Annotated in this window: 47 protein-coding genes (2 of these 47 only partly in view); 22 read left to right on the top strand and 25 right to left on the bottom strand. The window is 46.8% G+C overall.

From position 1 onward, the window contains the following. The 3 genes from upp to JOY44_RS13115 all read left to right on the top strand — a co-directional run. Positions 1–70: the end of a uracil phosphoribosyltransferase gene (gene upp / locus JOY44_RS13125; protein WP_197985292.1), read on the top strand. It extends 620 nt beyond the left edge of the window; the window shows 70 of its 690 coding nt (coding positions 621–690); its start codon lies beyond the left edge, outside the window; its stop codon occupies positions 68–70. Between the two features lie 67 nt (positions 71–137). Continuing rightward, positions 138–539 carry a hypothetical protein gene (locus JOY44_RS13120; protein WP_197985290.1) on the top strand — a complete coding sequence of 134 codons (402 nt, stop codon included), beginning with the start codon at positions 138–140 and terminating at the stop codon, positions 537–539. 129 nt (positions 540–668) lie between these two features. Beyond that, the gene (locus tag JOY44_RS13115) at positions 669–947 is read left to right on the top strand and encodes a YggT family protein (RefSeq protein ID WP_171574177.1); all 279 of its coding nucleotides are present in this window, start codon (positions 669–671) and stop codon (positions 945–947) included. Positions 948–1072: 125 nt separating this feature from the next. Here JOY44_RS13115 and JOY44_RS13110 read toward each other — a convergent pair whose 3' ends face one another. The 8 genes from JOY44_RS13110 to JOY44_RS13075 all read right to left on the bottom strand — a co-directional run bounded on the left by JOY44_RS13110 (position 1073) and on the right by JOY44_RS13075 (position 12553). Continuing rightward, positions 1073–1513: a hypothetical protein gene (locus JOY44_RS13110; protein WP_171574176.1), complete on the bottom strand. Its 441-nt coding sequence runs from the start codon at positions 1511–1513 to the stop codon at positions 1073–1075. Positions 1514–1605: 92 nt separating this feature from the next. Then, positions 1606–2430, bottom strand: a complete 825-nt coding sequence (map, locus tag JOY44_RS13105) for a type I methionyl aminopeptidase (RefSeq protein ID WP_171574175.1) — start codon at positions 2428–2430, stop codon at positions 1606–1608. 440 nt (positions 2431–2870) lie between these two features. Then, positions 2871–4307 (bottom strand): DUF4335 domain-containing protein, encoded by a 1437-nt coding sequence (locus JOY44_RS13100; RefSeq protein WP_171574174.1) that lies wholly within the window; start codon positions 4305–4307, stop codon positions 2871–2873. After that, positions 4304–4912: a DUF3038 domain-containing protein gene (locus JOY44_RS13095; RefSeq protein ID WP_171574173.1), complete on the bottom strand. Its 609-nt coding sequence runs from the start codon at positions 4910–4912 to the stop codon at positions 4304–4306. Before JOY44_RS13095 ends, JOY44_RS13100 begins: the two co-directional genes overlap by 4 nt. Before the next feature lie 134 nt (positions 4913–5046). After that, positions 5047–7494, bottom strand: a complete 2448-nt coding sequence (locus JOY44_RS13090; protein WP_171574172.1) for a GAF domain-containing protein — start codon at positions 7492–7494, stop codon at positions 5047–5049. A gap of 253 nt (positions 7495–7747) precedes the next feature. Then, the gene (locus JOY44_RS13085) at positions 7748–8896 is read right to left on the bottom strand and encodes a CO2 hydration protein (protein WP_171574171.1); all 1149 of its coding nucleotides are present in this window, start codon (positions 8894–8896) and stop codon (positions 7748–7750) included. Positions 8897–8935: 39 nt separating this feature from the next. Then, positions 8936–10510 (bottom strand): NADH-quinone oxidoreductase subunit M, encoded by a 1575-nt coding sequence (locus tag JOY44_RS13080; protein WP_171574170.1) that lies wholly within the window; start codon positions 10508–10510, stop codon positions 8936–8938. A gap of 207 nt (positions 10511–10717) precedes the next feature. Further along, on the bottom strand, positions 10718–12553 hold the full coding sequence (locus JOY44_RS13075; RefSeq protein ID WP_171574169.1) for an NAD(P)H-quinone oxidoreductase subunit F: 1836 nt from the start codon (positions 12551–12553) through the stop codon (positions 10718–10720). Positions 12554–13242: 689 nt separating this feature from the next. Between JOY44_RS13075 and JOY44_RS13070 the strand changes: the two genes are divergently transcribed. The 7 genes from JOY44_RS13070 to JOY44_RS13040 all read left to right on the top strand — a co-directional run bounded on the left by JOY44_RS13070 (position 13243) and on the right by JOY44_RS13040 (position 19277). Beyond that, a complete protein-coding gene (locus JOY44_RS13070) occupies positions 13243–13551 on the top strand; it encodes a carbon dioxide-concentrating mechanism protein CcmK (RefSeq protein WP_171574168.1) in 309 nt (102 codons plus the stop codon). Positions 13552–13655: 104 nt separating this feature from the next. Next, positions 13656–13997 (top strand): carbon dioxide-concentrating mechanism protein CcmK, encoded by a 342-nt coding sequence (locus JOY44_RS13065; RefSeq protein WP_171574167.1) that lies wholly within the window; start codon positions 13656–13658, stop codon positions 13995–13997. 6 nt (positions 13998–14003) lie between these two features. Next, the gene (locus tag JOY44_RS13060) at positions 14004–14306 is read left to right on the top strand and encodes a EutN/CcmL family microcompartment protein (protein ID WP_171574166.1); all 303 of its coding nucleotides are present in this window, start codon (positions 14004–14006) and stop codon (positions 14304–14306) included. Positions 14307–14447: 141 nt separating this feature from the next. After that, positions 14448–16535, top strand: a complete 2088-nt coding sequence (locus tag JOY44_RS13055; RefSeq protein WP_171574165.1) for a ribulose bisphosphate carboxylase small subunit — start codon at positions 14448–14450, stop codon at positions 16533–16535. A 100-nt stretch (positions 16536–16635) separates the two neighbouring features. After that, positions 16636–17265, top strand: coding sequence for a hypothetical protein (locus JOY44_RS13050; RefSeq protein ID WP_171574164.1), 630 nt, complete (start codon positions 16636–16638; stop codon positions 17263–17265). 94 nt (positions 17266–17359) lie between these two features. Further along, positions 17360–18331 (top strand): carbon dioxide-concentrating mechanism protein CcmK, encoded by a 972-nt coding sequence (locus tag JOY44_RS13045; RefSeq protein ID WP_197985286.1) that lies wholly within the window; start codon positions 17360–17362, stop codon positions 18329–18331. 116 nt (positions 18332–18447) lie between these two features. After that, positions 18448–19277 (top strand): IS1 family transposase gene (locus JOY44_RS13040; RefSeq protein WP_171572121.1). Its coding sequence is split into 2 segments (ribosomal slippage): positions 18448–18789 and positions 18792–19277, totalling 828 coding nucleotides; the frame shifts between segments, so codons are not numbered across the junction. 59 nt (positions 19278–19336) lie between these two features. Here JOY44_RS13040 and JOY44_RS13035 read toward each other — a convergent pair. The 4 genes from JOY44_RS13035 to JOY44_RS13020 all read right to left on the bottom strand — a co-directional run bounded on the left by JOY44_RS13035 (position 19337) and on the right by JOY44_RS13020 (position 23537). Then, positions 19337–20164 carry an ABC transporter permease gene (locus tag JOY44_RS13035; RefSeq protein ID WP_171574163.1) on the bottom strand — a complete coding sequence of 276 codons (828 nt, stop codon included), beginning with the start codon at positions 20162–20164 and terminating at the stop codon, positions 19337–19339. Next, on the bottom strand, positions 20161–21096 hold the full coding sequence (locus tag JOY44_RS13030; RefSeq protein ID WP_171574162.1) for an ABC transporter permease: 936 nt from the start codon (positions 21094–21096) through the stop codon (positions 20161–20163). The genes JOY44_RS13035 and JOY44_RS13030 overlap by 4 nt, the downstream gene beginning before the upstream one ends. Before the next feature lie 100 nt (positions 21097–21196). After that, the gene (locus JOY44_RS13025) at positions 21197–22309 is read right to left on the bottom strand and encodes an ABC transporter substrate-binding protein (protein ID WP_171574161.1); all 1113 of its coding nucleotides are present in this window, start codon (positions 22307–22309) and stop codon (positions 21197–21199) included. Between the two features lie 88 nt (positions 22310–22397). Then, positions 22398–23537: an ABC transporter ATP-binding protein gene (locus JOY44_RS13020; protein ID WP_171574160.1), complete on the bottom strand. Its 1140-nt coding sequence runs from the start codon at positions 23535–23537 to the stop codon at positions 22398–22400. 424 nt (positions 23538–23961) lie between these two features. On the opposite strand from JOY44_RS13020, the gene mrdA reads away from it, so the two are divergent. Together mrdA and trmFO are read left to right on the top strand one after the other, a co-directional pair. After that, positions 23962–25764, top strand: a complete 1803-nt coding sequence (gene mrdA, locus JOY44_RS13015) for a penicillin-binding protein 2 (protein WP_171574159.1) — start codon at positions 23962–23964, stop codon at positions 25762–25764. A 40-nt stretch (positions 25765–25804) separates the two neighbouring features. Next, the gene (gene trmFO, locus JOY44_RS13010; protein ID WP_203032024.1) at positions 25805–27187 is read left to right on the top strand and encodes an FADH(2)-oxidizing methylenetetrahydrofolate--tRNA-(uracil(54)-C(5))-methyltransferase TrmFO; all 1383 of its coding nucleotides are present in this window, start codon (positions 25805–25807) and stop codon (positions 27185–27187) included. A gap of 52 nt (positions 27188–27239) precedes the next feature. Here the strand turns inward: trmFO and JOY44_RS13005 are convergent, their stop codons facing one another. The 3 genes from JOY44_RS13005 to galE form a co-directional block, all read right to left on the bottom strand. Then, positions 27240–27455 carry a hypothetical protein gene (locus JOY44_RS13005; protein ID WP_171574158.1) on the bottom strand — a complete coding sequence of 72 codons (216 nt, stop codon included), beginning with the start codon at positions 27453–27455 and terminating at the stop codon, positions 27240–27242. A gap of 195 nt (positions 27456–27650) precedes the next feature. Then, positions 27651–28145, bottom strand: coding sequence for a pentapeptide repeat-containing protein (locus JOY44_RS13000; RefSeq protein ID WP_197985284.1), 495 nt, complete (start codon positions 28143–28145; stop codon positions 27651–27653). Positions 28146–28258: 113 nt separating this feature from the next. Then, positions 28259–29254: a UDP-glucose 4-epimerase GalE gene (gene galE / locus JOY44_RS12995; RefSeq protein WP_171574157.1), complete on the bottom strand. Its 996-nt coding sequence runs from the start codon at positions 29252–29254 to the stop codon at positions 28259–28261. A gap of 460 nt (positions 29255–29714) precedes the next feature. On the opposite strand from galE, the gene JOY44_RS12990 reads away from it, so the two are divergent. Then, positions 29715–31127 (top strand): mechanosensitive ion channel, encoded by a 1413-nt coding sequence (locus JOY44_RS12990; RefSeq protein ID WP_197985282.1) that lies wholly within the window; start codon positions 29715–29717, stop codon positions 31125–31127. Between the two features lie 93 nt (positions 31128–31220). Here JOY44_RS12990 and mscL read toward each other — a convergent pair whose 3' ends face one another. Continuing rightward, positions 31221–31625, bottom strand: coding sequence for a large conductance mechanosensitive channel protein MscL (gene mscL / locus JOY44_RS12985; RefSeq protein ID WP_171574155.1), 405 nt, complete (start codon positions 31623–31625; stop codon positions 31221–31223). Between the two features lie 414 nt (positions 31626–32039). Between mscL and JOY44_RS12980 the strand changes: the two genes are divergently transcribed. From JOY44_RS12980 to JOY44_RS12960, 5 genes are all read left to right on the top strand, one after another. Continuing rightward, positions 32040–34055 carry a WD40 repeat domain-containing serine/threonine-protein kinase gene (locus JOY44_RS12980; RefSeq protein WP_171574154.1) on the top strand — a complete coding sequence of 672 codons (2016 nt, stop codon included), beginning with the start codon at positions 32040–32042 and terminating at the stop codon, positions 34053–34055. A 202-nt stretch (positions 34056–34257) separates the two neighbouring features. Continuing rightward, positions 34258–35070: a carbon-nitrogen hydrolase family protein gene (locus tag JOY44_RS12975; protein ID WP_171574153.1), complete on the top strand. Its 813-nt coding sequence runs from the start codon at positions 34258–34260 to the stop codon at positions 35068–35070. Positions 35071–35888: 818 nt separating this feature from the next. Continuing rightward, positions 35889–36755 (top strand): ferredoxin:protochlorophyllide reductase (ATP-dependent) iron-sulfur ATP-binding protein, encoded by an 867-nt coding sequence (gene bchL / locus JOY44_RS12970; protein ID WP_171574152.1) that lies wholly within the window; start codon positions 35889–35891, stop codon positions 36753–36755. Between the two features lie 106 nt (positions 36756–36861). Continuing rightward, the gene (locus JOY44_RS12965) at positions 36862–37326 is read left to right on the top strand and encodes a DUF5331 domain-containing protein (protein ID WP_171574151.1); all 465 of its coding nucleotides are present in this window, start codon (positions 36862–36864) and stop codon (positions 37324–37326) included. Positions 37327–37492: 166 nt separating this feature from the next. Further along, on the top strand, positions 37493–38902 hold the full coding sequence (locus tag JOY44_RS12960) for a ferredoxin:protochlorophyllide reductase (ATP-dependent) subunit N (protein WP_171574150.1): 1410 nt from the start codon (positions 37493–37495) through the stop codon (positions 38900–38902). 121 nt (positions 38903–39023) lie between these two features. On the opposite strand, the gene JOY44_RS12955 is transcribed toward JOY44_RS12960, so the two are convergent. Further along, a complete protein-coding gene (locus JOY44_RS12955; RefSeq protein ID WP_171574149.1) occupies positions 39024–40379 on the bottom strand; it encodes an O-antigen ligase domain-containing protein in 1356 nt (451 codons plus the stop codon). A gap of 954 nt (positions 40380–41333) precedes the next feature. Here JOY44_RS12955 and JOY44_RS12950 point away from each other — a divergent pair. From JOY44_RS12950 to JOY44_RS12940, 3 genes are all read left to right on the top strand, one after another. After that, positions 41334–42410 carry a polysaccharide biosynthesis/export family protein gene (locus JOY44_RS12950; protein ID WP_207211192.1) on the top strand — a complete coding sequence of 359 codons (1077 nt, stop codon included), beginning with the start codon at positions 41334–41336 and terminating at the stop codon, positions 42408–42410. Between the two features lie 73 nt (positions 42411–42483). Beyond that, a complete protein-coding gene (locus JOY44_RS12945) occupies positions 42484–44826 on the top strand; it encodes a GumC family protein (protein WP_171574148.1) in 2343 nt (780 codons plus the stop codon). Between the two features lie 159 nt (positions 44827–44985). Beyond that, the gene (locus JOY44_RS12940) at positions 44986–46191 is read left to right on the top strand and encodes a glycosyltransferase family 2 protein (protein ID WP_242541780.1); all 1206 of its coding nucleotides are present in this window, start codon (positions 44986–44988) and stop codon (positions 46189–46191) included. A gap of 13 nt (positions 46192–46204) precedes the next feature. On the opposite strand, the gene JOY44_RS12935 is transcribed toward JOY44_RS12940, so the two are convergent. From JOY44_RS12935 to JOY44_RS12905, 7 genes are all read right to left on the bottom strand, one after another. Next, entirely contained in the window at positions 46205–48475 is a 2271-nt protein-coding gene (locus JOY44_RS12935) for a molybdopterin oxidoreductase family protein (protein WP_171574147.1), read from the bottom strand. Next, positions 48472–48786, bottom strand: coding sequence for a DUF1830 domain-containing protein (locus JOY44_RS12930; RefSeq protein WP_171574146.1), 315 nt, complete (start codon positions 48784–48786; stop codon positions 48472–48474). Before JOY44_RS12930 ends, JOY44_RS12935 begins: the two co-directional genes overlap by 4 nt. A 122-nt stretch (positions 48787–48908) precedes the next feature. Beyond that, complete coding sequence (locus JOY44_RS12925; protein WP_171574145.1) at positions 48909–49745, bottom strand: nitrate ABC transporter ATP-binding protein; 837 nt, start codon at positions 49743–49745, stop codon at positions 48909–48911. Positions 49746–49894: 149 nt separating this feature from the next. Continuing rightward, entirely contained in the window at positions 49895–51901 is a 2007-nt protein-coding gene (locus JOY44_RS12920; protein ID WP_171574144.1) for a nitrate ABC transporter ATP-binding protein, read from the bottom strand. 73 nt (positions 51902–51974) lie between these two features. Then, the gene (gene ntrB, locus JOY44_RS12915) at positions 51975–52805 is read right to left on the bottom strand and encodes a nitrate ABC transporter permease (RefSeq protein WP_171574143.1); all 831 of its coding nucleotides are present in this window, start codon (positions 52803–52805) and stop codon (positions 51975–51977) included. Positions 52806–52909: 104 nt separating this feature from the next. Continuing rightward, a complete protein-coding gene (locus JOY44_RS12910; protein WP_171574142.1) occupies positions 52910–54238 on the bottom strand; it encodes a CmpA/NrtA family ABC transporter substrate-binding protein in 1329 nt (442 codons plus the stop codon). Between the two features lie 90 nt (positions 54239–54328). Further along, positions 54329–55876 (bottom strand): ferredoxin--nitrite reductase, encoded by a 1548-nt coding sequence (locus JOY44_RS12905; RefSeq protein WP_171575961.1) that lies wholly within the window; start codon positions 55874–55876, stop codon positions 54329–54331. A gap of 679 nt (positions 55877–56555) precedes the next feature. On the opposite strand from JOY44_RS12905, the gene JOY44_RS12900 reads away from it, so the two are divergent. Next, on the top strand, positions 56556–56711 hold the full coding sequence (locus JOY44_RS12900) for a hypothetical protein (RefSeq protein WP_171574140.1): 156 nt from the start codon (positions 56556–56558) through the stop codon (positions 56709–56711). Between the two features lie 196 nt (positions 56712–56907). On the opposite strand, the gene lepA is transcribed toward JOY44_RS12900, so the two are convergent. Beyond that, positions 56908–57671, bottom strand: partial view of a translation elongation factor 4 gene (lepA, locus tag JOY44_RS12895; protein WP_171575960.1) — the 3' portion only. The gene runs 1045 nt beyond the window's last position; only the last 764 of its 1809 coding nucleotides appear in the window; its start codon lies beyond the right edge, outside the window; it ends in the stop codon at positions 56908–56910.

Below are 57671 nucleotides of genomic sequence, written 5' to 3'. Positions count from 1 at the left end.
GCAGGTTAATGAACATGGTTTTATTGTTCCAGGATTAGGAGATGCGGGCGATCGCACCTTTGGCACTTGAAAATGATACGCTAAACACGGGATACCGTGTATCAACCTTGGGCTACAGCCGCTAAGCTGAGAGAATAATGGTCGATTGGTTTCCTGTAGAGCAAGTAACTTGGTTTGTAATGAGTCAACAAGACGGATTTGCAGGTGGTTTTTTACTTGGCACTCTTGTGGGTGGTGTCATGGGTGGTGTCGTGGGTGCGCTCATCGCCACCAAGCAGCTCGAAAATTCGTCTGAGACGGAAGAGCCTGTGCTAGGTACAAGTCCTTTAGAGGGCAAGCCAACTCAGCGCAGAGGCTTGTTTAAGCCTGCTAGTGCCCAAACAGATATGGAAGCAGCCCGCCGCAGTTTGGAAGACAAAATTGCCCAGTTGAATGATGCGATCGACGATGTGCGTCAGCAACTAGGGGGTGTCAATGGCAGTTTGGTCAGCGATACGAGTGAACAAGCAATTTCGAAAAAGCCTCATGGGCAAGGCTAATTCCACGAAAAAATCCAGACGAAAAGTAGAATGTTAAACTAGTCGTTAAGAACGCTAAGCTCAGGCTGTTTTGCAAGATAGACAAAGCGATCTAGCAACCTACAATCGCTATTACGAGTATTACTGCTTATGACTACTGCCTCTCCCCTTGCTCTGTTTGTGTCTACCCTAGCGACCTTCGTTAGTATCTACTTGGCTTTGCTGCTGGTCAGAATTTTGTTGAGTTGGTTCCCTAACGTCAATTGGTTCGATCCACCTTTTTCGATTCTGAGTCAGCTGACTGACCCCTATCTCAATATTTTTCGAAACATTATTCCTCCGTTGGGTGGTTTAGATTTTTCTCCCATGTTGGCGTTCCTCTTGCTTAGTTTTATTCAGCAAGCACTGGATTCTTTTCGTTTCTCTTAAAGAAAATGGTTGATTGCAATACCTAAGCTGTTTGTTGATAGTGTCTTTAAAGTAGGCTGAAGCCTCGCTCCATAATTTTATGAGCGAGGCTTTGCTTTATGAATTCAACTAACGCAAAGAACTCGTTATCGTCTCACTTTGCCAGTAAACCCAGCGGCTTTGAACTGCTCTAGCTTTAAAGGAGGCGGTTGATTCGCAGGAACAGTAATTCTCAGCTCAAAATCGCTCACGCCAGGGGGGACTTCTTCAATAGAGCCAAGCCGAGTGCGGTTTTCCATGATGGAATTATCGTTTGCATCATAAATGCGTCCGAAAATATCGGCGTTGATCACGGGTTTGCCCGACGTGTTTTCTGTTTTGCCCGTGACGATGAAGCAGCTAGCGGCCGTCGCGCTGCCGCTGGTTACAGTCCCTTCTGCTAGTTCAGCCGAACAAGCATGATAAGAAATCTCGGAAAGCTTGATTTGAACCAGCGCTTGGGCTGAAGCCGTAAACCAAGGATTGAAAACTAGACTTAAGCTGGTGAATAGGACGATCGCCAGCGATCGCAACTGAGTAAGGTACATAGGCTCAGAAAAAGGGGGGAGGGCTAAGATAGCCAAACAATCAATGCCTCAGCTTAGCCTGAATCTAGAGCAAAATTATGATGTTAGTTCAATTAAACTGCGGTGCGATCAGTAAGGATTTCGTAGCCTGTATCGGTGACTAAAACCGTGTGTTCAAATTGGGCAGACAGTTTTTTATCCACAGTAACGGCAGTCCAGCGATCGCCCAAAATACGAACATATCTGGAGCCTTGGTTGACAATTGGCTCGATCGCCAATGTCATTCCTGCCCGCAACTTTTCATTCGGCATTTCTTTAGTCCGAAAGTTAAAGACTGAAGGCTCTTCATGGAGGTTACGCCCCACGCCATGCCCAGTGAAATCTTCCACGACGGTAAACCCGTTTGCCTTCACATAATCTTCGATCGCCCCTGCCAAATCAAGCAGATAAGCCCCTGCTTTCACCTGTTCAATGCCTTTGTAGAGAGCTTCTTCGGCAACCCGGATCAGGCGTTCGGCTTCGACTGCAACTGTGCCAACTGCGATCGTGATGCAAGAATCGCCATGAAAACCTTCAAAATAGGCTCCTGTATCCACTTTTAGGACATCGCCAGCTCGAATCACCTTGCGCCGATTAGGGATTCCATGGACTACTTCGTTGTTGATGGATGAACAAATCGAAGCAGGGAAGCCATGATATCCCTTAAAACTAGGAGTTGCACCCATTTCCCGAATACGCTGCTCTGCGTAAGTATCGAGATCTAAAGTGGTCATACCTGGCTCAACTCGTCCTGAAATTTCCTTAAGAACGGTTGCCACAATTTTTGCAGCTTGCCGCATCGTTGCAATTTCGCGAGATGACTTAATCTCAATTCCTCGGCGCTGCCGTTTAGGAGCTGGAAGAGCAGGCTTGTTTAGCAATTGACTCAAAATATTCATGAAAAAATCGAGAATAATACAGAATTTGACTTAGACAAGGTTGATTCGGGCAGGAGCACCGCTTTCTAAGAGGTTAAGGCGCTGCCATTTTTGAAGTCAATTCATTATTATCCCTTTTTTATTAAACCAGCAGCACTAGTTAAATGGAGGAGAAGCAAGTCGAAGTTTCTTCAAGTTAGCTTAATTTTTTATCTGAAAGCAGGGATCAAAAACTCGTGTCCTCTTTATTTATACTTTTCGCAATTCTAAAGCAGGATTACAACCGCTTCAATCTGACAAACATTTTTTTGCCCCATACACATCTCAATGAGAGCATTGATAGATAGTGAGGTAATCCTGTAGGCCTACTGAAGGATGTATTTTGGTTGCGATCGCAACGGGAAAATGAGTCAAGGCTGAGAATTTAAATTGAGGTGCCCATCACTCAAAATACCTCAGAGCTAGTTTTGCCAACCGCGCCAAGGGCTAATTTCTACTGCACCTTCGGGGGGCGTAAACACTACTTTATATAAGGCAAGCGGTTCTTGAACTGGAGCAGTATTACTATTTGCAATTAATTTGCCCAGTTTGCTTAGTGGGGTTTCTTGGGCATAGCGAGCAGCAGCATCGTTTTCGGCGCTGTAGTCAACGACGGTGCCATCTTCTCTAATCCGCACTTTGTAAATCAAATCTTCGTTAAAATTTGGGGCAGTTGCCCAGCCTTGATTGATTTGGCTCCGCAGTTTCGGCAAAATTTCCTCTAGCTTAGCGGATTCCGTGATTTCGGTAATTCCTGTAATCGGCGAAGTCGTCACCTGGTTCCAGGGTGCAACTTCCAAATCGCCACTGGGAGTAAAAACGACCTTAAAAAGAGCAAGTGGGTCTGAAGTGGGGCGATCGCCCTGACGAGCAACTAAATCCAGCAGGGGTACTTTAGCAGCATTGTCTAAAGCGGCTGCATTCACTGCTTTGTAACCGAGAATTGCCCCATCATTGCCTACTCCAACCTGATAGATCAAGTCTTGAGGAAGGACCGATTTAGTTGTCCACTTTTGCTCAATTTTTCCACGAAGCTGCTTGCCTATCTGATCCAGCGTGGTGGGGTCTGAAATTTCAGGGGCTGCTGTTAAAGTAGCTTCCAGTTTTTTCAAATCAGCAGTAGCGGGGCTGGGACTTGAACTCAACGCACTGGGGCTGGGAGACGGAGTCGATTGACTCGGAGCCGGAGTGGGGGATGAGCCAGAGATTGGTGGCGTGGTAGTGGTCGCACTCGATCGCACTGGATACAGATCTTTAGGCGGCTCTACTTTGGGGACGGGCAGCAACGAAAGTGCAAAAGCTGCCGCCGCCAAGCTAGAAAGCCCGATCGCTGCTGGCACAATCTGCTTGGTGACAGGTTCAGTCTTGGCAATTTCTTTGCGCGACAGGGGCTTTAAGTTAAGCGACAAATCTGGCAGCGTTTGTGTATCGGCCAAAAGCTGATCGATGGCTTCAACCAGATCAAACAATTCGACGGTGCTGAGATCAATTTCGGTTGGACTAGAAGCAATATTGGTATTGCTATCCAGAATTGTGGGCGCTCGTAGACTTAAGCGATGGGTATTATCATTCACCCGTTCAAGCCGCACAAGCCCTGTAGCAGACTGCTTGGGTAGCCTGGTTGCGTGCAATCCACTCAAAAACTCTTGTGCGTATTGACTCACCACAGAGACTAAGCTTTCTAAAAACTCCCGGCCTCCAGACAAGGGTTTTTCCAAGCGTGCCAACCGACATTCCGTGTTGATCAGCATAGACAGCAACGGACGAAATTCGCTTGAGTTCAGCAACAAGTTATCGCTAAAGCCTTCTAGCATCAGGCTACAGTTGGGCAGGCTATATAAACGCTGAATGGTTGTCATGCCACTTCTCCATCAAACAAGCTGAACCAAAATCGCTGAATTCCATAGGTGCCTGTACAGAATAAAAGCTGAGACAGGAGATTGAGGGCAAGCTGATTGAGCTTTTCATCAGAGTAGTTATCGGCAACAGCGGCGCGGCGTGGGTTCATCCGCGATCGAAAATGGGCGCGAAACCTCTCTAGATAATCATTCAGACGAAAGTGATGTTCCATGGAAAGTTGCTTTTCAGTCAGTTGATCATAGGCAATTAACAATTGCCGAATTAGCACCGTTAATTGTCGTGAAAGAGAGCAGCCTACAACAACCAGAGCTTTAGCTTCAGTTAAGGTTAGTTCTCGGCGCTGATTATGACGACGTAGAGGATTAGTGTTACGCAACCGCCATAAAGTTACCCGGTCTTTGATAATTTCGTCCAGTCCTAGCTCTTTCGAGGTTTGTAGAATGGCTTCCGATCCATCCAGTTCTAACGCTTCGATCGCCAATAGCAATAAATCGATTTCTATCCGGGCACGCCGAGGACAGGTCTGCTCGGCAATGGGCGGATTGGGCAAACTACTTAAAATAACAGGGGAGGAAGGCTGGACGAGTGGACTATTCAACTGCATCACGCTCACAAAAGACGTTGTTTCTTACTAGCTGGCACAAGTCAAGTTCAAACTGATATAACAAGGCGCTCAGTCGCATTCTATCGAAATCAGTGCATTTCAGGATAACCCTATTCTTGCGGTTGACTGCAAGATCAGTCAGAATTGCTAGGAGAAGTTGCCTGAAACTGGATTGCCTGGTGCAGTGGTAGCTCAATCACAAAGCGAGTTAGGCGATCGCAACTTGTTACTTGAATACTTCCTCCTAGCGGTTCTACCAATTTTTTAACTAGCGCCAATCCCAGCCCAGTTCCGCCATGCTTCCACGGATCATTGTTTGGAATTCGATAAAACTTATCAAAAATACGAGTGAGTTGCTCCGGCGAAATTTCTACTCCGGAATTACTAATTTGGAAGCTCAAGCTGGGTTGGGAAGGTACGATAGCGCTTCCCGTGCCGTAATCATTCGTCGTAGTCGTTGGCAGCACCCTCCAATTTTTGCCGAACATCGCGTCACTATTTTCCTGCAAAGAATCTTTGCTCAGAGCACTTGCTTCTGACTGGATTAGGTGAACCGATAAAGTGATTGTCTCACCAGTCGGTGTGTATTTACAGGCGTTACTCAGCAGTTCACTTAGAATCCGCTCCAATCGAGAAGAATCGGTGATAAAAAAGGGCAACCAGGGTGGCAAGTCTAGCTGAAAGATTTGGTTTTGGCTGTGAGCACGTTCACAAAAGGGCTGCACTAGCGTTGGTATCCATTTGGCAAGGTCTACTGTTTGCCAGTTGGGTGTATCAGCCCCAGTTTCTAACCGAGATAGGTCAAGCAAATCATTAATCAGGCTGATCTCTCGCTGGCATTCGTTTTTTAAGATTTGAAAATACCGACCCAAGGGGCTAGAGGGGTTATCCAGCAAATGTTGGCTTTCCAGATTGATTTCTAACATTTGAGTTGCCAGCTTGATGTTAGAGATTGGCGTTCGCAATTCATGAGATACAGTACTCAAAAAATCGTCTTTGAGCAAATTTAAGGTTTCTAATGCTTCAACTTGAGCCTGAGCTTTTTGGTAGAGTCTGGCTTGACGAATGGCGATCGCGCATTGATTCGCAACCTGCTGCACCAGTCGAATATCTTGGTCATTGAAAGCGCGATGTTTTTGACTCACAAGCCACAAATCTCCTAGCACCCCTTGATCATCCAAAATTGGGCAGGCAAGCATAGCAACATGCCCTCGAAGCGGATTGGGCACCAGGGAGCAAAACTGAAAATAATACCCCTGAAGCAATTGGCGATATCCTTCAGGAAAATTATCCATAATTACAGTTCGCCCTTGCAAAGGCACCATAGAATCGGTGTATTCGTAAGAGACTTTGGATGTGCGGTTTTCTAGGTCGTATATCGCTGCATTGCAGCCGGTCACGCCAATACCGATCGCCAGTTCCCGCACGGCGGTTTGCAAAATTTTGTCTTCATCCAAGTTGTCACGAACGCGGTCAGTAATGCGCTTTAAGGTTGCTTCAAATTCTGAGGCAAGCTGCAACTCCGCCGTGCGAATTTGCACTTGGCGTTCTAATTCTGCGTTGGCGCGCTGCACCTGCTGATAAGTTTCAGATTGTTCAATGGATTTGCCTACCTGAGACGTTAATTGCTTCAAACAGTCAATTTCAAAGGCTGCCCAAAGGCGAGAGGCACGGCAATGATGGATGACAAGTAGCCCCCACAGTTTCCCCTGATGCAAAATAGGTAGGGTTAAAATAGCCCGCACTTGAAGTGTTTCTAAAAAGGTGAAATAGCAGGGGGTTAGGTTAGCGGTGTGAATATCCGCGATCGCGTTGATTTGTCCTTGCTGATAACGGTTCGTGCGGGAAGCAAAGCAGGGATCGTCAAAGGTCTTGCCAATTAGAGTATTCCAGCCTAGAGCAATGGATTCGGTCAAAACCATGCCGCTCCAGTTAGGGCGAAACCGCAACACCACCACGCGATCGGTTTGCAAAAAATCACGAACGCCATTCACATAAACGGTGAGAATTCGCTTCAAGTCGAGCGATTCGCGAATTTGGCTGGCAATTTGCGTCAATTGTTGGGTTTGTTCCGCTTGCTGTTGGCGAATGGCTTCCGCCTGTTTTCGCTCTGTAATATCTTCGATTACATACAATACACAAGGCGGCTGATTTTCTTCGACCAGGGGCACTCGCAGAATTTGCAGAATTTTGTGTTTTTCAGCAGGATATTCAATGGTTTCTTCAACGGTCGTTTGAACTCCTTGCTGCAACACGGCGCGATCGCACGCTTCCATCCTCTTGGCTAATGGCAGGGGCAAAAAATCATACAGCGTCTTGCCAATAGTCTGTTCTGCAGAGAGGCCAAGTAGTAATTCTGCCTGCTTGTTCCAAAATGTGATCTCGCCATCCTTCTGCCCTGCTTTGACAAAAACAGCGGTAGGAAAATATTGGTATAGGCGTTGCGCTAAATCCAGAGGCGCGGCGTAGAATTTAGTCACAGATGGTAATAGTGGCTGTTCGATTAGGGCAGATGATTCTCCAATACTGGGGGTATGTGAACCAATGTTCAACCGTTGATTTGCGGAAGGGTCATGGTTCATAACTTAGCCATCGAATTCCCACTCACTAATATTGACCATAAAAAATGGTTTCTACCATATATTGACCATAAAAAATGGTTTTTACCATATTAGGAAGATTTGAATGAACTGTCTCATTCATTCCTTACTCTTCACTCCTTATTTATCTATGGTCACTCTGTTAAGGCTAACGTGACACTTTTATGCCACCCTAAACATTGAGAGGATTGCCAATTTCTTGTGGTGTAATGCCCTCACAAGTCCTTTTGATGCTCTACATGTCGCACACTTGCATACTTGGCAAGCGAGAGTCTGCTAATCGATCCATCCACGCTTCTAAATAGGCTTGGTTTGTGTGCTGCTGATCTGGATCAGTTGTATCGATTGGATGAGGCATTAATCCTAAAATGGCAGCAGTCGTCACACAAAACATAGATTTTTGAAAGCTGACGCAAATTAGCACCCGCACGTTTTCTTCACCTCTAGGCGATCGCTGATAAATCTGGTGCAAGTAGTCTGGTAAATGGTGGCGCATATCCTGCATCAACAGCGTGGGAGGAATGCCTGCGCCACCAATAGGTAGAGGATCAGCATAAAGTGCCCCATAGTTGAAGCGACTGGGATCGGAAGAGATTTGGCAGGCTTGGGCGTTGTAAGAGATGGTGCCCATGAAGGGAAACGAGCGAAAAAACACCGCTTCGATGTAGGGCACAGCGGTATCCATTAGAAAAGTGAGTCCGGCAGATTTGGGAATGATGTCGTAATTTTGATCGCCAATTTTGACGGTGTAAGTGATGGGTTGATTAGCGGCTTGCACAACCGCTGCCAAAATATGGGCGACTACATCAGGAATAGTTTTAATTTCCCCTTGATCATAGCGATCGGACAAACTGAGAAACATGGCGCTCATCACGTTCCAAAATTGCCCCAAGGCACTGTAATAGGCTAATTGCCGTATTTGTTCGGGCAAAAACTCAGAAAAAGTGTTGGAAATTCCCTGCATCAGAAAGTTGCCGTTTAGTTTCGCCGCGATCGCCTGCTTTGCCAGATCACTAAACTCAGGCGTATCCAAGTAAGCATCTAGCTTACCGCCCCCGTGATACAGCATGGCTTTCATGCAGTATTCAGCAAATTCGTAGTTGATGCGATCGTGCCACCAATGCTTTAACAGCTTGTTTAGCGACACTTCACCATTAAAGTATTTGAAAAATGGAAAAAGTTCCAAAAACTGATGCTCTGAAATGTAGGTAAGATTTTTCCAATAGGCATCTAGCACGATGCCATAGCTCTTGAGGATGCCAACGACCTCAACCACATTCTCTGGCGAATCGGGCAGCAATGCTCCTCCTGCTTGCAGCCGATGAATAATGTCGATCAAAGGGTGACTAGGAGTAGACGTTTTGGGGGCTGTCGTCATGTTCATAGATTTTAAAGAGGCCGAAGAGTGAATTGGACAGTTGCCCTAAAGAGAAATTGTTGCAGTGGAGCGAGAGTTGAGGCTGAGAGACGGGAAAGGTATTGCTGTATTTTTGGGCGGTTTGGGGGTAATTGCAATGGCGGTCGCGGGTGTGAGCAGCGCTGTCATCGTGGTCTCACTCCAGCGTGCCAGCCAATTAGGCTGCAAGCCGAGTACTACGATCAAGAGTGCTAGAGCAAAGGCAGGCAGACGCTCTGACCAATAAACTCTGGGTAAGTTAGCAAACTGTTGAGGCAAGCGCCCAAAAAAGGTGCGATTTACCAACAGCAAAAAATAGACCGCTGTTAGCCCTGTGCCAATCATAGAGATTAGAGTTTGCACTGGAAAAATCGGGAAACTGCCTCGGAAGATCAAGAACTCAGACATAAAACCCATCATGCCGGGAATCCCTGCACTTGCCATGACTCCTATCACCATCAAGGAACCGATAATGGGCATTCCTTGCTCAGGAGTAAGCAATCCTTGTAGAACGGTAATATCGCGGGTGCCCGTCTTTTTATAAACGACCCCCACTAACAAAAACAGCATGGCAGAAATCAGCCCGTGGCTTACCATTTGAAACACAGTGCCCAAAACACTCAAAGGAGTTGCAGCGGCAGCGGCCAGCAAAACATAGCCCATATGCGCGATGGAACTGTAAGCAACCATTTTTTTCATATCGGTCTGGGCGATCGCGGTAAATGCACCATACAGCACACTCACCACTGCCCAAGTCGCCAACCAAGGCGCTAGCACGGCCCAAGATTCAGGAAGTAGCCCTAGCCCAAATCGCAATAATCCATAAGTGCCCAATTTGAGTAATACTCCTGCCAGCAGCACCGAAATTGGAGTGGAGGCTTCTACATGGGCATCGGGTAGCCAGGTATGAAAGGGGAGAAGCGGAATTTTAATGCCGAAACCTACCAACAGTAAACCCAACAAGAAAAATTGGGTTGGCATTGGCAGCGATTCAGTGTGAATCTCCGCATAGTCAAACGTAGTAGACTGACTCAGCCATACGATTCCTAGAAATGCTGTGAGAATAAGAATGCCTGAAACAGCGGTATAGATTAAAAATTTGGTTGCCGCATAGCCCCTCTGAGCGCCGCCCCAAATCGCAATCAGAAAATACAGCGGAATTAACTCCAACTCATAAAACAGGAAGAATAATAGTAGGTTTCCTGATAGAAAGGCTCCAGCTACGCCTGTGTTCAGTAATAGCACCAAAATATAGTACAACCGGGGGCGCTGAATCGATTTCTCCGTACTGTAAATGGCTATCCAGGTTAGTAACCCATTCAAGACAACCAACGGCAGGGATAATCCATCCAGCCCAAGCTGATAATTTAGTCCCAGCGGCTCAATCCAAGGCAGCCATTCTTGAAACTGAGAGTTGAGGCTAGTTGAATCAAACTGAAGCGCCAAAACAATTGACAGCGCAAATGTAATTGCGCTTGTACTCAATGCAATAAAACGAGCAGAATTGGGCGGCAGCGATCGCGCAAGTGCTGACTCGTCTCGAGGCAACAGTCCAATTAAGATAACTCCAAGCACGGGAATCCAAACTAGGGCACTCAGCATGTCAGAAGGGAATAAAGAATAAACAAACAGTGGGATGTCAAACAAGAATGATAAATAAAGGAGTGAAGGAGTAAAAGGTGAGGAAGGCTAGCATCTACCTCTGGGTCTCTACGGTTTCACCTCTTTACCCCTCAGATTGAAATTGATAGGCTACTCAATAAGTGAGGCTTGGATGCCCTAACAGTTGGCTTAGCATTTCTTTCAAACTTACCAGAGAGGATAAGTTAACAAAATTCCCAACACACTAACCCCAGTCAAAATTGTGAGTAGATAAAACTGAGATTGCCCAGAAGCGCTGTACTTCAAGCTTTCACCGCTAAAGATTGAGGCAATGCCGATAAAATTGACGATGCCATCCACAATATAGCGATCGCACCAAGCGCTAAATCTCGCCACCATAGCTACAAATCCAACCACCGTAACGCGATAAAGCTTCTCTACATAAAAGTCATAGGCTAATAAATCTTGAATCAACTTAAACGGCATTTGAACCGGGCGAGACCAGATGCGAGTAAAAGGAACAAAACATCCTGCAAGGAGACCGCATAAGCCCGACAGCATGAGCAGCAGTACCGCACGATGATTCAAATATGCCCAATCTGGGAGCAGCGAGAGCCGCTGTAGCATAGCGGGAACCAACAAGGTCATAATGGTCAGAGCGACCATCGGCACTGCCATTGTCCAAGGCACTTCTGGGGCACGTCGGGTTTTGATCTGAGGATGACCCAAAAATACAAGGCGAAAAACACGGGTCAGGTTAAAAGCGGTTAAAGCATTGACCAACAGCACTACAACCACTAACCAGGGGTTGTCATACCAAAAAGCATTCATCCCCTGTCGCAGCGCCCAAAAGCCGCCCAACGGTAACAGCCCAATCAAGCCAGCGCTACCTACCAAAAACGCCGTAGTCGTAGCAGGCATCCGCGACCATAATCCACCCATTTCAGTAACATCTTGGGTAGAAGTGGTGATGATAATGGAACCCACACTCATAAACATCAAGGCTTTAGCGATCGCATGGGTAAACAAAATCAGTAAAGCCACACCAGTCCACTGCATTCCAATGGCAACAAACACCAGTCCTAGATAGGCGCTGGTGGAATGGGCAAGAGCGCGTTTTATATCAATTTGGGCGATCGCCACCAAAGAAGCTCCAATCGCGGTCATGGTTCCCATTACCACGAGAGCAATAGATGCCACCGGAGACAAAATCAAAATCGGCTGAAACTTGATTAATATGTAAGCTCCGCAAGAAACCACTACTGAATTTCGCAGAATAGAAGCTGGATTGGGTCCTTCCATCGCTTCATCTAGCCACAGGTGGAGCGGGAACTGGGCACACTTTCCAGTTGGGCCGGCAATCAGCGATAAGCCTAATAATGTGGCTACGGTTGGAGACAACAGGGCTGTTTCAGACCATTCGTATAAGTCAGCAAAATTCAGTGATCCGGCAAAGGATGCCAGAGCTACCACTCCCATGAGTAACAGCACATCCCCGACCCGTTTGGTCAGAAATGCGTCCCGTGCCGCTGTTACCACCAAAGGCTGAGCATACCAAAAACCCACCAAGAGATAAGTAGACAGGGTTAGCGCCTCTAGTAGGGCATAGGATAGAAATAGCGAGTCGCTGAGTGCCAGCCCAGTCATGGCTGCTTCAAAAAAGCCCATCAAGGAAAAGAACCGCGCGATCGCCCAGTCTTTCTCCATATATCCCAGGGAGAAAATTTGAGCCAAAAAGCTAAGCGCAGTAACAAGCTCAGCAGCTCCTAAACTCACGGAAGAAATATCAATTGCGAAAGAAAGATCCAGATCGGCGGCGTGGAACCAATGGAGCAGAATCGGTTGCGGATCAACATGTTGACTCGTTTGAAATGCGATCGCCCCATGCAGCATCGCCACTAATGTCATCAAAATGTTGAAATACGCGGCTGGGCGAGGACCTGTTTGACGGACATATCCTATTGACCAAGGCAGCGTCAACACCGCTCCTATCAATCCATAGAGTGGAAGCCACCAGCTTGCTTGCAGTAGAAACTCGCCCATCCAAACAGCCTTCTTAAATACTTTATGTAATGACTATGGCTACACAAAAACCTGACTACATAGAAAAACCCAGCGCGCTTTTCAGGACTGGAAACCAGTTTGTTCTATGTCTTAGATAAATCTTAATTAATATGTTCAGATCGCTCCACGGTTTCCTAACCATATCAATGTTTGCCTAGGAAAAACAATCTTAGAGAACTACTAACTTATTTGTATAAATGTAACTTATGTCTACGTAATATTTTCTTAAATATTGATTAGAAAAAGACTGGGGTGGTCAAGAGCTGGACTGAAATGAAATTTAGGGGAAATTCAATGGGCGATTGCCGTAATGTAATCCTTTATTAAGCTCTCAAAACGTTGCCGGCTCTAAATCCTAGCGTTTTAAATCTATTTTTTGGAGAGTTATTAGAGAGTTATTAGAGAGTTAAAAGATAGGGTACAAAATGTGAGAAGATCCATATCAAGGTTGGAATAGTGACAAAAATTACAGTTCCACCAATTTGATAAGCTTCTCTAATGTCCAAGATTTGCAACTATCATTGGTCTTTATATTGCATAAGTGTCGATTCCGCCTCTATGCTTGTTATGCCTAGTGAAAACCTCGACAAGCCTTGGAATAGTGGAATCTCCGTCAAAATTTTCACTCTTGTTTGAAACGATTAGTTTCACTTATAAGGAGACTAAGAATGCCGATTGCAGTTGGAATGCTTGAAACCCGGGGCTTCCCGGCGGTTGTTGAAGCAGCGGATGCCATGGTTAAAGCAGCTCGCGTCACCCTGGTTGGTTACGAAAAGATCGGCAGCGGCCGCGTCACAGTGATTATTCGTGGTGACGTGTCCGAAGTTCAGGCTTCTATAGCTGCTGGTATTGAAAATGTAAAGCGAGTCAATGGAGGTGAAGTTCTTTCAACTCATATCATTGCTCGACCTCACGAAAACCTGGAATATGTTCTACCCATTCGCTACACCGAAGCAGTAGATCAATTCCGTAGCTAATGCTTAACGCTGCAACTCCGCTTTCAAGCGGTAGAAGTAGGTTCAAGTTTCGTTTGGTACATCAACACGGTTGTTTAAAGTTTATTTGGAAGGAAGTTTATACAATGGCAATTGCAGTTGGAATGGTTGAAACCTTAGGTTTCCCGGCAGTAGTCGAAGCAGCAGACGCAATGGTAAAGGCGGCTCGTGTTACCTTGGTGGGCTACGAAAAAATTGGCAGTGGTCGTGTTACGGTCATTGTTCGCGGTGATGTCTCTGAAGTGCAAGCTTCAGTAGCGGCAGGCATTGAAAACGTCAAGCGTGTCAACGGTGGACAGGTTCTTTCCACTCACATCATTGCTCGCCCTCATGAAAACCTAGAGTATGTTCTGCCGATTCGCTACACCGAAGCAGTAGAGCCATTTCGTGAGAGTGTCAGCGGTATTCGTCCTCTTAATCGCCCGTAACGCCGAATGCAGATTGCCAGAGTTCTTGGCACGGTTACCAGTACGCAAAAAGACCCAACTCTCAGGGGTATTAAGTTCCTCGTCCTTCAATTTATTGATGATGATGGGGAACCACTTCCTGGGTATGAAGTTGCAGCGGATAACGTCGGTGCCGGTATTGATGAATGGGTGTTAGTAAGTCATGGTAGTGCCGCTCGTCAAGTCTCAGGAAGTGAACAGCGCCCTGTTGATGCAGCAGTGATTGCCATTATTGATACGGTTAGCCTTGAAAATCGGCTTCTCTACAGTAAGCGGGATCAAGATCGCTAGCATAAACGTAGCGTTTTATAGGGGACGTTTATTTATCGAACTTTAGTTCACCGAACTCAGATTCTGTTTTACGCTGCGCTTTAGATATTGATTTATCCGTAGCGCTCACTTACTTCGGTTTCAGTTGGAGAGTTTGATTCTATGGTAGTCCGTGGTTATGCGGATGCTCTAACATCTCGTTCAAGCCTACCTAATGACCGGGTTGATGAAACAGCTCATATCCATTCATTCTCTAATGTGACAGGGGATGTTCGGATTGGTGCTAATGTTGCGATTTCACCAGGTGTTTCTATCCAAGCCGATAGAGGAAATTCGTTCCGAATTGGTACAGGATCTAAGGTTCAAGATGGTGTGATGATTCATGGGCTAGAGCAAGGTCGTGTGGTTGGAGATGATGGCAATGCTTATTCCGTTTGGATTGGGCAAAATGCATCTATTTCTCATATGGCGTTGGTTCATGGACCTGCCTACATCGGAGATGGGTGTTTTGTTGGGTTTCGCTCAACAGTGTTTAATGCTCGAATTGGACGCGGCTGCATTGTGATGATGCATGCTTTAGTTCAGGATGTAGAAATTCTACCTGGGAAGTTTGTGCCTTCGGGTTCTATAATCACAAGCCAACAGCAAGCAGATCAGCTACCCAATGTACAGGAATCTGATAAACAGTTTGTGACTCAGGTGATAGGTGTTAATGATGCTTTGCGTTCGGGTTATCACTCTGCCGAAAGTGTTGCCCCTGTAACGTCATTTCAAGAAAGGCAAAACCAGTCTACCGCAACTAACTTGGCAGGTGAGGGCGGTGAATCTCACAGCCGTCTTACAAAGGGAGGAAGTATGGATACAGATGTCGTGGGTCAGGTGCGTCAACTATTGGCGCAGGGGTATCGAATCGGAACAGAACATGCGGATAAGCGACAGTTCCAAACAGGTTCTTGGAAAAGCTGCGCGCCAATTCAGACAACGCGTGAATCAGAAATTGTGGCAGGTTTGCAAGCCTGTCTTTCGGAACATACGGGGCAATATGTGCGCCTGATTGGCATCGATCCACGGGCGAAAAAGCGAGTACTTGAAACGATTATTCAGCGTCCTCAGGATCAGCCCGGTCAAGCATCCTCTAGTTCTGGTCATGGCAATTCTGACTATTCTACAAAGAGCTATGTGACTTCTAAATCAGCACCAAATTTTGGCACTCATAATGGGCAATCTCAGTCTGGCAGTTTAGCAGCAGAGGTGGTGGCTCAAGTGCGAAAGCTATTGATGCAGGGTGCGCGAATTGGCATGGAACATGCCGATACACGACGATTTCAAACAAGCTCTTGGACAAGTTGCTCTCCGATTCAATCAACGCGAGAAAGCGATGTGCTGTCGGGTTTAGAAGCCTGTGTTCGTGAACATGCAGGTGAATACGTGCGGTTGATTGGGATTGACCCCAAGGCGAAGCGGCGGTTGGCTGAGATGATTATCCAACGCCCCGATGGAAAAACATCTCAGGGTTCTAATCAAGGCGCGGGTGTGGCTCAAAGTTCTGCTCATGCTGCTAGTGCGTCTTCCTACGGATCTTCTCCTAGCGGTGTAGGTTCTGATTTGTCGAAGCAGTTGGGGCAATTGATTGCTCAGGGCTATCAAATTGGGGTGGAGTTTGCGGATGAACGCCGCTACAAGACGAGTTCTTGGCAGAATGCACCGATGATCCAAGCTCGGCGTGAAGCAGAGGCGATCGCAGAAGTTGAATCGTTTTTAAGAGAACACGTCCGCGATTATGTACGGCTTGTGGGGATTGATCCTAAAGCGAAAAAGCGGATGGTGGAAATGATTGTGCATCGTCCTAATGGAAAAGGTGGCGCAGCTCCTACAGATCCCCATCGAGCGGCGGCAACCTCAGCTTCTTCTCATTCAACTTCTGCCCACACAGGTCAAACCCATAATTACCGTCCGAGCAATGGTGCTCAAAAAGACGGAGCGATCGCAGAACAAGTTCGTCATTTATTGGCTCAAGGACTAAAAATCAGCACTGAGTATGCCGATGAACGCCGCTACAAAACCAGTTCTTGGCAGGGCGGAACTGTGATGCAAGGAACTCGTGAGGCGGATGTGATGGCGGCGTTGGATGGATTCATGACTCAGCATCGGGGTGAATATGTGCGGTTAATTGGCACTGACCCTAAGGCAAAGCGCCGAGTGGTTGAGAAGGTGATTCAACAGCCCAGTAAGCAAGCAACCAGTCGCTAGTGATGATTTGAGAGTCTGCGGGGTTAGTTTTGAGTTTTGAGTTTTGAGTTAAAAAATAAATTGGTTTAACTCAAAACTTCAGACTTCATCAAGGGGGGTTATGTCTTTGCTATCTTTGCAACTGCGACCAATCAGCATATCTCACTATTACATCAGTGGAGATGTGACGATTCAGGAAGGGGTTGCGATTGCTCCCGGTGTTTTAATTCAGGCAGATCCTGACAGTCGTGTGGTCATTAAAACCGGAGCTTGCATTGGCATCGGCGCGATTCTTCATGCGTCCAATGGCGTTTTGGAGATTGGAGAAGGCGCAAATATTGGAGCGGAAGCTTTGCTAGTTGGGCAAGTTTCGATTGGCAGAAATGCCTGTATCGGCGCTGCTTCAACTATTCTTAATCGTTCAGTCGCATCGGGAGCATTAGTGCCCCCGGGTTCACTTTTGGGAGATACGAGCCGTCCACCAGAAGAACTACAGGCAAATGATGCTGGATTCTCTCCTCCTGCTGGCTCAGCACCCATTAAGAAGCCGTCATCAACGAGTCAAGATCCTAATCAACTGTCGGCTTCCCCTCTGGCAAACCACTCCGCTCCTCCGGCCCAAAGCCTGAACGTGTGTGGGCAAGGGTATGTTAATCAGCTTTTAGGAAAGATGTTTCCCCATCACATAATCAATCAGCCCGCAGCTTCGTCTACTCAGCTCTCGAGTGCAGAAGATCCTTGGGATGACTAGACTGTTAGCGGCGGGACAAAGGACGTGGTTTCAGTGATTCTCTTTGCTAATTACAGTTAGGATAAGAATACCAACGGATATCCGCATTTCACGCATGAGCAACCGAGAAGATTTCACTGATACAGCATTGGGTCTGGTTTCTGCCCAGAGCTTTCCTGCCATTGTGGGGATTGCCGATCATATGCTGAAGTCTTCTGGTGTGACGCTAGTGGGCTATGAAAAAATTGGTAGTGGTCATTGCACCGCGATCGTTCGAGGCTCGGTGGCAGATGTACGCTTAGCCGTGCAAGAAGGCGCTGAGCGAGCGCAACAATTTGGGCAAAAACTCTCAACTTTAGTCGTACCGCGCCCTATGCCAAACCTGGAAGTAGTGCTGCCAATTGGCAACCGATTGGCGCAGCTTGCTACGGGAAGAGGGCATAGCAAACTGAGTAATCAAGCGGTGGGACTATTAGAAACACGCGGCTTTCCGGCAATGGTAGGAGCAGCGGATGCCATGATGAAATCGGCGGATGTAGTGCTTGCTGCTTATGAAACCATTGGCGCAGGACTTTGTACGGCGATCATTAGGGGTTCAGTAGCAAATGTAGCCATGGCGCTCGATGCGGGGATGATTGAGGCAGAGCGCATTGGTGAACTGCACGCAGTGATGCTAGTTCCTCGACCGCTGGAGGATCTAGACCAAACGTTACCGCTGGCAAGTTGTTGGATTGAGAAAGTGCAACCGCTCCGCATTCCGCTAACGGTGAAAGAAACGGAAAAAGAATTGGTGGCGCTGCCCGAATTGGTGACAGAAGCTCAGCCCTTGGCTGCACCACTTGAACAAAAACGCTTGGAGCCAATTCAAACTGAGCCAGAGTTTAACCCGATCGCGGATGAACCTAGGGAAGTCGAACTTATAAATGTGGAAGTTTTGCCGGATATAGTAGCACCCGATACCCTGCTAGAGCTTGAAACGGATGCCCCAACTCTTGACGTTAGTGCTACTTCAGATGCCGATTCAGCTTCGTCCGCGATTGATAAAGTGCGCCCAAAACATCTCCGCCACCGTTTTCGCCACAAATAATTTTGCCACAAATAAATAGTATGGGGTTAAGAGGTTATTAGTGTAAACCTACGGATTGTGCGTTAAAGGATTGTGGGCTTGGTAAAGTAGGATCAATTCTTTCCCCTCAAGAAGCTATGGAATGCCGACTTTGTGGTCATCCTAAGTGTCATAAGCATGGCAAGCTGCCCAATGGACACCAACGCTATTTCTGCCCTCACTGCCAGCAAACCTTCTGTGAGAGCTTTGACACGCTGTACTACTGGCGACGAGTGAGTCCGGAACAAGTTCAGCAGGTGCTACAAGCTCATAGTGAGGGCAGCAGCTTACGAGGGATTAGCCGAATTACAGGCTTGGCATACAACACCGTGGTCAGTATTGTTCGGGCATCGAGTGCCAAGGCTCAGCTAATTCATAACGACCAGGTTAAGCAAGTGGCAACCGCAGAGGTGAGTGCGGATGAGATGTGGTCTTTCGTGCAAAAAAACAGAAGCAATGTCTTTCCAATGAATTAGAAGTGGGAGACTGCTGGATAGGTCTGAGTTTAGCGGACTCCAGTGGACTGATTTTAGCGGCACGAGTGGGCAAGCATACAGACGAACTTATTGAGGAATTGGTAATTAGTACACAGGGAAAAACGGCTTGCAAACAGTGGAACAGTGATGACTGGGGAGGCTATGAACGAGTCCTTCCGCCTGAAATTCTGCACTATGTTGGCAAAGACAAAACGCAGCGCTTAGAGCGAACCAACGGCATCGTCCGACAACAAACTGCTCGATGGCACCGCAGGCAAAACAAGTTCGGCAAACGGTGGGAGCAAACGAAAGTGACAACACGCTTAGTAGTCAGCTATTTCAATTGGATTTGGCGGCATAGTCGATTCAAAACAACTGCGGCTCAACGAGCAAAACTGGCTGAGCAGCCTTGGACCTGGCAGGATGTCGTTACCTACCCCACAATCCTTTAGTGCACTACCAACCTACGAAATTTCTCTATATCCCGTACTCCGCCCTATCTAACTCAGCATCACTGCAAGCGTCTTTGTTCACTTTGGTAGCGAAAGTATTCAGCAATCACAAAGATGAAACCAGAAACTAGGATGAGGATGACGCTGAGGGCATTGATATCGGGTTTAACTCCCGTGCGGATGCGGCTAAAAATCTCCATTGGTAGGGTGTTTGCGCCACCACCTGCAGTAAAACTGGCAATCAGGAAATCATCTAGGCTCAGGACAAAAGCAAGGAGGCAACCAGACACGATCGCCGGGGTTAGTTCTGGCAGCAACACCTGGATAAAGGCTTGAAAAGGCGTGGCGCCCAAATCTAGGGCAGCTTCTTCCAAATGCGGATCGATGTTGGTTAGGCGAGTGGAGACGACAAGCGCAACATAAGAAATGCAAAATACTACATGGGCAGCCACAATTGTGCCAAGACTGAGTTGAATCAAGCCGCCACTCAAAGGAATAGCAACTGCTGCCAGGAAAACCAGCGTAGAAACCGCGATCGCAATATCGGGAATGATCAGCGGCAGATAAACAACGCCTTGATAGATGCCTTTGCCCGGAAAACGATAGCGCGATAAGCCGACTGCCATCAGGGTACCCAGTACGGCTGCGATCGCCACTGCACATAGCGCCACAATTAAACTGGTGCGGAGAGCCGTAATAATTCGCTCATCGGCAAAAAACTTTTGATACCACTTCAGCGTAAAGCCAGTCCAACCAGCGCTATAAGGCGACTCGTTAAAGCTGTAGAACGCCAGCACCATAATCGGCAGATACATAAAACCAAACATCAGCAAGGTGAAGAGTGCTTGCCAAGGAAATGAAAACCGAGTGGGCTGAGAAAAAGTCATAAATTTGCACTACTCCGATCTCCATATTTCAGTAGCAAGGCAATAGAAATACTCACTGCCAAAATGATAATCATGCTGAGAGATGAACCAAAACCCCAGTTTTGGCTAGCTCCTAAAAATTGGTTATAGATCAATCGAGCCAAGGTCATACTAGACGCGCCTCCCAACAATTCTGGGTCTATAAAATCGCCAATGCTAGTAATGAAGACCAACAGCGATCCGGCAGCAATACCCGGAAATACTTGAGGAATGGTCACTTTCCAAAACGCTTGTATGGGTGTGGCTCCTAAATCAGCGGCAGCTTCCAATAACCGTCTATCCAGCTTTTCTAGTGAGGCGTAAAGAATAAGCACCATATAAGGTAGAAGGCTATAGGTCATGCCAATGTATACAGCCGGGGGGCGATTGAGGATAGTCAAAGTAGGTAGCCCAATTGCCAGGAGGACACTGTTCAGCACCCCTGTTGGGCGGAGAATCGTAATCCAGGCGTAGGAGCGTAGTAGGGAAGAAGTCCACAAAGGCAATACAAAACCGACAAGCAGCAGGTTTCGCCAGTTTTTTGGTGCTGTAATAGCGATGAAATATGCCACAGGAAAGCCCAATAGCAGGCACATAAACGTGGTTCCAATCGCAAATGAAAGCGATCGCCAAATCACCTTCAAATAGACGAAAGCTGTGACGGCTGGTTCAGTTTTTGTAGCAGGGCGAATCTCTACAGCCTGAAAAATTTGCAGGTAGTTCTCTAACCCCGAAGGATTGACCACTTGTCCGGGGCGAATTCCTGGCACCAAACTCAATTGAAAAATTAATAGCGTCGGAATCACCAATAACAACCCTAGCCAAATTCCAGCGGGAGCCAATAGAGCGATGGAATCTAGCCACTGGGGTGCAGATTTGGGACTGGGTTCTAACGGAGCGGGGGGGGAAGTCATGGAAGCTGTGCGTGGCGAGTGGGAAATGGCAATAGTGAGTGGGCTAAATAGTGAAGAGATTGAAATATTAGGACGGTCAGCTTAAACTCAAAAAGTTTGTTTAGCTACTGGTTAGAATTGTCCAGTATTTTTCATAAAGCTCTTCGGTGGCACGGGGTAATGGCACAATGCCCTGAGAGTTTTGAAGAATAGTATCTGGCGGAAATAAAGCTTCGTTATTGCGGACTGGAGCCGGAAGTTGGTCAAAGGCGGCTTTGTTAGGAGTGGCAAAAGAAAGACGCTCGGCGACTTGGGAGGCAACCGCTGGTTGCAACATATAGTTGATCCAGGCATAAGCAGCATCTTGATTGGGTGCGTTTTTAGGAATCACCATCGCATCACTCCACAATGAGGTGCCACTTTGTGGAACAACATATTTTATTTTTGGGTTCTGCTGAGCAACCAGCACACCGTCAGCCGAAAAACCCATTGCCATGACTAAATCTCCCGCCAAGAGTTGATCGCGCCATGCATCGGTAGTAAAACTAGTGATCGCAGGTTTAAGCACCTTCAGTTTTTCAAATGCTTCCCGAATTTCGTTGGGATTGGTGGCATTGTAAGAGTAACCCAGCGATCGCAGCGCTGCCCCAAACACTTCCCGTAGATCGTTTAAGAGCGTGATCCGCCCACTCAGTTTTTCCTGGTTTTCCCAAAGATAATTCCAATCTTCTGGAGGCGGACTGAGCTTGTCGCTGTTGTAGATTAAGCCAGTGGTGCCCCAACTAATTGGCACATGGTGGCGATTGCCGGGGTCGTGTGCGGACGCACGAAACTTAGGTAAAATGTTCTCCAAGCCTGCAATCTTTGACTGCTCTAACTCCCTCAGCAGTTTTAGGTCGAGCATTTTGGCAACGGAATAGTCAGACGGATAAACAACACTGTATACAGATCCTTTACCTGCCTGAAATGTTGCCAGCATGGATTCATTCGCGTCAAAAGTATCGGCAATTACCCTAATTCCAGTTTGGGCAGTAAACTCCCGCAGCAAGTCATTGTCGATATAGTTCGACCAAGTATAGATATAAAGTTCGTTAGCCACGCCCGTTTTCCCTTGGACCGGGCGAACTTCTGCCAAAGTCCAGCCACAGCCTGATAGGGCCAATCCAGAAGCTGACGCGATCGCGGTTTGCAAAAACTGCCGACGGCTGAGATTGGAGGACAAAGAGTGATGCATAAAGTGGGAACTAAAAGCTAAGGGCGAGAAGGGGGAGGGAAGCGTATCCTTACTTATCTGCCCCCGAAACCTGATTACCGGGCACCTATTACCGCGCTCCCGACATCGACAGTGCTAGACAATCGTTAACATCCCACATCAGATAGAGCGGGGTATCTTCTCCAGGCAATTCGCCGGAGAGGCTAGGCTGCATCACGGTCAGGCGATCGCCCGATGCTAACTCAACCACATAATGAACATGAGTTCCCAGATACATGACCGTGCGGAGTCGTCCTTCAAATGCGTTAGCTTCATACTCAAAGGGCGATAGGCTCAGGCGAATTTTTTCAGGTCGTACACTAATGACAACTGACCCAGAAGTGAGGGCTTCTCCAGAGTTGGATGGCTTGGCTTTTATCTTCAAACCGTTATCAGTAATCAGCCACAGAGCATCAGCAGAAAATCCCTCAATCTTGCCGTGAAACAGGTTGGTGTCTCCAATAAAATCCGCCACAAATGGCGTTTTGGGATGTTCATAAATCCGTTCTGGAGAATCAATCTGCTCGATATTGCCTTGATTCATGACCGCAATGCGATCAGACAGACTCATTGCTTCTTCTTGATCATGAGTCACCATAACAAAGGTCAAGCCGAGTTCCTGATGAAGAGTTGATAGCTCGACCTGCATTTCTTTCCGCAGCTTCAAATCTAATGCGCCTAGAGGTTCGTCTAACAGCAGGACAGCCGGGCGATTGACTAACGCTCTTGCCAACGCCACCCGTTGCTGTTGTCCACCAGAGAGTTGTGCTGGAAATCGCTTGGCAAACCCATCCATTTTGACCAGCTTTAACGCTTCATCTACCTGAATTTGCACCTCTGCCTTGCTTTGTTTTTTTAGCCTTAGCCCAAAAGCAATGTTTTCCCACACGGTGAGATGGCTAAACAGGGCGTAGCTTTGAAAAACTGTGTTTACTGGACGACGATAGGGCGGTACGCGGTTGACTAACTGACCTCGAATCAAAACTTCGCCTGAAGATGGAGTTTCAAAGCCTGCGATCAGACGTAGCGTAGTAGTCTTGCCACACCCAGAGGGTCCCAAGATGCTAAAAAATTCTCCACGACGAATAGCCAAATCAACGCCGCGAACAACGGATTCATGATTGAAAACTTTGAAGACCTTACGAAGTTCGACATCAAATTCGGTGTCAGCTGTCGTAAAGGTTCGATTTTGGATCGCAGCCTGAGACATAGTGAAGATTTCCCTGTAAGCGTTCAATCCCCATCTCGTAATTTTGATAAGGTGTTGAAGCAGACATTTAGTTTATCGTGTCCACTTATCTTCTCTTCACAAAGCTAGGTTGAGTCGACCCAGCTTGTAATTCGACATATGTGTACTCAAAGTAAACTATCCTATCAATCTGGGGAATTGCAAAATTTCTTTGGATTGAATGATTATAGGTTGCCCAACCCGCAAAAAGAGTCACCAACTAGCACTTTTCTTTTTATTGCGTCATTTAATTTTTGTGCATTGCAAGTGAACAAAGATGGACCTTTCACTCTGGGTCAATATTTTTTGTAATACGTTGTAATGGCAATTATCTCTTGCGCTAAGGTTTACGTTTACTCAGTTGGTCTTAATTGCTAAGTAAACAAGTTGTTACTATTGCTAGTTCATGACGCTAACTCAATCGCCTTTTACTACGGCTACTCAATCTGAAAACCGTACTGTGGGACAGCGCTATCGCTCGATCTTTTTGATGGCGATCGCATCCCTAATAGTGCTGGGTGGTTTAGGTGGTCGCTTGGTATATTTGCAGCTTTTAGACGGCGCTGCCAACCGAAAATTAGCTGAAAACAATCGCATTCGGCTGATTCCGAAGCAACCTGAGCGGGGCAAAGTTTTGGATCGCAAAGGTCGGATTTTGGCGGGAAGCCGATTGTCTCATTCGGTTTTTTTGTGGCCTTTGGCTCGCAAGAAAGCCGTATGGGGGAGCACGGTTAAGCGCCTAGCTCAAGTTCTCAAAATTCCTGAAAAAGTGGTACTAGAGCGGTTAGACCAGGCAGGTTATAATTCACCTTTTTTGGTGCGAGTGGCTCGGGGCATTAGTCCAGAGCAGGTCACGGCTTTAACAGAATATAGTGCTGAGTTGGAAGGGGTGCAGGTGGATGCAGAAGCGGTGCGCTACTACCCGAATGGAGATTTGGCAGCACATGTGTTGGGTTACACAGGCGAACTTAGCGATGAAGAACTGAAGCAGCGTCAGGATGATGGCTATCGGTTGGGGGATGTGACTGGGCAAATGGGCATTGAATTGGCGTATGAAAGTTTGCTGCGAGGAGAATGGGGTGGTCAGCAGGTAGAGGTGGACGGTGCAGGACAGGTGGTGAGAATTTTGGGGCAGAAGGCTACCAAAACGGGTCAAGATGTTTCGCTGACGCTGGATGTGGATTTGCAAAAGGTGGCGGAGCAGGCATTGGGCGATCGCAAAGGGGCGATCGTGGCGCTTGACCCTCGCAATGGGGCTGTTTTAGCAATGGTGAGTCGTCCTGCATTCGATCCTAATTTGTTTTCAACGCGCATTACCGATGCCCAATGGGAGCAATTACAGAGTGCGGATCATCCCTTTGTAAATCGGGCGTTGCAAGCTTTTCAGCCCGCGAGTACGTTTAAGATTGTGACCACGGCAGCAGGTCTGGAGTCTGGCAAATTTAGCCCAGACACCGTGTTACCAACCTATCCTTCGCTCATGATTGGCGGCATTGAATTTAACGATTGGAACCGCGCAGGATTTGGGCCGTTAGATTTTCCAGGTGCGATCGCCCATAGCAGTGATACTTTCTTTTACCAAGTAGCAATGACCATTGGTGACCAAACCCTAATCGACTGGACGCGGCGCTTTGGATTTGGACGCAAAACTGGCATTGAGCTGGCGGTCGAAGAGGCTCCCGGCTTGGTGCCCGATGAGGCCTGGAAGCAGAAGGAATTGAAGGAAGGCTGGTTTTTAGGCGACACCGTCAATATGTCGATTGGGCAGGGATATCTGCTGACTTCACCCCTGCAAGTTGCTGTGATGTTTGCAGTGCCTGCCAATGGCGGTTTTTTAGTGAAGCCGCATTTATTGAAGGACAATGAAGAATCTAAAAACTGGCGTGAATCATTAAATCTGCTGCCAACTACCACTCAAAAGCTCCAAAGCGGCTTGCGGGAAGTCGTAACTTACGGTACAGGAGGCGGAGTATACGACCCAAGCTTACCTGCAATTTCCGGCAAAAGTGGCACCTCCGAAGATGTGGGGGGGGGTTCGGATACTTGGTTTGGTGCTTATGCTCCTTCGGATACCCCTGAAATTGTGGTAGTCGCCTTTGCTGAGAAATCGGGTGGTGGTGGCGGTTCTGTAGGAGCGCCCATCGTACGGCAAGTACTAAAAGCCTACTTTGATCTGAAGAAGAAAGGATCTCCTTTGCCCAAACCGTAAGCCAATTTAGGGCAGTAATTAAATAGTCAGCCGTTGAAGTATGGAGACGAGTGTTATGCAGCAACCCATTCATGTGATTGGTGGAGGATTAGCCGGAACAGAGGCAGCGTGGCAAGTTGCGCAAGCGGGTGTGCCTGTCATCCTGCACGAAATGCGCCCTCAGCGGCTCAGTCCCGCACATCACTCTCAGCACTTGGCAGAGTTGGTTTGCAGCAATTCTTTCGGGGCGCAAGCAAGCGATCGCGCCTCTGGGCTGTTGCATGAGGAACTGCGTCGGCTAGGATCGATCGTGATTTCCACCGCAGATACCCATTCCGTTCCTGCCGGGGGAGCCTTAGCGGTTGATCGGGCGGTCTTCAGCCAAACCCTAACTGAAACCTTGGCAAATCATCCTTTAATTGAGCTGCGTCGAGGCGAAGTTCGATCGATTCCTGAGGATGGTATTGTTGTCCTGACTACAGGACCTTTGACCAGTCCCGATTTGGCGGCTGATTTGCATCGCTTCACCGGCATGGACTACATGAGCTTTTTTGATGCAGCCAGCCCGATTGTGGTCGGCGAATCGATTAACTATGATCTTGCTTTTTTAGCATCTCGGTATGACCGTGGCGAAGCGGCATATCTGAACTGCCCCCTGAATCGGGAACAATATTTACTCTTTTGGCAAGAACTCTGTCAGGCAGAACAAGCAGAACTAAAAGATTTTGAGCGAGAAACCGCTAAGTTTTTTGAAGCCTGTTTGCCGATTGAAGAAATGGCAAGACGCGGTGAAGATACCATGCGGTACGGTCCGCTGAAGCCCGTGGGTTTGTTTGATCCCCGTTTGGGAGATTTTCGCGAACCAGAAAACAAGGCAAAGCGTCCCTATGCAGTGGTGCAACTGCGGCAAGAAGATAAAGCAGGTCAATTGTGGAATATGGTTGGTTTTCAAACCAACTTGCGCTGGAGCGAACAGAAACGTGTATTCAAGCTAATTCCTGGTTTGGAAAACGCGGAATTTGTGCGGATGGGGGTAATGCATCGCAATACGTTTATCAATGCGCCAGAGCTGCTGCATCCAACTCTGCAATTTAAACAGCGCTCAACGTTACTTGCAGCAGGACAGTTAGTGGGCACCGAAGGCTACACGGCGGCAGCGGCTGGCGGCTGGCTCGCTGGTACTAACGCAGCAAGAGTAGCGTTGGGGCAAAGTCTCTTAGTCTTACCGGGGACTACGATGATTGGAGCGCTGTTTGAGTTTATTAGCTCTGCATCGCCAAAACATTTTCAGCCGATGCCGCCAAACTTTGGCATTCTGCCTGCCTTACCCGATCGCATTCGCAACAAACAAGAACGCTACGGTGTATATCGCGATCGCTCGTTTGCCGATCTCACTCGTTGGAGCCAGCACCGAGTGGGAGAAAGTTTAGAAGTGGCGATTTGAGCAGAGCGATCGGATATTGCAATCTGGGGCACTCTCTCACATCTACAATTCATCATGATTCTCGCTGGGCGGTACGTGTCCATCGGCGATACCGTTGAGGATGGACGCAGCCCGTACTATAAACACTTTCTAATGTGCCGCCTGATACCATGCGAAGGCAGGTCGGATGATTGCCAAAGCTCCAATAAGCAAAGGCAATGCCCCCTGCCAAAATACTAATTCCACCTGTGATCGCGGCAGATTTAACTGAAGAATTGAATCTCATCATTGCAGCCTCTCAAACTCAGCCGCATCTGTCAGTTACATAGCGAACGGTTTAGTGCAAAGTTTGGAGTTTGGAGTTCGGAGTCTAAAGTTCGGAATTGAGAGCTTAGAGTTTTGAAATCACTCCTTCGCAAACCTCCGCACTCCGCACCTACTAACTAGTGCCCACCTAGCACTTCATACCTAGCACTCCGCATTGCTACAGTCCACTAACGCCATCCAAATCCGCTTGAAGGAGGGTAGCTCCGGTTAAATCAGCCGCGTCTAAATCGGCAAATCGTAAGCTCGTTTGTTTCAGTGATGCGTTTTGAAGATTGGCTTTAGAGAGAACCGCGCCAACCAGATCGGCTGTTTCTAGATTGGCACCCGATAAGTTAGCATCAGCGAGGTTAGTGAGGCTGAGATCTGCGTATTGTAGGCTCACTTGAGTGAGGTTCGCTCCCTGTAAGTTGGCTTCACTGAGATTAGTGCCGTTTAATTTGGCGTTTTGCAAATTGGCATTTTGCAAGTTGGCTCTTGGCAAATGCACGCCCTGTAGATCGCAATTAGGACAATACCGAGTCACAATCAGCCATGCCACGCGTACTTCTAGCGATTCCCAGAGAGAGCGTTTCACGAGTTGTGTCACGCCAATGACACTCAATCCCATCAAGATCCCAATCGCCACAAACACGATGATCTTGCGTTTAGGCATGGTCTTGACCTCACTTCTCGCTGCCTTACTTTCTATTTGCCATGCTTCTAAAGTGTATTTCGATTGCGCCCATCACGCGATCGCCATAACTCCTTCGGAGAGCCTTCGCAACGTTAGTCGCTATGCCGTTTTTGGTGCCAATTCCAGGCATGGGCAATGATTTGATTGATTTCGGCATATTGAGGATTCCAACCTAGGATGCTACGAGCGCGATCGCTGCTGCCAACTAGCGCCGGTGGATCTCCAGGGCGGCGAGGGCACTCCACGGCTTTGATCTCGCGACCGGTAATCTGGCGGGCAGCTTCAATCACCTCTTTCACTGAAAAACCGTTGCCATTGCCCAAGTTGAATGCTGTCGTGTCGCCACCTTTGAGCAAATACTCTAACCCTAAGACATGAGCCGCTGCCAAATCAGTTACATGGATATAGTCTCGAATGCAAGTGCCGTCTGGAGTTGGGTAATCGGTGCCAAAAATAGAAATAGAATCTCGTTTGCCCAAAGCAGTCAGCAGCACGAGCGGAATCAGATGGGTTTCAGGAACATGGTCTTCGCCCAATTGTCCTGCCGGATCAGCCCCCGCAGCATTGAAATAGCGAAAACGAACTGATTTAAATTGATAGGCGCTGTCAAAATCTTTTAGCACTTGCTCAATCATCAGTTTGCTAACCCCGTAAGGGCTAATCGGGTCTTGCGGATGATCTTCTGGAATGGGAACGGCTTTAGGAACGCCATAGGTCGCACAAGTGGAAGAAAAGACAAACTTGTTAATGGAAGCAGCCATCATCGCTTCGAGCAGCGTTAGGGTGCCCACAAAGTTGTTGCGGTAGTATTTTGCTGGATCGGTGACCGATTCGCCAACGTAAGTATAGGCAGCAAAATGCATCACGGCTGCAATATCATGAGTGGCAAAGAGGCTGTCCAGCAGGGCACGATCGCAGGTATCACCCACCACCAACTTGACCTTTAACACGTCATTTGCAATATCTTGATGTCCATAGGCAAGATTATCAAGCACGACCACCTCATAGCCCGCTTGCTGTAAAGCAAGCACCGCATGGGAGCCAATGTAACCTGCTCCACCCGTTACCAAGATCGTTGGTTGCGACATGATCTTTTTTTCCTACTTTTAACTCCATACCAGCCTAGCCCTTCAGGCATGGAATGCCAAAGTTCAAACCGGATCTTTATGCCAACTCAATTCAAATCAAAAAAGGAGCGCGATCGCCCCTTTGAAAAACTTTTTGGTTTCATCCCATATTCAAGGTACGAATGAAATTCAAGGTGCTAGCGAACTCTAGCGATTTTCTCATCTAACATACTCATCTAACATATTTGCCTGATGAGAATGCTCGAAGAAGTTTTAGTAAAGAAAACCAGCGGCGATCGCTCCTTGATATTTATTCGTGCTAACAAAAGCAGAGAAATTTTGACGGTTGCCGTATTATTGGCAATGACAACACGGCACAAAATTAACGACAAAGATCCTCAAAACTTGTTTTTTATAGCAAACTAGAGCGATTTACGGCTTTTGTTGGCTGTCTGACGTTAGAAATTTTCAGAGGCGCACCATGATTCAAGGTTCTTTGGGTACTGGATACTCGATCGCCAGTAGTTCGATGAGGGGGTTCAATCTGCTGCTTGGGCAAACGCCTACCGTGGTAACTCCAACGACATCGGCTCCTGAGCCGTTCGATAATCTGTTCAATAATATAGTCAAAGATTTGCCAGGATTGTTCTTCAACTTGTTGGGAGCGCTCGCGATCTTCCTGATTGGTTTGGCGATTGCATTCTTGTTGGCATCGCTAGTTCGGAAACTGCTCAGTAAAACAGATTTAGATAATCGGATTACTGGCTTGACCGGTAGTCAAGCAAGCGAGGCTAACATTGAAGGCATTGCCTCATCAGTTGTTTTCTGGGTAGTGATGATCCTGGCGTTGGTCGCCGCGTTGAACGTACTCAAACTCACGACCGTCTCGGAACCCCTAAATAATTTTCTTAACCAAATTTTTGCTTATTTACCGCGTATTGGTGGAGCAGCAATTATTGCGGCGATCGCTTGGCTGGTAGCAACTATCACTCGACTGGTGGCAATTCGGATTGCTCACTCTTTTTCCTTAGATGAGAAGCTAACCCAGGCAACCGACCAACCTGCTCCGAGATCGGGGCAGATGCGACTCAGCGAAACGTTAGGAGATGTCCTCTACTGGTTTGTCTTCTTATTTTTCTTGCCTGCTATTTTGGGCGTATTGGAGCTGCGCGGACCATTGCAGCCAGTGCAAACCCTGCTAAATCGTTTTTTAGAAGCGATTCCTCAAATTCTCACGGCGCTCGTCATTCTGGCGTTGGGCTATGTACTGGGTCAATTTGTCCAGAAGTTAGTCACCAATCTCCTGACCAGTATTGGATTTAACAATATTTTGGTCTGGTTAGGGTTGCCATCACAGGCTGCGGTCATTCCACCTCCACCACCAGTCGCTCGCCCTTACAACGAGCCATTGTTAATTGAACCCGATGCAGGCAGAGGAATTTCTACCCGTACTCCTTCTGAGATTGCTGGCATTGTTTCGCTGGTTGGCATTTTACTATTTTCAGCGGTAGCGGCAATCGACGTTTTGAACATTCCTGCGCTGACAGCATTGGTTGGTGGGCTGTTAGTGATTTTTGGGCAAATTTTAGTTGGCTTGGCTATTTTTGCAGTGGGTCTGTATTTTGCAAACCTTGCTTATAACCTGATTGCCAGTTCCGGAACGCCTCAGTCTAAGATCTTAGGACAGACTGCAAAAATTGCGATTTTGGTACTGGTATCAGCATTGGCGTTGCGGCAAATTGGTATTGCGCCCGACATTATCAACCTGGCATTTGGCTTGCTGCTAGGTGCGATCTCAGTTGCGATCGCGATCGCCTTTGGTTTAGGGGGACGGGATGTTGCCTCTGAGCAACTGCGGGAATGGCTTGCTACCTTTAAGCGCCAATCACGATAAGCGCCAATAGAAATCACAATCACTAGAGACTTAAACCTCAAGCTTCAAATATAAAGGCACCTTCATCAGGTGCCTTTTGCTTTCCACACTGCTCTAAGGTTGGTTCATTGTGTTGGTTAAGCGATCGATAGCGGCTGTTAAGCGCTCTTGAGATTCCAATATGGGATCGATTGGGGTTTCTGCTTCTTGCTTTCGGATGAATTTTTCGAGTGCGCGAATGATCAAAAAGACCACCAAAGCAACAATCAAGAAATTCACAATTGCGATCGCTAAGTCGCCTAGCCCAAAAGGTAAATCTTTGAGTTGATTAACATTTGCCGCGTCCAAAAATGGCTTCAACACAACAGACATTAACCAATTCACAAACGCCTCCACAATTTTGCCAAAGGCACCACCGATAATCACGGCAACTGCTAACTCAATCACATTGCCGCGCAGAATGAACTCTTGAAAGTCTCTCAAGAAACCTGTCGCACTTGTTCTTGCTCGCCTTGCCATAGTCATTGCTCCTTGCACACTAATATAGTTAACAAACTTAGGTCACTGCCTTAGCGAATTGTCAATCGCATTAACTATGTCTATTTAGAGGTTTCTCAGCAAACTATATCAAGCTTTTCTTCCTATCGTAGATAAACGTCCATTCTAAGATTCAGTTATCTATAATTTGCGATGGATAGGGACTGACAGCTTGAAACGTAGTCTTCCCGCCTGTATTGAGTGAAAATCACTTGAAACCTGAGTTATCCAAGGGAAGCGCGTTGTTTGAGAGTCGTTATAGTTTTTACTGCCTAAGCTAACCATTCAAAGTATGTGGATAAAACGTAAAATCTCTCCACTTCAGTTTTTTTCTCTAAAATCGCTGTAAATCTTTGGAACAGGTGAAAATGATAGATATGTCCTGGATGTCTGTGTATGACCTGTTGCCTGAATCCTGAATGCCAGCAGCCGCAGAATGCTGATGATGCTGAATTTTGCCTGAGTTGTGGTGCCAAGCTAATTCCCATATTGCGCGGTCGCTATCGGGTAATGCGTGCAATTGGGCAAGGAGGCTTTGGCAAAACCTACTTGGCCCTGGATAGCGATCGCCTCAATGCCCGCTGCGTGATCAAACAATTTTCGCCCCAGGTGAAAGGCACAAAGTCGCTAGATAAAGCCGTGCAACTTTTTCAACAGGAAGCAGAGCGGCTAAATGAATTAGGTGAGCATCCCCAGATTCCAACCCTGCTGGCATATTTTGAACATGAGCAGCGGCTCTATCTGGTGCAGCAATTTGTTGAAGGACAAACCCTGCTGCAAGAAACTATTCAGCATGGATATTTTGGCGAACGGCGGATTCGCGAAGTGCTCGTGGGCTTGCTGCCTTTGCTTAAGTTTGTCCATGATCATCATGTGATCCATCGCGATATTACGCCGTCTAATATCATTCGACGGGCGAGCGATCAAAAACTGGTGTTGATTGATTTTGGCGTGGCAAAACTGCTATCAGCAGAAGCAACGGGGCAACCAGGCACGCGGATTGGCACTGAGGGCTATGCGCCGATGGAACAACTCCGTGGGGGCAAAGCATATCCAGCCAGCGATATTTATAGCTTGGCGGCGACCTGCATTTTTTTGATGACCCATGTTAAACCCGATGATTTGTATGACCCTATGGAAGGGCGCTGGCTATGGCGCGATCGCCTGCGGCAGCAAGGGGGCAACATCAGTAACGTGATCGCGCAAATCCTTGACAAAATGCTGAAAGATTTAGTCAGTGAGCGGTATCCATCGGCGGATGCTGTCATGCGAGATCTGCGATCGGCACTGTCTCGTCCGACAGCGGCATCAGCGAGTTCTCTGGGTATTGCTTCTTCTCAACCATCCCATCCCCTCTTTTCCAAACCCACCTCTTCGCCTCCCTCGGCTCAATCTGGCAATGCCCCGCTTTCACCATCCACACCTGCTACGCCTTCTGGGCAATTTCGGAGCCAACCCGGTGCTGCGGTCTCCAAACCCAATGTGTCCGCAGGGCGGCTTTCAGCTCCACATTCTGGCAGTCAGGGAAACCGCTGTTTATATAGCTTTACTGGGCATTCTCGTTGGGTGATGGCAGTATGTATCAGTCCAGATAGTCAATCGGTCATCAGTGGCGGATTGGACGATGCAATTCGGATCTGGAATTTGGAAACGGGCAGTTTGATGCAAACCTTGAAGTCCCATACCAAACCAGTTAACTGTTTATCGATCAGTCCCGATAGCCGCATGTTAGCGAGTGGTAGCGATGACCACACAATTAAACTGTGGAACCTGACCAATGGCAGTCTGCTTCATACTTTAACGGGGCACTCTGATAACGTGAAATCGGTGGCGTTTTATGGCGTGGGTCATCTACTTGCCAGCGGCGGCGAAGATCGAACGGCACGGATTTGGCAATTGGCAACAGGAGAAGCCCTACGAATTTTTTCTAATACGGCAGGGATGATTCGAGCAGTGGCGGTGAGTCCAGATAGCCAAATTCTTGCTAGCGGTGGATTGGATAACCAAGTAAAGCTGTGGAGTCTGAAAACAGGGGAGCTAATCCGAACGCTGCCGAAAAGCCACTTTAGTGCAGTTAATGCGATCTCGATCTCGCCCAATAACAAAACGCTGATTAGCGCTAGCAGGGACAAAACCATTAAAATCTGGAACCTAGCCACTGGTGAAGTGATTCGCACCCTCACCGGACACACCGATTCAGTCAATTCTATTGCGCTAAGCACCGACGGCAAAACGTTAGTCAGCGGCAGCAGCGACACTAAAATTAAACTGTGGAATGTAGAAACAGGCGACCTAAAAGCGACCCTTAGCGATCATATTAGCGGCGTGAATGCCGTCAGCATTAGTTCTAACGGCTATCGAATCGCCAGTGGCAGTTCAGACAATATGGTGAAAGTGTGGCAGATACGGTAAGAGGTAGAGTGCGAAGAGTTTTGATCTCGCCAGCCCCTATGTATTCTCCAATTTATAGCTTGCCACTCGTTATTCAGGAACGCTCAACTAGGATTAAACTAAGGGGTGCAAACTGGTTAAGACTGGGTAATCTTTGAATGGTGCAAGTCTGACGTTTCGCGAAGCCGCCGTTCAAAGTCATCCATGCAATGGGGTTGAGTTTATGAGATCTTATTTGGCTGCTGCCATTCAAATGACAAGCGTGCCCGATTTGAAGAAGAATCTGGCAGAAGCAGAAGAACTAATTGACCTAGCAGTGCGCCAAGGAGCGGAACTGATTGGGTTACCAGAAAACTTTTCATTTTTAGGGGAAGAGCAGGACAAAATGGCTCAGGCGGAGGCGATCGCCCAAGAAAGCGAAAAATTCATCAAAACGATGGCGCAGCGCTTCCAAGTCACCATTTTGGGCGGCGGGTTTCCGGTTCCAGTAGGCAATGGGAAAGTCTACAATACAGCGGTGCTAGTCGGAGCGAGTGGAGAAGAGCTTGCCCGATACGAAAAAGTGCATTTGTTTGATGTTAATGTTCCTGATGGCAACACCTACCAAGAATCGGTCACGGTGCTTGCAGGACTCCAAATGCCGCCTGTGCATCCTTCCAAAGACTTAGGCAATCTGGGGCTTTCTGTTTGTTACGATGTCCGTTTCCCAGAGCTGTATCGTCATTTATCTCAAATGGGTGCGGAAGTATTATTCATTCCAGCAGCATTTACTGCCTATACAGGCAAAGATCACTGGCAAGTGTTACTGCAAGCACGAGCAATTGAAAACACGAGCTATGTTTTAGCACCAGCCCAAACGGGACGGCATTATGCAATGCGTCAAACCCATGGACACGCGATGATTATTGATCCTTGGGGCACGGTGTTGGCGGATGCAGGAGATAAACCCGGTGTGGCGATCGCGGCGATTGAACCCTCCCGTCTAGAACAGGTACGTCGTCAAATGCCTTCATTGCGACATCGCGTCTTTATGTAGAGCTACAGAACTCTGCTGCTTCGTCAATCTGGCGAATGATGAATAAATGCGATCGCCGTAATAACAGGAATCAACTTCTTCCCATAGGGCTTCGGTATTCCCATAGACTTTTAGATGTTAAACAGCATCCCAGCTACAAGTACGAAACTGGAAAGGAAGACCCTTCCGTAAGCTGCGGGTCGCTCCTAATCGCCAAAGTTATTTTGGCTGGGTTTAATCAGCAAATCGCGTCGTAAAGTAAAAGGTTTGAAAAGTTTATACAAGTTTACTTAGACCATACAATTAACTATTTTTAACAAAAGCCTTGGCGAATCCAAAATATCAGTTTTCCCAAAGCTGCGCTAGCACAAATATCTTTGTGTAAACCTGCGAAAGCCTCATTTCACAGCAATTTTGGAGGCTTTATACCTAAGTTTTAGTGGTTTGTCGAACAAAACACCTTTAAAACAGCTTTTAGAACTCTCTCTATACACAAAAACTAAGGTGTCGAACCAAATGAGATCGCCAGCATCTAATTTAAGTTTGATCCGGTTTTTATCAAAAAAGACTATAAAAACGTTTTTTAGCTTAAAAATTGCTTAAAACAGGTATAGAGTGTCTTCAAGGAACTACAGTTCCCCCATCATCTTGATAGCTGTGGTTTATTCTTCTGCTAGCTTCTAAGTCAGCTTTCTTTAACTCTCAAATTCGACAATAATGCTTGCAGCGACTCAAAAAACGATTGCACCTTAATAGCTGACAGTTGAGGCGATCGTGGTTTACCTCCCCGTAGCGCAGACCTTATTACCACCTTTAAGAACAAATTAGGAGACAAACATATGAAGCTTGCTGTTTATGGAAAAGGTGGAATTGGAAAATCAACAACAAGCTGCAATATCTCTGTAGCGCTTGCCAAACGCGGCAAAAAAGTTTTGCAAATTGGGTGCGATCCAAAGCACGACAGTACTTTTACCCTAACGGGTTTCCTGATTCCAACCATTATTGATACGCTGCAAGAAAAAGACTATCACTACGAAGACGTGTGGCCAGAAGATGTCATCTATAAAGGATATGGCGGAGTTGACTGTGTAGAAGCAGGTGGACCTCCTGCAGGCGCAGGTTGCGGTGGCTACGTCGTGGGTGAAACGGTCAAGCTTTTGAAAGAACTGAACGCCTTCGATGAATACGACGTAATTTTGTTTGATGTGCTAGGCGACGTTGTTTGTGGCGGATTTGCTGCTCCCCTAAACTACGCCGATTACTGCATGATCGTGACGGACAATGGCTTCGATGCCTTATTTGCCGCTAACCGAATTGCGGCTTCAGTTCGCGAAAAGGCACGGACTCATCCACTGCGGCTTGCAGGTCTAATTGGCAACAGAACTTCAAAGCGTGATCTGATTGAGAAATACATTGAAGCAGTTCCAATGCCAGTGCTTGAAGTGTTGCCATTGATCGAAGACATCCGGGTTTCTAGAGTGAAGGGCAAAACCTTGTTTGAGATGGCTGAAACAGATCCTTCTTTAAACTACGTCTGTGATTACTATCTCAATATTGCAGATCAGATTTTGGCAAGACCCGAAGGCGTTGTGCCAAACGATACTCCTGATCGGGAGCTATTTTCGCTGCTATCTGATTTCTACCTCAATCCGCAGCAGCCTAAAGTAAAATCCGAAGAAGAAGTGCTGGATCTGATGATGGTTTGAAAATGATCTGAAGAGAGTTTTGAGTTTTGAAGATTAAGTTACAAGTTGTTCGACAATAGTGTGGAACTGAAGCTTCAAGCTCATTAACTCTTGTTTAAGGTGTCGTGTGAATACTCAGCAGTTTCGTCAATCCGTAAAAAAGAAATGGCTAGACTACTACGTCGAAAATCGTGTTTGGATTGCTCGGTTGCAGATCTGGGTTAATTGTGACGGGCAACGCCGTCCCTCCTCAAGTTTCATACTGGCAACGCTTTCTGCATTGGAGCCCCAGCTAAATCAGTTGCTTCCCTTAATCGTTGACTTAAGCAATAATCCAGACCGAATCGTAGCGGCTCTTGATCTCAACTTTAATCCAGATGAACATCTAAAAGCGGTAGCTAAGTCCAGTTCGAAAGCTTTGAATAACGGCAACGTGAAGCAGACAACCGCCAAGGATGCGCTCAAATTTCTTCCGGCTGCATCATCCTATGAAACTGATCTGCCCACAAGCCAAGTGTCTCATTTGATATCCAAGATTGATGAATCCTGTGAGGGCGGTCGTTCCCAGCGATCACAACCCACTAAATCCTAGTCTGGGAAGCTCTAAGCCACTGAGTGAACACTAGCTAAATTTAATAGTGGACAGACATATTGGTTGCTCGACTTGCTGAAAATGCTCACTTAGACAACTCTCAGTTTGCTGAGAAATCGATTTTTTTAACTTAAAGACTCGCCAATTAGTTCTAGAGGATGCTGTAATGACCCTTGCCGATACCCAACCCCAAGCATTGACGTTTGAATGTGAAACAGGTAACTACCATACATTTTGCCCAATTAGCTGCGTCGCTTGGCTATACCAAAAAATTGAAGATAGTTTCTTTTTGGTGATTGGAACGAAAACATGCGGATATTTTCTGCAAAATGCGATGGGAGTGATGATTTTTGCTGAACCCCGTTATGCAATGGCAGAACTGGAGGAAGGCGATATTTCGGCGCAGTTAAATGATTACGAGGAGCTGAAGCGGCTTTGCCTACAAATTAAGCGCGATCGCAACCCCAGTGTGATTGTCTGGATCGGCACTTGCACCACCGAAATCATCAAGATGGATTTAGAAGGCATGGCTCCCAAATTGGAGTCTGAGCTTAGCATCCCAATCGTGGTCGCCCGTGCCAATGGTCTCGACTACGCTTTTACCCAAGGAGAAGATACCGTGCTGGCAGCGATGGTGCATCGCTGCCCAGAAAAAGCGCCAGAGACGGAGAAAGAGGAGCGGAATGCGATCGCAAAACTGCTGAACTTTGGGCGTAAAAAAGAAGACATTGCCACGGATGAAGCTGAATACATTGATCACCCACCACTCGTCCTGTTCGGCTCTCTCCCTGACCCAGTTGTTACCCAGCTAACCCTTGAACTGAAGAAACAAGGCATTAAGGTTTCCGGCTGGTTACCCTCCAAACGCTACACTGAACTGCCAATTGTCCAAGAAGGCTATTATGTCGCAGGCGTGAACCCCTTCCTCTCCCGTACTGCTACCGCTTTCATGCGACGACGCAAATGCAAACTAATTGGTGCCCCCTTCCCCATTGGTCCTGACGGTACCCGTGCTTGGGTTGAAAAAATCTGCTCTGTTTTTGGTATCGAACCCAAAGGCTTAGACGAAAGAGAAGCGCAGATTTGGCAAAACCTAGAAGAATACACCAGCTTAATTCGTGGAAAATCTGTATTTTTCATGGGTGACAACCTGCTGGAGATTTCGCTTGCCCGTTTCCTAATTCGTTGTGGCATGACCTGCCACGAAATTGGCATTCCATACATGGATAAGCGATATCAAGCCGCAGAACTCGCTTTATTAGAGCAAACCTGCTTAGAAATGAAAGTTCCTACTCCTACAATTGTTGAGAAACCAGATAACTATAACCAACTGCAACGAATCAAAAAACTTCAACCTGATTTAGTCATCACAGGCATGGCTCATGCTAATCCGTTAGAAGCCCGTGGCATCAACACAAAGTGGTCGGTTGAATTTACCTTTGCCCAAATTCATGGCTTCACTAACGCACGGGATATTCTTGAGCTCGTCACTCGTCCTCTCCGCCGTAATAACTCTCTCAAAAATTTGGGTTGGGATAGACTTGTTAAAGATGAATTCACCTCTTCAGAGATATAGAAAATCTTTGCTGTTCCACAGAGATTGATAAGAGGTTGTCTCTCTTGAGCTGACTGTCAACGGCTTACACCTTAGTTAATTCAACGAACTCCCTACATTTACTTATTTATCAGTTAGGGTATCAAGACATTGTTGCCATTTGTCCTCGTAATTGGACAGTGGCAGCCTGTTTTGATTGAACAGAAATGGTTGCCAGACCACCCGCTGCCAGCATGAAAATTGGGTTGACCATAGCATTCAATACAGAGTCAAACATGTAAAGGGTGACACATACCGCCAAAGCGGCAGCCGGAGCCACCATTGGACGTAGCCATAGTCGCGCAGGATAGCGGATGCAAAAACTTATAACGGGCAACAAAATGGATGCTGTTAATGCTGCTAACCCATAGGCACCCTGAAGTCCAAATGCAATAATCCACAAGCTGTCAGTAATGGCGACATCCTTCCCATTCTCGTCAAATACTCGATTTCTGCCAAACCCTCCCCACCCAAACATCGCATTTTCACGCGCCCTTGCGCCTAATATTTCTTCATTATCAAACCTGAATTTAACGGAGGCAACTCGTTCTGCGTCAAACGTTTGAGATAACGTATCAATGATTTGCTTATTGGGAAAAGTTCCAGTCACACCCATGTATAGATACCAGCAAATTCCTAAGATGAGCATCCATAGTAAAATGGCAGTACGAAAATACCACCCTACTAAAAGAATGACTAGCCCTAGCAAAAAAAGCGCGTAGGCTCCCGTTGAGCGCGAAATAATAAATGTAATTAATAAAAGCGACATCAGCAAGCCCATCGGCTGGTTTAGAATCCGTTTTATTCCCGTTCGCCATAATGTAATGCCTATGATGCAAGCAGTCATCAACCAAACACCTAACATCAAACCATGCTCTAGAAATACTTGCGGTCTGTATCCTCCATAACGAATAGATTGAGCTGCCTCCCGCCCTGTATCCATTCCATAGACAAGAACATGAAGGCTAGAAAATGTGCGGCTTTCATACCAACAGAAAGGAATATAAATTAGCCCGCCAATAAATAATCCTATTGCTAGTTGGCGCAGTGCAGCAAAACTATCCAGATAAATGCGCCCCAAAAAGTAGGGAACTCCCCAAGTAACAATTTGCACCTGCGTGGTTGAAAAGCCATCATAAGCACCCAAGTCATTTACGACAGAGCTAATAAACGGGCAGGTACACCATAAAACAATAGGAATGTCAATCCAACTAAATTTAAAGGCACTGATTCGTTTGGGGTTGAATAGAAATGTCGCTATTAAAATTCCGTAACAAGCAGCTGACGTTTTTGTGTAAGCAGGAATTCCAGGTAGCTTTAAAGTCGCAACAGGCAAGAAGAGCCAAGCAAATATGAAGCTCATGATCATTGCTTGTCGCTCTGGATACCGTCTGAAGATATACAAAACTGCTGGAATCCAGGAAAACATCATCAATGAAACAAACGCGTTACCACCCATAAATTAAGCTCGGATGAGAAGAATAGATTAAGCAAGCAAAAGATATGAATACAAGGCTAACTTTTGCATCATGAAAACTGCATCAAAAACATGACTTAGCGGGTTAATTGGCAGTCTAAGCAACAGCCAGGTTGGAATGATTCAACCTATACCTGTATAGCGATCGCAACACATGAATCTAACAATGATTCCTTCAAAAAAATATCAAGGATTCAGAGTGTCAGTCTCAAACTTAGCAGAATCACTCAGGAGCGGCGCACATAGACTCTAACAGTCCAGTTCTTTCAGAAAGGTTTATTGTTACTTGATAAAACGAGACAACCCAGAATATATACACTTAAGCCTTTAACTAAAAGTTCGCCGGACTATCCTGATTACTACTTAATCAACAGGAAACTTCTTTAGAATTCTGCTCCCAGAACAATCAACAATTCACCTGGTCAACCTTTTTCTTTATGGGCATAACCGTCCCCAGTGCATCACTAGCATTTTGGCAGTATTTGCTGAGCGGATCTTTATCTGTTCTTTTTAAAGTGTGGGTATGGTTAAAGTGATATGAATTTTATGTGAAGTAATGCTATTGAAATAAAGTCTTCCATCAGGAAATTTCATACTAAAGCTTCAACTACTTCTCTAAGGCTGCAAAGCATCTCGAGATATAGTAGTTTCACGGGTGTATCGGTCTGCTTTTTTCAATTAGTGTTCAGATATTTAGTCTGAATATAGATAAGTTTTCCTGGAGAGTAAATCAAATTTAGGGAAACATAAAAAATATCTGTAACCATATGCACAAATCAACTTTTCTAAACCCCGTCACTTTTTAGACAAAACATGATGATTAGGAGAACCCCGCGCTCTATTGCAGGCATTGTTTTGTCCTCTCTAGTTGGAACAACTCAGCCTTTATCTGTCTTGGCTCAGAGTTCGCCACTAACTGCACCCTCTTCAAATTCAGTGCCTTTTGAGCAAAGGGTACCATTACCTGAGGCTCCTCCCCCCTCCAATGTTAGACCAGGTACTATTTTGGGTGATGCTTACACTCTAGGCGCTGGAGATATTGTCAGAGCTGAAATTTTTGACATTGCGCCAGAACTAGCACTAGAGCCACGGTACACAATTTTATTAGACGGCACACTCAACTTACCATGGGTGGGAAGCGTTCCTGTTCAAGGGTTGACACTAACGCAAGCGGCAGCAGTAATTTCAGCAAAGTACGGTCGGTTTGTCCGAAACCCGCTAGTTACAATTAGTTTATTAGCTCCTAGACCGCTTAAAGTCGGTGTGATTGGAGAAGTTAACCGTCCTGGCTCTTACATTCTTAGTGTTATTAGTAACGAGGTTTCGCAGGCAAGCCTCAACCAAAGAACATCATCAGAAGGCGGGAACCAATGGCCTAGAGTAACTCAGGCGATTCAATCGGCTGGCGGCGTCACTCAAATTGCCAATATTCGTGAAGTGAGAATTCGGCGATTGCAAACAGATCGCGAAGAAATCGTGGCGATCGATCTGTGGAGGTTTTTACGCGAAGGTGACCTTAGCCAAGACATCTTGCTTCGCGATGGTGATACTATCATCATTCCTAAAGCTGATAAGTTGGATGCTGGAGAAGCAACTCAGGTTGCAGCAAGCAACTTTTCTCCTGAAACTATTTCAGTCAGTATCGTTGGGGAAGTCACAGCCCCAGGCTCACTTAAGCTAAAGCCTAATACAACTTTAAACCAAGCTATTATGGCAGCAGGTGGATTTAGAGTTGGTCGAGCCAGTAAGAAGGGAGTGGATTTAATTCGTCTCAATCCAGATGGCACAATTACTCGCAAGAAATACTCTATTGATCTCGATCAAAATTTGAACGAAGGGCGCAATCCTGCTCTTTACAATAATGACATAATCGTGGTGAACCGAACATTTATCGCATCAGCCAATGACTTTTTGATCAATGCGATTGGTGCTCCACTCACTATTTTTGGCGGGATCTCAGGGTTTAGAAACTTGATATTTCCTAATGGAAACAATGGAAATAATGGAAATTAGCAATATTTCAGGATTGCGTGTTTTGAAATGTTCATTTATCGACCAACTTAATCGACTGTAGATGAGGTAAACCATGCAAACCGGACAAAATGCGCAGAACCTAAATTTCAACCGACAAAGTCGATTGGAAGAGGCTTCAGCCCCCCCTAGCGATGGGAGCGGAGAAGCTGATCAAAAGCCTAAAAGTGGTGGCTTTAAAGTTCGCTCCTTAATGGGCGCTGTCCGGCGAAACATTCCAACTATCTTAGTGTTGACCCTGCTTGGGGGCGCTGGAGGCTGGGTTCTGACTAGAACTTTTCCGCTGATCTACGAAGGTAGCTTTGCTGTTTTAGTTGAACCAATTACCTCACAAGGGCGCTTATCAGATCCGTCTGCCATTTCACGATCACAGGTTCAGCAAGATAGTAACGGGAACGGCATTGATTATCCAACCTTGCTTCAAGTTCTACAAAGCCCTGATAGGCTCTCCAAAATATCAAAGACTATTCAAAGTCGTTATCCAGAAGTGACGGCCGAGTCCTTAGCTAGAGATTTAAAGAACCAAAATTTTACAGTTACTCGTATTGGAACAAACCTGCTGGACTCAACGAGAACGATCGAGGTTGACTACAGAGGGTCTAATCCAGAAAAAGTTCGCTTTATTCTAGAACAGCTTGCTCAGGGTTATCTCAAGTTTAGTCTTGACGATCGAAAAGTGCGAACTGAAGCTGGTGTTGAATTTATTGAGGAGCAACTTCCTACCTTGCAGCAGCGAGTGACGGTATTGGAAGGTCAGATGCAGGCTCTTAAGCAGCAGTATCGACTAACTGATCCAGCACTTGAAAGTAATCAAGTATCAGAGCAGCTAAAAAACGTAAACGAAAAGAAATTAGAAGCTGACACTTTATTGCGAGAGCAAACAACCCTGTATTCTGTTCTTCAGAAGCAACTCGGTTTTACTCCAACGCAAGCACTAGGAGCCGCTTCACTGAGTCAAAATCCTCGCTATCAAGATTTGTTAACGCAATTGAAGAAGACCGAGGGTCTTATTGCAGTTAAACTCGCTCGGTTCAATGAAGATAGTCCTATTGTTAAAAGCCTACGCGATCAGCAGAGAAATTTAGCGCGGTTGATTGCTCAAGAAGCTCAACTGAATCTTAATGAATCGTCACCTGGAGTTTCAGAAAGTTCTCAGGTTTTGGCATTTCAAGATCCGGTACGTTTAGATTTAATTAAGCAACTTGTTCAATCGGCTAATTTAAGTCAATCTCTACAAGTGCGCGTCCAAGAAACTGCTCGAAATAAAGCAGCATTGGAGGAACGATTAAATCAACTTCCTGCCATTACTCGTCAATACAATACCTTGCAGCAGCAATTAGATATTGCAACTAAAACGTTAAATCAATTTTTGTTGCAGCGTGAGACTTTTCGAGTTGAGGCTGCTCAGAAGGAGGTTCCTTGGGAAATTATTGCTCAACCAAAACTAGTAACGGATTTGGAGACAGGCAAACCGATCGCATCTCGAGGTAAGAAAGCACAGCCAATGATTCCAGGGGGGTTGTTGGCTGGGGCGCTATTAGGAGTAGCGGCCGCTTTGTTAAGAGAGAAAATTCGCAATCGGTTTGTCACAGCGGCAGATTTGCAAGACGCTGTGCCATTTCCACTTCTTGGGATGATTCCAAGCCAAAAAACAGGGCTACCTTTAGCAGCAAATGGAACGCAATCTAAAATTTCGGAGCCTTTCACTGACGCTTTTTGCTCTCTCTACACTAATCTTCGATTCTTATGTCATCCACCTGTGAGATCGTTGGTTGTTGGGTCTGTAGAACCTGGAGACGGGAAAACAACAGTTGCTCTGAATCTTGCTTTAATGGCTTCAACGATGGGACACCGAGTTCTATTGGTAGATGCAAACCTTTGCCTGCCTCAGCTACACACTCATTTAAACTTGCCTAATCAAAAAGGCTTAATTGATGTTCTGCAACAGCGAATTGATGCATCTGAAGTAATTGAGAAGATACCTGGAGAAAGTAATCTGTCTGTATTAACAGCAGGTTCTGCTCAGTTTGGTGCCACTCGATTACTCGCTTCTAATGAAATGCAACGGCTAGTAGAACGATTACAAAGCAGCTATGACTTGGTTATTTATGACAGTCCATCTTTAAGTGCATCCACAGACAGTAATTTCCTAACTGCACAAACGGATGGGTTGTTGTTAGTGGTTAGCCTTAATAAAACAAAGCAAAGTCTTGTTAAAGAGACACTGAGTGATCTAGAAAAATATCGTTTACCAGTGGTTGGAGTTGTAGCAAACCGAATTGGAAAGAGCAAGATTGTTCCCTATGCTCTACCGACTAGTCAACAGCAAACTTATGCAACTGAAGCTCATCCAGCCTTTTTTGGCAAGCTTAAAGAATCAGGTGACGTAGGGCGGTAATACTAACTCCTTTAAAGCTGGGGGTGATATTGCCTTGGCTAGGAAAATATATCTAAATTAAATAGCAAGCCGATACAGTTTTCGTCTTTTATACAAAGGCGGTGTCAATTTGCTTGCTAAGTCAGATCACAAAGGATAACGAACTTGGCAACTACTGATTTGGTACTTCTTATAGTTGAAACCGTTTTATTAGCAATTTCTATACTGCTACTGATTCCAAGCTTTGTTTTAATGGTTGAATGTGTTGCAGCGCTTTTCCCACCGCGTGCATGGCGTGGGCAGAATTCTGAACGCTCTCGTATTGCTGTGTTGATTCCTGCCCATAATGAAGCGGCTGGCATTGGAGCCACGTTAGAAACTTTGATTGGGCAACTTACCTCGCCAGATCAATTAGTTGTAGTGGCTGATAATTGCACAGATGAGACTGCGGCAGTTGCACGAGAAACGGGTGCCATAGCAATCGAGCGCTTTGATGACACACACCGCGGCAAGGGGTATGCGCTGGACTTTGGCATGAGTTTTCTTGCTAATCATCCGCCTGATGTTGTTGTTATTGTGGATGCGGATTGTATTGTTGCCCCTGGAGCAATTGAACAGATTTCACGGTTGGCGATCGCTCGTAATCGCGCAGTACAGGCAACGTATCTACTTGTTCAACCCGCTAATCCCTCTCCGAAGGATGCTGTTTCGACCCTAGCGTTTACCGTCAAAAATTTAGTTCGTCCCCTTGGGCTTGCTCGATTTGATCTACCCTGTCCTTTAACAGGCACAGGAATGGCGTTTCCTTGGGCGGTGATTCGTAAGGTTTCTTTGGCAAGTGGCAATATTGTTGAAGATATGAATCTTGGGTTAGATTTAGCGATCGCGGGTCACCCTGCAACTTTTTGCCATGAAGCACGAGTGACTAGCGCGCTGCCACAACAAGCGAGTGCGGCTAAAAGCCAACGCACTCGCTGGGAACATGGGCACCTGCAAACCATTCTGACGCAAGTTCCTCGCTTACTCAAAGTGTCTCTTCAGAAGCGGCGATTTGACTTGCTTGCGATCGCTCTTGATTTACTCATTCCTCCCCTTTCTTTGCTTGTGATGCTGTGGGCATTGGCAATGACTGTTGCGCTCGTTGCTATCTACTTTGGTATTTCGCAAACTCCCGCGATCGTTTTAGGCAGTGCAGGAGTCATGATTTTAGCGGCGATTGTCTCTGCCTGGGCAAAATATTGCCGAGCCGCTATTCCTGCCAAAGTACTTTTCACTATTCCCCTTTATGTCTTGTGGAAAATTCCTTTGTACTTCAGGTTTCTATGGAAACCTCAAACGAAGTGGATACGAACAGAGCGAGATAGCGTTGATTCTTCTCGCTCTTAGCTGGGTATCAGCACTACAAGGGAAGTGACACAGAAGAAGTCTCAAGCGTTTTGGTGAAAAGCGTATAGTCTGTTTTTACCGCTTCAGTTGGGACGGGAGTTAGTTGCACAGCACAGGCTTTCAGTTCAGGTTGCTTTGAATCAGGGCATGATTTTTCCTGGGTCATTGCATTGGCTTCTGCCTGATCTGCCCAAAGCTCACCCCAATGAATTGGAACAAACACCGTTCCCGGCGAGATCGCAGCAGTCACTTTAGCGGGGAGACGAGCCACGCCTCGCCGCGATCGCACTTCAATTAAGCTGTGATCTTCTACACCAATTCGGGCTGCATCACGGGGATGAATTTCTAAGAACGGATGGGGATACATCTGCCGAATCTTCTCGATTCGCCCGGTGCGGGTTTGGGTATGCCAGTGTCCATAGAGCCTGCCTGTCGTTAGCACAAACGGATACGCCGAATCAGGAGGTTCTGCCAAGCCGCGTGAGTGAGCAGCCGAAAATCGCGCTCGTCCATTGGCAGTCGGAAACTGGTGATTGGTGTAAAGTCGTTTTGCTGGTTTAGCAGCCTTTTGATGAAACTCATCAGGATTGTAAATCTGCGTAGTGAGTTCTTCTCCGCTCTCTTCTTTTGGGATAGGCCATTGAAGCGGACCCTCTTGCCGCAGGCGCTCATGGCTTAGTCCAGACATATCGCAGACACGCCCTTGAGTCAATTGCACATATTCAGCAAAGACATCGGCAGAATTAGTAAACGGAAACTTATCGGCAAATCCCAGTCGGCATGCCACTTCGGCAATGATTTCCCAGTCGGCGCGGGCTTCTCCGGGTGGAGAACAAAATGCCTGACATAGGGTCACTGTTCGTTCGGAGTTTGTCATGATTCCAGTTTTTTCGCCCCATTGAGCGGCTGGCAGCAAGACATGAGCAAATTTGGCGGTTTCTGTTGGGTAGTAGGCATCTTGCTGAATGGTGAAGGGCGATCGCCTTAATGCTGCTTTCGCCCGCTCTAAATCTGGCAAGCTCACCGCTGGATTGGTTGCCACAATCCAGAGCAACCCAACATCATCGCTTTCTAAGCCAGTAATGATATCCCAAGCAGTGCGACCCCAGTCAGGAGAAATGCGCCCTGCTGGCACTCCCCAAAACTGCTCAAGTTCCGCACGCTGCTCTGGAAACTTGACATGACGATAACCGGGCAACAGATTGCACAAGCCACCCGTTTCTCGCCCGCCCATGGCATTCGGTTGACCCGTAAGGGAAAACGGGCCTGCACCTGGTTTGCCGATCTGTCCAGTCATCAAATGTAGATTGATAACAGCGCGCACTTTGGCAGTTCCCTCACTGGATTGGTTCACGCCCATCGACCAGAGAGATAGTACTCGGTTTGACTCAGCCCACCAGCGGGCGGCGAGTTCAAGGTCATTAACCGAGATGCCGCATCGTTCTGACACTACATCGGGAGAATAGTGTTGAGTGACTTCTGCGAACTCTAAAAACCCTTCTGTGCGGTTAGCAATAAAATCTGCATCCACACAGTCCCAACGCAGAAGCAAATGAGCAATTCCATTGAGCAAGTCAATATCTGTACCGGGTTGAATCGCCAAGTGTAGATCCGCGTCCTCAGCGGTTTTGGTGCGACGTGGATCAACCACCACCATTTTGACGTTGCAATTTTTCTTGTGGTATTTTTGCAGACGATTATGAACAATGGGGTGACATTCTGCAGTATTTGCACCAATCAGAAAGACACAATCGGTCAGATCTAAGTCTTCGTAACAGCAGGGAGGTCCATCCGAGCCAAGGCTTTGCACATAGCCAGCAACGGCGGAAGACATGCACAGGCGCGAATTGGAATCAAAGTTATTGGTGCCCAAACAGCCTTTCAAAAATTTTTGGGCGATGTAATAGTCCTCGGTTTGCAGTTGTCCAGAACCATACATACAAACGCCATTAGCTCCTTGAGTGGAGAGAACCGTTTGGATACGCGAGGTGATTAACTCTAGTGCTTGATCCCAAGAAGCACGACGAAATTCTTCATCTAAAGAATCGCGAATCATGGGATAGAGGAGGCGATCCTTATTCAATGCTTCGGCAATAGTTGCACCTTTGACGCAAACCATGCCTTGGCTAGAAGGATGAGCGCGATCGCCTCGCACCTTCCAGAGATGTTCTGATTGATCCTGACCGTCTACAGCAGTTTCTGATTGAGGAGAAGCTAACACTTCTAACCCACAACCTACGCCACAGTATGGACAAAGGGTCTTAACCGAATCAACTGCTGTCATTCCACAGAATCTACCTGAAGGTCATCACATGAAGAGGCTGCCACAACCAGCGATGGCTCGAAAACTCGAAGGTGAAGGCAGGGAATTTTACTGAGCAAAGTTTCGCCAGCAGCGGCACAGGAGTGAATTTCGAGTAAAGCATCAGGAATAGCTTCAAATAAGAGCCGTTGATGAGGAAAAATCACTCTCTCAAATAACCAATTGGGAATAGTCAGAATCTTTGCTTTCTGAATTTGTGTGGTGGTGTTGACGTAGTAGCAAAGAATTCGGTTGGATAAATTGGTTGGAAACGGGTTAAACACCGAGGTCATCACGACACTCCTGCTATGGGTGCTTGATTAGCAAAATACGCGCCAGCGATCGCGGTTCAGCAATAAGAGCTTGAAGGTTAATCCTATGCCTTAAGCTCTTTGGTTTTTATTAACTTCTTGTCCTACTCGTCGGTGTGCAGAGCATAGCGTCCAAACAGAAAATCTAATGCTCGATTACGGAGGGTGTAATATGCTGGGTCTTCCATCATTTGAGTCCGGTTACGCGGGTGCGGAAAATGGACCTCCATAATTTCGCCAATTTTGGCGGCGGGTCCATTCGTCATCATGACGATGCGATCGGCTAAGAACAAGGCTTCATCAATGTCATGAGTAATCATCATTACGGTCACTTGTTGCTCTGCCCAAATTTTGAGCAGCTCTTCTTGCAATTCTTCACGGGTGATGGCATCTAGGGCACCAAACGGTTCATCTAGAACCAAGACCTCTGGGCAAATTGACAAAGCACGAGCAATGGAAACACGCTGTTTCATACCACCCGACAGTTGACCAGGTTTTTTCTGGGCGGCTTCTTCTAACCCAACCATTGCCAGGTGCTTTTGCACAATCTCAACTTTTTCTTGCTTAGACTTTTCAGTAAATACAGCATTTACGGCAATGTAAATGTTTTCAAAGGCTGTTTTCCAAGGCAACAGCGCATAGTTTTGAAAGACCACCATGCGATCGGGTCCAGGTCGCACAATTCGCTCACCTTTAAGCCGCACTTCCCCACTGGTCGGCTGGGCAAATCCAGAAACCATATTGAGCAAAGTCGATTTGCCACAGCCAGAGTGCCCAATGACGCAGACAAATTCGCCTTCATTCACGGTCAAATCGACCCCATCAAGAACGATATTATCTCCTTGAGCGGAAGGATAGACCTTAGAAACCTGGTCAATTTCCAGGAATCTGGAGGTGGGCTGAATTAAATCGGGTGATTGTGGAGTTGTGAGAGTTTGCATAAGTGCTTTCTACAGTAATGGGCGGCGTTGAATGGGTTGCAAGCAGTTAGGGATCAAGACGGGCAATCACAAAAGCAATTTTAGGATGCGGTTACATCAATACTTTTGGGCTGTTTTAGTTGTACTACTCCTGTTAGACCAAGCTTTGTCTAAGCAGCTACCGTTGCAATACTATCCAATTTGATTTCTTTAACCTGAATTGGATGAGCGATCGCAAATTGGTTGAGGTAAGCAAGGGGATCATCTGGGTTGAAGATGATCTCATCGAACAGCGCAAAGGGGTGGCGATCGGGTTCGGTGACTGGGAAGTCGAGTTCTTTAGCCGCTTCACGATACACATCTAGGCGATGGGTGCGTTGCAACACTTCCACCCAGTTTTTGGGAAAGGGCGCAATTCCCCATCGGGCAAGCTGGGTCAAAATCCAAAGACTCTCAATCTGTTGAGGATAGTTGCTCCGATCAACGTAGAACTGATTAAATCTCAGCAGCGATCGAGGGTCTTCTCCTATGCCATAGCTGTAGGCATCAATGAAGCCAGGGCGAATGTATTCTGGCTTGGAACCAACGTATTCTGGTTTGCAGAGGAGGTTCAAAATTTCTTCACGATTGCGGCGATCGTCACAGTATTCACAGGCTTCCATCAGCGCTTTTACGAGGGCTAAATAAGTTTGGGGATGTTGATTCACCCAATCTTCTCGAACGCCTAGTACTTTTTCGGGATGCCCCGCCCAAATATCTAAATCAGTTGCCATAATGACCCCTAGCCCTTCATGCACGGCACGAGAGTTCCAGGGTTCTCCTGCGCAATAGCCATCAATGTTATTTGACTGGAGATTGGCAACCATTTGGGCTGGAGGAATGACAGCAAGATTCACATCTTGATCGGGATCAATGCCACCGGATGCCAACCAGTAGCGCAACATCAGATTGTGCATGGAGGTTGAATGCACCGTGCCCAGCGTACGGGATTTGTCGGAGGGTTGCTTAACTAGGGCGGCAAAATCTTCGAGCGATCGCACCCCTTGGTTGTAAATATCCTTGTCCAACGTGATGGCGTTTCCATTACGGCTCAGCACCAACGAAATAACCATCGGCAAAGGATCAGTGTTGTTAAACCCAACTGTCATTGCCAGAGGCATTCCCGCCACCATTTGAGCCGCATCTAGACGATTGGAGGCAACTCCTTCTAAAATTGCCTTCCAACTTGGCTCACGGGATAAATTAACTTCTTCCAAACCATGTTTAGCAAAAAAGCCTAGCTCTTTTGCGACCATCAGCGGTGCGCAATCGGTTAGGGGCACAAAGCCGATATTCAGGTTGACTTTTTCTAAGCCGTGACGGGCGATCGCAACCACTTTTTTTGATTTGCGCTTTTTCTCCCGCTTTTGCTGATTGAGAAAGTAAATCATCTCATTCCGCAGAGTGTAGTAGCTGGGATGATTCACGACTTCTAAGCGACGGCGCGGATGGGGCATGGGTACATCCAAAATTTGCCCAATTTGCGCTTCCGGTCCATTAGTCATCATCACAATGCGATCACTCAGCAACAGTGCTTCGTCTACATCATGGGTCACCATCACGCAGGTAATCTTGCTCTCTTCGCAAATCCGCATCAACTGATCTTGCAGATTGCCACGAGTCAAAGCATCCAATGCACCAAAGGGTTCATCTAACAGCAATAGCTTTGGACGAATTGCGAGGGCACGGGCGATCGCAACCCGTTGCTTCATCCCGCCAGATAGCTCATTCGGCTTTTTGTGGACTGCATTGCGTAACCCAACCAAGTCAATGTGGCGGTCGATGATGCTCTGTCGCTCTGCAACAGGCAAATTATCCATCACCTTATTCACAGCGAGTTCGATGTTTTGATACACCGTGAGCCAGGGCAGCAAGGAATAGTTTTGAAACACCACCATGCGATCGGGTCCAGGCTGAGTCACTTCTCGACCTTCCAGCACCACACCCCCATTGGTTGGATGGTCTAGTCCCGCCATGATGTTCAGCAACGTTGATTTGCCGCAGCCAGAATGTCCCACCAAGGAAACAAACTCACCTTGCTGCATCTTCAGTTCAATGTTCTTCAAGGCAACATATTGACCGCCATTTGCTAATTCAAAAATGCGATCAACATGATCAACTTCTACAAAGAAAGACATAGATATCTCTGGGAATGTGGATGAATTAGGAATTGGAAGAAGGATTCAGAAATGTCAGTTTTCTAGCGACATCTTACTTATCTGAACTGACAAAACTGGCAAAATACCCAATCAGTTTGTCGAGCAAGAATCCAATCACACCAATGTAGAACAGTGCCAAAATCACTTCGCTAAGGCTGCCGCTGTTATAGGAGTTCCAGATAAAAAAGCCAATGCCCGTATCGCCACGCAACATTTCGGCTGCTACGATCGCCAACCATGCCAAACCAACCCCTAACTTCAATCCTGTGAACATGTAAGGCACGATGGACGGCAGCAAAATGCTAAAAAAGTACTCTGAGCCAGAAAGACGCAGCACCTTCGCCACATTTTTGTAGTCTTGAGGCATTTGTTGCACGCCGACAGCAGTATTGTAGATGATGGGCCAAATTGCTGTCACAAAAATAATGAAGATTCCGGCAGGTCCAGAGTCTTTGAAGATTGCTAGTGCGATCGGCAACCATGCCAGCGGTGGCACGGTCCGCAAAATCTGAAACATCGGATCAACCGCTTCATAAACGATCGGAATGGCTCCGACCAGCACTCCAACTGCAATCCCAATAATCGCTGCGAGCGTATACCCAACTGCTACCCGTTGTAGACTTGCTAGCGCTTGCCAGCCCAAACCTTTATCATCTCCTTCTCTAAAGAAGGGATTAATGATGAAGGGATCCCAAGTTTGTTGAACCACTTCAATGGGTCCAGGCAATGCCTTTGTCAGAGTCGAAAAAACTTGCCAAATAAACAGAGCAACGATGAACCCAAGCACTGGAGCAACCAATTTTCTGGAATGCTTTTGTAGATAAATCGACACATTAGAGGGCAAAGAAGATGGAAGACCGCCAGCGTCTGCGCGTGTTGCCATGGTCGAGTTGTCCTTGAATATTAGGTGAGTGTGGAAGCTTTTGACTGTTGATGCAAAGAGCTTTGAGTAAATGGAATACTTACCCAAAGCTCACTATTGAGAACCTATGCTTTCATTGCAGTGATCTTGAGGCTCTTCAGATACGCCTCTGGATTTTCTGGGTCAAACTTAACTCCATCAAAGAAAGTTTCAACACCGCGAGAAGACGTCTTAGGAATTTCAGCCTCTGGAACCTTCATTGCTTTTGCAGCATCGCGCCAAATATCTTCGCGGTTCACTTTCTTAACCAACGCCTTGGTATCTAAATCACCAGGTAAGTATCCCCAGCGCTTGTCTTCGGTGACAAACCAAGTGTCGTGGCTGACAAACGGGTAAGATGCGTAGTCTTGCCAGAACTTCATCACATGTGGGCTTTTCTCTTCAACCCGCCCATTCCCAAAGTCGATGGTGCCTTCAAGCCGCCCAGCGATCGCGGCTGCTTCGACCTTCAAATATTCCCGCTTGGCAATAATGTCTGCCATCTCTTTCTTGTTTTCTGCCTTATCACACCACATTTGGGCTTCCATGACTGCCATCAGCAGAGCTTTTGCAGCTTTAGGATTTTTGTCTACCCAATCAGCCCGCATGGAGAAAGCTTTTTCAGGATGTTTGTTCCACAGTTCACCCGTTGTCAAGGCACTGTAGCCAATATCCTCCTTCACCAACTTTGCATTCCAAGGTTCACCCACACAAAAGGATGCCATTTGTCCTTCTTGCATGTTGGAAACCATTTGTGGCGGTGGGATCACGATTAACGAGGCATCCTCGTTTGGATCAACTCCATTCGCAGCCAGCCAATACCGCATCCAAAGATCGTGAGTTCCACCAGGGAAGGTGACGGCACACTTGACAGGATTTCCGGCAGCTTTTTCTTTGGCAAAAGCTGGTTTGAGATCTGTACTCTTTAAACCAATTTTCAAATCTTTGTAGGTATTTGAAATGGAAATTGCTTGTCCATCCAGGTTAAGCCTAGCCAGGATGTACATGGGCACTTCTTTGCCGTCCGTGATTTTGCCCGTGGTCATCAGATAGGGCATAGGAGTCAGAATGTGAGCGCCATCAATACCGCCGCCCTGAGAGCCAGTGGACAGGTTATCGCGGGTGGTTGCCCAGGACGTTTGCTTAACGACCTTGACATCTTTCATGCCGTACTTAGCAAAGTAGCCTTTTTCCTGGGCAATAATTAATGGCGCAGAGTCAGTTAGGGCAATAAAACCGAGAGTCGCTGCGGTGACTTCTGGGGTATCGCCAGCGGCAACATTGACCGCTGGAGCCGCACTAGGAGAAGCGCTGGTTGTACTAGTGTTGGAGCTACTACAGCCCTTCACCATTAGTGTTCCAGCGCCAGCGGCACCTGCGGTAATGATGAACTTCCGTCTTGAAAGATTGGTCATGAGTTCCTTTAGCTTTAATTAATCAGCGATGTTGAATTAGTGTGGGAGAACTTTTATAGGTGGGGCGAAGCGCGATCGCCGCTGTTTGGATTAACTAGAGGCTTCAACGCGAAGACTAGCACCGAAATCTTGAATCAACAGATTCCGCAAAACAGGCAGCAGGTCTTCGCAGGGAATTCCCTTTTGGACACAGGTGCCAAGTTTGGCTTCCTTGCCAACAGTGCCGCCCATATAAAGATCTACGGCATCCACTGTTTTACCGTCTTTGCGGATTTTGGTGCCCATTAAACCAATATCGGCGACTTGAGGCTGACCACAAGAATTAGGGCACCCCGTCCAGTGGATTCGCACAGGATGAGGAACGTGCAATTCTGCATCCAGGTCGGCGGTGAGTGCCAAGGCGCGGTTCTTGGTTTCAACCAGCGCAAAGTTGCAGAATTGGGCACCGGTGCAAGAAATCAGCGATCGCCCTAGCGTAGATGGATTTACAGAAAATCGCTCTAGCAGTGGCTCTTTGAGCAAGGGCGCAATGCGCGAGTCTGGCACGTTGGGAATCAAAACGTTTTGCTCAACCGTGAGGCGCAATTCACCGCTGCCATATACTTCAGAAATGCGAGCTAAATCAAACATATCTGATGCAAATAGGCGGCCCACAGGCACATGCAGCCCAACGTAGCTTAAGCCAGGTTGCTGCTGGGCATGAATGCCAATGTGATCCCGTTTTTCCCAAAGGATTTCATCTTTCTCGGCTTCAGCTTGCAAGGGATGCCCCATTTGCTGTTCGACTTCTGCCCGAAAGCGATCGACACCCCACTCATCAATCAGCCACATGAGACGAGCTTTTTGTCGATTTGCTCTTAACCCATGGTTACGATAAACCAGCAAAATTGCTTCACACAGAGCCACGACCTCGCTCGGATCAACCCAGACCTTCATAGGAATGGCAGCTTCGCAGCGTTTGGCAGAGAAGAAACCACCTACTAGCACGTTAAAGCCTAGTACGTCATTCTTATAAGCTGGAATAAAGGCGATGTCATTAATTTCGGCGTGAACGGAATTGTCTCTACAACCCGCGATCGCAATATTAAACTTGCGCGGCAGGTTAGAAAAAGATGAATTACCCTCGCCGTTGTTGGTGATCATATCCTGCACCTTGCGGCACAGCCCCCGCGTATCAATCAATTCATCGGCATCAATGCCAGCAACGGGTGAACCTGTGATGTTGCGAACATTGTCCATGCCAGATTGAATACTTGTTAGCCCTGCCTGTTCAAATCGGCTAAAGATGTCTGGAATGTCTTCAATACGGATTCCACGCAGTTGAATGTTTTGTCGGGTCGTGATATCGCCATAGCCATCTTCGCCATAGCGCTGAATCACCTCTGCCAGCACACGCATTTGTCCACTGGTAACAATGCCATTGGGTAAGCGCATTCGCAGCATAAACTTGCCAGGAGTCACTGGGCGAAAGAAAATGCCTAACCATTTCAATCGATGGTCGCGATCGTTTTCATCCATTGCCTCCCATCCAATTTTGGCAAACTCATCAAGTTCTGCCTTGATTGCTAGCCCATCCTTCTCTACCTTTAGCTTTTCAAACTTGTTTAGACTTGCTGCTGCCGGAACAGTACTTGTCATAAATCCATCCACTGAAACATTGCTAATCCGCTCAACCAACGCGCCCTCTTTTTGCCTATCACTCTCATACTCGAACTGGCTGTCTCTAAAAATCTCTGCTACCCTTTCGAGTTGCAGATCCAAAAGTTGGAACGATTTCAGCAGAGGTTATTCTCTTTAAAAAATTAGTTTGGAGTTTTTTACTTTATGCGTGGTTAGGTCTAAGTTAGAAGCATAGGAACAAGAGTTTCGTATAGTTAATTACAAAATATTTCTAAATATGAGTTTCCAGCATTACTTTAATGCGAAAAAGTCAACTATCGCAGGTTCAAGATCGAGATTTTTTCTTCAAATGACTGCAATGCAAGCATTTGAGCTAAATTTTAGCTAAACGAGCAAGTAACGATAAATTTCTTAAATCATTACAAACGGTATATGTCTTGTTTAAGATGCTGTTCATCAGAAACTCAACAATGCGGCAATTCAGGAAATTGCCTTTTCTGATGAGTAGTGAGGCTTTTTGGGGCGATCGCGTTTTAATTTTTGCTTCTATTGCTAAAGTTTTGCGAAAGCGATAAGTCAAAAAACCTAATTTTGTATTATTTGTTACAGAAAATTCTGATATATTAGAGATTAAGGATTGAAGTACACCTCGTTTCGTACATCGACTTGATTAGTTCTTTAAGTTTGGAGATTAGCTATGTCTACTCAAGATCAAGCTCGTGCGTTGATGGTGCGGCACCAACATATGGTCAAAAACCGTGAGCAATGTTTATTGAGCCGTGCAGCAGCAGCAGTTGGTATGACGGCAGAATCAGCACTTCTTAATGATGCCCAAGGAAAAAACTCACTCTGATCTCTCTACTTACAGTCGCAATCATGTTGGACTGAGTTAGTCAGCGATGCCTATTGAGCAGACTTCCAAAAATAAATTCATGACTTACTTTAAAAGGCGGGCTTCTCATAAGAAGCCCGCCTTTTAAAGTAAGTATTTTCCCTAGCGCCCGATGCCAACGTAGCGAAATCCAGCCGGCCCCAGCAAGCTAACCGTTTTAAGGTTCGAGCCGGAGTACTGCCATAAAAGCTTCTTGGGGAACATCAACTGTTCCGATCGCCTTCATCCGTTTTTTCCCTTTTGCCTGCTTCTGCAAGAGCTTTTTCTTCCGAGAAATGTCGCCACCATAGCATTTCGCCAATACGTCTTTGCGAATGGCAGGGATCTGTTCGCTAGCGATGACTTTGCTGCCGATCGTTGCCTGGATTGGAATTTTGAACTGGTGGCGAGGAATCAGTTCTTTTAGCTTTTCGGTTAAGGCGCGACCAACGTTGTAGGCTTTATCACGGTGAACAATCGTAGCGAGAGGATCGACTGGATCGCCATTAATCAGGATATCTAGCTTGACCAATGGATTTTCGCGATAGCCAATGAGTTTGTACTCCATGCTGGCATAGCCCCGCGATCGCGACTTCATCTGATCAAAAAAGTCTGTTGCCACTTCTGCCAAAGGCAATTCATAGATCAGCGTTGTACGCTCGGGCGTCATGTATTTCATGTCTTTGAAAACACCCCGACGACTTTGAGAAAGCTCCATCAAGGTTCCCACATAGACTTCTGGGGTAATAATATCTACCTGAACGTAGGGTTCTTCAATTTTTTCACGCTGCTGCGGATCGGGCAACTTGCTGGGGTTGTCAATCAGCAACACGTCGCCCTTAAGCGTAGTAATGCGGTAAACCACCGATGGCGCTGTGGTAATCAAATCTAAGTTATATTCTCGCTCTAGCCGCTCTTGGACAATTTCCATGTGCAGCAAGC

Origin of the sequence: Leptolyngbya sp. Cla-17 (genome assembly GCF_016807185.1) — a bacterium.
Lineage (GTDB): Bacteria > Cyanobacteriota > Cyanobacteriia > Leptolyngbyales > Leptolyngbyaceae > ULC077BIN1.
The sequence above is the reverse complement of the archived record's forward strand: the minus strand, read 5'-3'. Positions and strand labels throughout refer to the sequence as shown.

Bases quoted from the DNA above. Each gene is read 5' to 3' on its own strand.
- JOY44_RS13110 (WP_171574176.1), bottom strand. From the start codon at position 1,513: ATGTACCTTACTCAGTTGCGATCGCTGGCGATCGTCCTATTCACCAGC.
- JOY44_RS13055 (WP_171574165.1), top strand. From the start codon at position 14,448: ATGGTAGTCCGTGGTTATGCGGATGCTCTAACATCTCGTTCAAGCCTA.
- JOY44_RS13075 (WP_171574169.1), bottom strand. From the start codon at position 12,553: ATGGGCGAGTTTCTACTGCAAGCAAGCTGGTGGCTTCCACTCTATGGA.
- JOY44_RS13045 (WP_197985286.1), top strand. From the start codon at position 17,360: ATGAGCAACCGAGAAGATTTCACTGATACAGCATTGGGTCTGGTTTCT.
- JOY44_RS13115 (WP_171574177.1), top strand. From the start codon at position 669: ATGACTACTGCCTCTCCCCTTGCTCTGTTTGTGTCTACCCTAGCGACC.
- JOY44_RS12920 (WP_171574144.1), bottom strand. From the start codon at position 51,901: ATGTCTTTCTTTGTAGAAGTTGATCATGTTGATCGCATTTTTGAATTA.
- JOY44_RS13065 (WP_171574167.1), top strand. From the start codon at position 13,656: ATGGCAATTGCAGTTGGAATGGTTGAAACCTTAGGTTTCCCGGCAGTA.
- JOY44_RS12905 (WP_171575961.1), bottom strand. From the start codon at position 55,876: ATGACAAGTACTGTTCCGGCAGCAGCAAGTCTAAACAAGTTTGAAAAG.
- bchL (WP_171574152.1), top strand. From the start codon at position 35,889: ATGAAGCTTGCTGTTTATGGAAAAGGTGGAATTGGAAAATCAACAACA.
- JOY44_RS12955 (WP_171574149.1), bottom strand. From the start codon at position 40,379: ATGGGTGGTAACGCGTTTGTTTCATTGATGATGTTTTCCTGGATTCCA.
- JOY44_RS12960 (WP_171574150.1), top strand. From the start codon at position 37,493: ATGACCCTTGCCGATACCCAACCCCAAGCATTGACGTTTGAATGTGAA.
- mscL (WP_171574155.1), bottom strand. From the start codon at position 31,625: ATGGCAAGGCGAGCAAGAACAAGTGCGACAGGTTTCTTGAGAGACTTT.
- trmFO (WP_203032024.1), top strand. From the start codon at position 25,805: ATGGAGACGAGTGTTATGCAGCAACCCATTCATGTGATTGGTGGAGGA.
- JOY44_RS13095 (WP_171574173.1), bottom strand. From the start codon at position 4,912: ATGCAGTTGAATAGTCCACTCGTCCAGCCTTCCTCCCCTGTTATTTTA.
- JOY44_RS12925 (WP_171574145.1), bottom strand. From the start codon at position 49,745: ATGCAAACTCTCACAACTCCACAATCACCCGATTTAATTCAGCCCACC.
- JOY44_RS13000 (WP_197985284.1), bottom strand. From the start codon at position 28,145: ATGCCTAAACGCAAGATCATCGTGTTTGTGGCGATTGGGATCTTGATG.
- JOY44_RS13120 (WP_197985290.1), top strand. From the start codon at position 138: ATGGTCGATTGGTTTCCTGTAGAGCAAGTAACTTGGTTTGTAATGAGT.
- JOY44_RS13025 (WP_171574161.1), bottom strand. From the start codon at position 22,309: ATGCATCACTCTTTGTCCTCCAATCTCAGCCGTCGGCAGTTTTTGCAA.
- JOY44_RS13005 (WP_171574158.1), bottom strand. From the start codon at position 27,455: ATGATGAGATTCAATTCTTCAGTTAAATCTGCCGCGATCACAGGTGGA.
- JOY44_RS12975 (WP_171574153.1), top strand. From the start codon at position 34,258: ATGAGATCTTATTTGGCTGCTGCCATTCAAATGACAAGCGTGCCCGAT.
- JOY44_RS13100 (WP_171574174.1), bottom strand. From the start codon at position 4,307: ATGACAACCATTCAGCGTTTATATAGCCTGCCCAACTGTAGCCTGATG.
- JOY44_RS13070 (WP_171574168.1), top strand. From the start codon at position 13,243: ATGCCGATTGCAGTTGGAATGCTTGAAACCCGGGGCTTCCCGGCGGTT.
- JOY44_RS13020 (WP_171574160.1), bottom strand. From the start codon at position 23,537: ATGTCTCAGGCTGCGATCCAAAATCGAACCTTTACGACAGCTGACACC.
- JOY44_RS13085 (WP_171574171.1), bottom strand. From the start codon at position 8,896: ATGAACATGACGACAGCCCCCAAAACGTCTACTCCTAGTCACCCTTTG.
- JOY44_RS12900 (WP_171574140.1), top strand. From the start codon at position 56,556: ATGTCTACTCAAGATCAAGCTCGTGCGTTGATGGTGCGGCACCAACAT.
- ntrB (WP_171574143.1), bottom strand. From the start codon at position 52,805: ATGGCAACACGCGCAGACGCTGGCGGTCTTCCATCTTCTTTGCCCTCT.
- JOY44_RS13090 (WP_171574172.1), bottom strand. From the start codon at position 7,494: ATGAACCATGACCCTTCCGCAAATCAACGGTTGAACATTGGTTCACAT.
- JOY44_RS13050 (WP_171574164.1), top strand. From the start codon at position 16,636: ATGTCTTTGCTATCTTTGCAACTGCGACCAATCAGCATATCTCACTAT.
- JOY44_RS12945 (WP_171574148.1), top strand. From the start codon at position 42,484: ATGCAAACCGGACAAAATGCGCAGAACCTAAATTTCAACCGACAAAGT.
- JOY44_RS13030 (WP_171574162.1), bottom strand. From the start codon at position 21,096: ATGACTTCCCCCCCCGCTCCGTTAGAACCCAGTCCCAAATCTGCACCC.
- mrdA (WP_171574159.1), top strand. From the start codon at position 23,962: ATGACGCTAACTCAATCGCCTTTTACTACGGCTACTCAATCTGAAAAC.
- JOY44_RS13080 (WP_171574170.1), bottom strand. From the start codon at position 10,510: ATGCTGAGTGCCCTAGTTTGGATTCCCGTGCTTGGAGTTATCTTAATT.
- JOY44_RS13060 (WP_171574166.1), top strand. From the start codon at position 14,004: ATGCAGATTGCCAGAGTTCTTGGCACGGTTACCAGTACGCAAAAAGAC.
- JOY44_RS12980 (WP_171574154.1), top strand. From the start codon at position 32,040: ATGACCTGTTGCCTGAATCCTGAATGCCAGCAGCCGCAGAATGCTGAT.
- galE (WP_171574157.1), bottom strand. From the start codon at position 29,254: ATGTCGCAACCAACGATCTTGGTAACGGGTGGAGCAGGTTACATTGGC.
- JOY44_RS12990 (WP_197985282.1), top strand. From the start codon at position 29,715: ATGATTCAAGGTTCTTTGGGTACTGGATACTCGATCGCCAGTAGTTCG.
- JOY44_RS13035 (WP_171574163.1), bottom strand. From the start codon at position 20,164: ATGACTTTTTCTCAGCCCACTCGGTTTTCATTTCCTTGGCAAGCACTC.
- JOY44_RS12910 (WP_171574142.1), bottom strand. From the start codon at position 54,238: ATGACCAATCTTTCAAGACGGAAGTTCATCATTACCGCAGGTGCCGCT.
- JOY44_RS12930 (WP_171574146.1), bottom strand. From the start codon at position 48,786: ATGACCTCGGTGTTTAACCCGTTTCCAACCAATTTATCCAACCGAATT.
- JOY44_RS12935 (WP_171574147.1), bottom strand. From the start codon at position 48,475: ATGACAGCAGTTGATTCGGTTAAGACCCTTTGTCCATACTGTGGCGTA.
- map (WP_171574175.1), bottom strand. From the start codon at position 2,430: ATGAATATTTTGAGTCAATTGCTAAACAAGCCTGCTCTTCCAGCTCCT.